The organism is Vibrio sp. 10N.286.55.E10, assembly GCF_002872555.1.
GTDB lineage: Bacteria > Pseudomonadota > Gammaproteobacteria > Enterobacterales > Vibrionaceae > Vibrio > Vibrio crassostreae.
Genome location: NZ_MCSD01000001.1, coordinates 40,563 through 98,233, shown reverse-complemented (window position 1 = coordinate 98,233; position 57,671 = coordinate 40,563). Strand labels below are relative to the sequence as shown.

Below are 57,671 nucleotides of genomic sequence, written 5' to 3'. Positions count from 1 at the left end.
GCTTGGCTTAATATTTACCACCACGCTCATCTTTTTCTTATTGCCGTCTGAACAACTTAACTCACCATTCATCCTAACAGGGACGATGTGCTTATTTTCAATAGGTGCAGGGTTATCGATTGGATTGTTCTTTGCTAAATCGATGCAAGTTTTTCCAGATCTAACAGGAATCGCAGCATCACTGGTGACGGCTATTCGCCTATTTATCGTTTCTGCAGCGATTGATTTAGGCAGTAATGCGTACGAAGGGACATCGGAGTCAGTCATACATGTGATGACCGCCGTCGTTATCTTTTTAGCGGCTATCTCCTCGCTCAATTACTGGCGTCAAAGCCGATTGAAACAGGCTGAGAATATGTAGCAAGTACCTGAGTAAAGAAGGGAGTTAGCCTCCCTTCTTTATTGATTGAATGCCTTTAAAGGGCTTTATAAAAGGTTAACCACTCACCTCGTTCTAAGCCGCTAACGTTCACTCCTGTGATGCCACTCGAGGTTGTTGCGTTAGAAGGAGAGAATGAAAGGTTAACATTTTTGAATTTATCAGAAATGCTACTTTCCGTTCCTGTTTGAGAAAGAATGTAGCCCAAGTTAGTAGAGTTCCAGCTTGAGTTTCCACTGTCTTCCCATTTTTTAAGGAGTTCTTTTGTTACCAGTTGGCTGCCAACTTTAAGAGCCGGACCACTAATATTTCGGAATTGATAGTAATCCACCCCTGAAGAAGTCAGCGCAATCACTTTTTCAGCCAATACATACAAAGAGTTGATTGCCGAACTGCTCAACACCTCTTTCACTATCAAGGTTCTATTCGTGTTATCAACGATATAGAGAATGTTCGCTGTAGCAACCGCACTTATTTTGCCATCCTTCGATGTTGCTATCTTACTGATGGTGGAATCGACATCCAACTCCCCGAGTACCGTTTGCTGAATCGAGTTTGAAACCCATTCAAGCTTGTTACTGTCTAGCCCCAACAAAATTTGCTGGTTCGCTACAATATTGGCTGTTTTCAGGTTCAACTTATCAATAGTCATCTTGGTGGATAAGTTAGTTGTGTTAATAACCTCAGCCGCTAAATTGGCGCTCGAAAAATAATTCTTATAAACAATCAAAGCTTCACTTTGGTCGTAAGATGGCATGATCTGAGGCGAAGAGGACTTGAGTGCGTGGCGCCAATTATTCATCGCTAACTTGTCAGCACTTAGTAATCTAACCTCTTGCTGCGAGTAAATCGAACTACCAGTATTTTTAACTGCCAATAACGAGCCGCTTTGCAGCAGTGGAATCACTTTTGTAAAGTTATCGTTGATACATGATTGACTAGAATCAGGAGTTTCAGCAGGTTTAGGTTTCGGCGTAGGAATTGGCGGCAGCGTTCCTCCGCTTCGGCTACTGTAGCTATCAATCTTAAACGCCTTTGCACCACTATTATTATTGGTACTCGTTAGACTCGATAAGAAGATGCCGTTGGCACCTTTACTATTACAAATATCACTCTCCGTCGGTGAGGCGTAAGACGTAGGCTTATAAACTTTATAGGCTTGGCTACCATTCAATGTAGGTACTAACTGAATGATTTCATTAGACTCTACCGGTATCTCTACACCACCAGTTCCGCCTCCATGGTGGTCATCATCGTCGTCATCGTCATCGTCATCGTCATCGTCATCATGATCGTCGTAATCGTCGTCATGAGAACGAATACTAATCAAGCCAGAATTAGCTTGGGACGCCAAACCATTATCAAGAGTCACTGGCTTATTACGTGAAGAGCTATCGATTTGCATCACGACATCATTCGCCGTTAGAAACACTACCTGACTGCTCGCTGGATTCAGAGCGATAGATTTGGCACCAGACAATTCTGGCACCGATTGAGAACCGCGAACAACCAGAGCATCCTCTATTTGCAAGTGCCTCGAAGCAGTCCCCGCGACATCGACGCCTGAAAGGTCCAACGTTTTATGCTCGATCATGAGGTCGAGAGCATGGGCAATATTTGTGTATGCAGCTTGCTTTCCGTCAGTTTGTGCCTTTTTCAGCGATTTTAGCAACACATTAGACTTATCTTTAGGTCCATATGTTGTGTCTAGTGAGGCAAAATTCACACCGACATGATCACCTAATTTACTTTGAAGCGATGCTTTAGCCTGTTCTATATCGTTGCTAATCGTTGGATTAAACATCATCTCGCTATGAATCAAAGTAGTGAAAGGCGTCACCAGCTCCATACCAGGAGAAGCGGTTAAAATTGCACCATCATATTGCCTCTGTTGTGCATACACGGAAACGTCTGTAATGAGTTTTTCTTGCTCACTGCATACACCATTCAGATCTGCATCAGCACATACTAATGAACTTTGAAAAGCATGGCCTGAAGTGGTCGCTCCAACTGGATTCTCTCCATCAGAACTCCCCCCACACCCTGCGACCATTAGGGCACTAGATATAGCTAGTGACAATTTGCATACTAAAAATTTATTGCGCATTTTTTCGACCGATTCACCTAGTTTATTGTTGTATGAGTAGTATTTTATTTTGCTATTAAATCACTTAACCAAATAAAAGATCAAATGATATTGATAACTACTATCATTTAAATTAATATTCTCAGCCTTTCTAGCGGGTAATTTATAAATCTTTGGAGTTCAAGTGGTAAGGAATCCATACAAATTGGCGGGTGTTTCACTCGTTTCTACAATGCTTGTTGCTTGTGGTGGTGCAGACTCAGCTCCCAAGCTTAGCCAGTCACAAACTCAGCCAAAATCCTCGAATATTTCAGGTATAGCGTTAGATGGTTATTTGCACAAAGCCAAGGTCTGTTTAGACAAAAATGGCAATGCGATGTGTGATTCTGCCGATGGAGACATTGCGACAACGGACGCCAAAGGACAATTCCAACTTGATGTCGACGATGATGTGGCTCAATACAAAGTGTTGGTTGAAGCCGTAGCAGGCATAACCGTAGATATGGATACCCCCAACCAAGCAATTGAGTCTGGGTTTACCTTAGAAGTACCAAGTAACAACTCGGACGTCGTAAGCCCAGTTACCTCACTGATTGCCAGTGTGTCAAAGTCCAGCGGTATCAGTTTCGATGATGCAACTGAGCTTGTTGCTAACGACCTAGGGATCGACAAAAGCCTAGCATTGGGTGATTACTCTGCTTCAAATTCGGTAAAAGGCCGTGAAGTGCACATGTTTGCGCGCGGTGTGACTCGCGTACTGCAAGAAGCCCAAAAAGCTTCAGTAGACGCAGGTGTCGACCAAGTTAACGCCCGTAAAGGTGCAATATACAAGCTCGCTGATCTTGATTTGGTCGAGTTCAAAGCCAAAACGGATCGACTTTCACACGGTGCGTCTGGGACAGACAGTGCTCTGCAGCAACTCGGCAAGGAGTACCGAGAGCAGCTCAAAGTCTCGCAAGAAGATATCGACGGTAGTGAAATCGTGGTTAAGCCACCAGCGCCAAAACACGGTAAAGTCAATGATGCATCAGATACTTTCAACTGGCAGTTTGTGCGTGGATTCAACCAAAACACAGATTACGAATATTCCTTAGATTCCGGTAGCACCTGGTCGACTGTCATTCGCAAACCGATTGTGGTTGGAAAACAGGCATTCGATAAAGGCTCTATTCAGGTTCGAGTCGCAGCCTCTAGTGCACGGAATACTCCAGCAGGTAAACCGCTTCTTTCAAGCAAAGCATTTACGCTAACGACAGTTCCGGCAGCACCCGCTTGGGTCACAGTGGACAACGCGAGCAATGAATTTGATTGGGCGCTGGTCGATTCTTTTAATGAATTATCTCTCTACGAGTACTCTCTAGATAACGGTGCTAACTGGGTAAAAGCAACTGAAAAACCTCAACGCATTCAAGACTTAGACATTCCAGTTGGACATCTAAAAGTACGTGTCGCGAAGGATGACTCCCTAGGTCATCCGACCGGCTTAAGTGCTATTTCAGACAAACCAATGACAGTAACCCCAGCGCAACCAGTCAAACCTGCGCTGGACTTTGCAAACGACAGCACCAATCAGATCAACTGGCTTTGGGTCTCTGGATATGATGCGCCATCTTTCTACGAGATTAATCTAGGTAACGGTTGGAATACTGTCACTGAACTTCCATATGTGGTTGGCAACGTTTCACTTGCCGCTAACAGCATCTCTATCCGTGTAAAATCAAATTTGAAAGATGCTCGCCCTGCAGGCAATTCACTAGTGATTGGTACGGCTTTCACTCGCTCAGAAAACCAGCCTGTTGCGCCAACCCTGCCGATTATTGATGATGCTGAAAACACGTTTGCGTGGACAGAAGTTACAAAGTTTGCAGGCAATGACTTCTACGAATACTCACTAGACAGAGGTCTTACATTTAGCCCGGTAACTAGCAACCCACAAGCAGTCCCAGATGAGACGTTTGCTAAGGGGCAAGTCTGTGTGAGAGTGAAAGCAGGAACAGATCCTCAACATGATCCTGGTGAAACGCTGTGCTCAGATAAGCCATATTCGGTAACACCTGACAAGCCATCGGCACCAACATCTCCAATCACTCACGATGGGTTAGACACATTTGATTGGACATTCGTAACAGGCTTCTCAGAAGCTGCGAATTACGAGATCAATGTACTCAACACTGGTTGGGCAACAGTTACTCAGAAACCTTATCAGTTAAGCGATCAAGCTTACGCTATTAACTCAATTCAAGTGCGAGTCAAACGAGATCCAATTACCGGTCGTCCTAGTGGATCAGAGCTGACAAATGATGCTGCGTTTACCGTTCGTCCATCAGCACCCAATGTTCCAACGGGCCTAGTGGTTAACGATACGGACAACACGCTAGATTGGACATACTTTGGCGAATTCACACAACCAGAGCATTTCGAAGTCACGCTCGACTCAGGTTCTACTTGGACTAAAGTCACCGCAAAACCGGTTGTGATCGGTAATATCGACAAGAATATCGGTGAGGTTCAAATACGCGTCGCTCAAAACCCGACGAATGGCATGCCTCATGGCGTAGCAGCATTACCCACACAAGCCTTCACCAAAGTGTTTGAGATTCCAGCACCAACCTCGCCTGAGATTACCAACACTTTCACTGGCTCAAACCCAATCAAGACCAATGGTTTTGAGTGGGACTACTTAACGGCCAACGTTGATGGTCAATCTGTTCGCTTTGATGAAGCCGAATACTATGAGTTCACCAACGACAAAGGCTTGACTTGGCACCCTGCTGTTTCAAACCCGCAGTTCATTGGTCCTGAAGCGTATGACAAGGCTAGTGTTGGCATCCGACTAAAAGCACATGCGAAAGAAGGTGTAGAAAATTCAACCAGCGACACGCTTTGGGCAACAGCAGCAAGCAGCCGCTTTGTCGGCCTAAAATTCGTACCAATGAAAACTCGTTCTCAAGCTGCTGACTTTGGTTATGGTGGCTCATGGAATACGTACTCGCTCAATTGTATTGCTGAATACGATGATAAAGGGCAAGGGGAACCGACGTTTTGGGCGGAACGATTCTCTGCAGACATCAATACTGTATTCGATAAAGTCGCACAACTGGATGATTGTGGTATTGCGGGTTGGACACTTCCAGACACCAGTGAAGTAATCACGTTGTCGCAGAGAGATCCTGCAACACTGCCATCAAATCTAAGAAGTGGTTACTTGGTATCAAATCAGTCAGTGAATGTATTAGCGGATAAAAATGGCGTCGCTGTCACTATCAGCAAAGGCCAAGAATCTGTTGAGCAATATTATTCAAAATACGCATACGCTAAATGGCAATTGCCATCAGGTACAGAGTTACTCACTGGTGTAGATAGCGCGACGACTGAAATAACCGCCTTTCTGAGTACACAAGATACGAAAATTAACGCTACGGAGCTTTATCTAGAAACCTGGTTAACCGCCAACCAGTCTAAGAGCAAAGGTTATGCTGCATTAGAAACGGAAGCTCAAGCTAAAATAGTAGAACTGCAGGCTTTAACCCAACCATGGTCAGATGATCTTAAGAATACGAAGCTAAAGCTGAAAGCTCTTGAATTTCAGGCCTCTGTTGCTCAAAGCCGAACTGATGCTGAGAGCCTTGAATTCATTAACAAAGTCAAAGCGTATAAGGAACAAGTCGCTAAATTAGAGCAAAACACCGTTGCACTGAGCGCATTAGTCTCTGGTTCTGAATTTGCTCAAAAATTGACGTTCATGCAGCAAAAATCCGTAACTCTATCCAGCTCAACCAACGCACTAAGCTCTGCATCACTGGCTAAGGATATTCACCAGGCAAGTTTAGACCTGTACAAGGCTATCTCAGATCTAGAGCATCAATATAGCATGGTTAATTCGTTCGTAAGCGAGCTGAATACATCAACACAAACGCTAGGCTCAGAGTTTGCCACCCTAACTACATTGTTCCAGAAGTTTGTCAGTGAGATGAATACGACGGCCAAAACCCACAACTTAGTACAATCAAAAGTGCTAGCAAAAGATGGACTGAAACTGGCGAAAGACAATGGCTTTAGCGTTTCTCAAGCTGACGCAATGGTAAGCAGCCGCTTCGCTAAATTGGACGAGTTAGGCAACTACCTACCAAAAAGCACCACCTACCAACAAGGCTGGCGTTGTGTTGAAGACACTAACATCACAGGCAAACGCCGAGTTTGGACACTGCTCAAAGACGGTCGACCAAATGGTGCTGACGATCTTGCTTATGACGCTTCGGCATCTGGTGTAGCGAGTGTATTAGGCAGTAACGGCCTGCTGGAAAGCACTAATAATGCGAACTTATGTGGCTTCAATGATTGGCAAGTACCAGCGCTGTCTCAGCTACTTTCACTACAAACTAAAGCAATCTCTAGCTCAAACTCGACCATAACAATCGATACCGATGCATTCCCTCATCACCGAGGGCTGGATCCTGAGTATGACAAATCTAGCTATTACGGTGGCGTGATTTTTTACTACTGGTCGAATCAAGCAAAGGACACCAAACAATACATCACAAACTACAGCTCTGAACGCAGCTACCAAGATGTCCGTCGTTCGGAAGTCGGTGGTACTGAAGATGCCGTCATCTTAGGGCGTCTGGTTAGAGAGAAGGTAAACACATACCAGTACCTAGATATGCAAGGGAACGTCGTTGTCGATCGCCAAAATGCAATTTGCGCGCAAGACGCTGACAGTAAGCGCGTTTGGCAACTGTTTACCAACGGAGACAACAGTCGTTTCAAGAAGTACGTAGAGGTAACACCTTTAATTTCAACACGAAATACACAAAAGGTGTGTGGTAAAGCAAACTGGAGCTACCCATCAAAAGCAGAACTGTACGGGCTGCTACCTATCAATTCCGATGTCTTTAAATTTAATAACGTGACGAGTGGTGGCTACTCGAACCGTGGTTCTTATATCACCAGTGATGCCGCTCCTTATGGTCGTGTCGTCGGGTTGAATATGACAACCATGGATGAAAGAGACGTGGGTACTGAAAGTTACGACGGCCGCTACCTATACCGACTCGTTGCCAAATAGGCACTCCAAATCTCTTATTAATTACTACAACAGCCTCTGCTGAGGCTGTTTTCATCTAGGAAACAAGAAATGTTGAACAAGAAAAAGCAACGCGGTGCAGCCGCAATCGAATACGCCATTCTCGCAGCAGCAATGGCAGTCGTACTACTCAATTTTGTTGGCGGTGAGAACGGTGAGCTAACAAAAGCAATCAGTGACGCCTACGGTACTGTAGTCCACAAACTAAAAGACGCACAACAAGCCTCAGAGTAAGCCCGTTTATTGCAAATTAAAGGAATAGTTATGACTGCCAAGCGACTCATGTTGCTGTCGTTATTTTGCTCGGTGCTCGGAATATCCGTTTTACTGTTGAGCCAAACCAATAGCGAGTCTGCGACCACCTCTTCTAAACAAGCCGTTAAGCAAACGGTCAAAGTGCTGGTTCCAACTCGCACGATAGAGATAGGTCAAGCCTATACACCAAACTCGTTCCGATGGAAAGAAGTTCCACAGCAAGAGTTGGAGAACTACATCGACCATGTGACACCGGAAGATATTTCTGCTGATCACTCTATGTCGGGGCTTGCACGTACCAAGCTCGTCAAAGACTCGATATTGTCGAAAGCGGATATTACCGAGCCAGAAGGCGGCTACTCGCTTTCATTAAAGCTACAACCAGGTTATCGCGCTATCTCAGTGCCTGTTGATCAGGTGACATCAAATTCGGGCTTTATTGAGCCGGGCGACCGCGTAGATATTCTCCTGCTCGGTTCACAAGATGGTGAGCTGCTTCGTTATGGCAATTCATCGCAGGGTTTGTATGTCACAACGATTGCTCATGATGTGAGAGTCTTGGCATTTAATGACAAACAAACGGCTGAGTCTTATCAAAAGGCCCGCGAATCTAATCATTATGAAAACGGTATCCCTGACGACAGCAGTGTCTCTTTAGAGGTAACCCCCGAGCAAGCAAACCAAGTTGTTTTGGCTAAACAATTAGGCAAGTTAACGCTCGTCTTACGCGGGCAAAACGAAGACCCAAATCAAACTCAGAATGCCAATTCAGCGACGCTGAAAGCCATCTCGCCAGACACTACTCAGGTATTGCCTGACGTCGGTTTGGTGGAGTTTAGAGCCGACAACAAAACGATCAACAATAAAACCGGAGCTGATAACAATGGCTAGTACCTGTCGTTGGTGGGGGATTCTCCTACTATCAAGCCTGTGCCTCTCTTTTACATCAACAGCATCTGCACTTGATGTGACAATCAATGAGGCAAAAATGATTCGCTTACCAGAAAAAGCGAAGTCAATTTTCATATCTAGCACCCATATTGCTGATTACCAAACCTTAACCAACACCAAGGTGATGGTATTTGGTAAGCGAGCTGGCAGTGCCACTATCACCGTTTTGAACGAGCAAGAACGCGTCATCTATACCAATAAGATTCGCGTGACTCACAACAGTCGCGAATTCAATGAATTGGTCAAAAACAAGTTCCCAGAAGCGTCCGTAAACGCGGAATCTCTGGGTGGAAAGTTATGGCTAAAAGGGCAAGTGCCTTCACCTATGATGGCGCATAATATCGTGTCCTTAGCGAAAGGCTACCTGTCTCCTATTATTGACCAAACCCAGCAACAAGAAAGCTCAAACACTCAAAACAATGCAGGTACTAGCAATACGACGACTAAAGATCAGCCAATGCAATCCAATGAAGATGAGCTGATTAATCAATTGGTTGTCACTATGCCAAACCAGGTCAACATTCGAGTGAAAATCGCTGAAGTCTCGAGAAATGTTTCTAACAAATTGGGGATCAAGTGGGGCTCTATCGCAGGTGGTGTTGGACAGTTTTCATTCTCTAAACTGCCGAATGTCAGCAGCTGGGGTAAACCAAGCATTACCGCACTGATTGATGCATTAGCGACAAATGGCATGATGTCTGTACTGGCTGAGCCTAACTTGACGGCGATGTCCGGCGAAGACGCTGAGTTTCTGGTGGGTGGTCAAGTCCCATTACCATTGATTACGGCTGATACCACTCAAATCGAGTACAAAGACTTCGGGGTAAAACTGAACTTTACACCAACGGTGCTCAGCCAAAATCGTATCAGTTTAAAGGTGAACCCAGAGGTCAGTAACGTCTCCATCGAAAACCAACAAGTGGTAAACGGGACTAACTTCCCCTCTTTTACTACCCGTAGTGCCGCTACCACCATCGAATTAGCCAGTGGACAGAGCTTTGCCTTGGGCGGCTTATTGAAGTCAGAAGACATTGAACAACTGCAAAAAGTGCCGCTTATCGGTGAAGTACCTGTACTAGGAAGCCTGTTCCGTTCAACTGAATTCACTCGCCGAGAAACAGAGTTGATCATCATTGTCACGGCTTACCTAGTACAGCCAACTCGTTCAGATTCGATGCAGCTACCAACCGACGGTCTCATTCCACTAAGCGATGTAGAACGTCTTCTGGCATGGCCAAGAATTCAACGAAAAAGAACACACGACCAAGACACATACACCGACAACCACAAGCCTCGCTTGCTGGGTGACAACGGGTTCTATTACTGAGGACATCATGAATAAATTATCCTTATTGCTCCCTGCCCTATTTGTGTTTGCGGGATGCGCACCTACGCCAACCACTCAGCAACCATCAGTCGATGTGATTTCTGTGACTAACAAGTTCTCTCTGACACTTGCAGGAAAAACGCTGTCGGCTCAGGAAAAAGCGGATATTTCTGACTTTATCTCTCGTCGAGGCAGCGCGAGTAGCTTGATGGTCAAAATCGAAAAAACGACTCAGAAAGGTGAACGTCAACTAGAGAAAGTAAGGCTTCATCTTATCGAATCAGGCCTCTATCCATCACAAATTTGGGTATCAGACGAATCAACAGAAGGTAAAGGCGACATCACTATTTTAGTCGAGTCTTACCGAGCTAAAGTCACAGCCTGTGACGCGGGTAAAACGCCAAGAACCACGCTCAACGCATACCGCACTCAGCGCAATTTTGGGTGTGCAAATGCCAACGCGCTTGCACAAATGGTAGCCAACCCTAAAGACCTGATCGTCGGTCAGCCGATTAATGGTGCTCAAGGGCAGAAAGCTGTCTCTAGTATCGATAACTACTTTGCTCCACCAGCCCAAAACCAACAGACAAATAATGGTTCTTCGACGACCACGCAAGGAGGTGCGCTATGAATCAAGTACACCAGTTAACGGTACTGATCGCAGCGTCTGAGCAACTCGATACCCTAGCGCTTACGCACACACTGAATGACTTTGGTATCCACAACATCACAGTCTCTTCAAATCAAGAAGACGACGTAGTGCGACACGTGCTGAAGCATGGTATTAAGACAGTATTTCTCGATGTGTTGAATTGTGAGCTGGCTGAGTCGAAACAAGCAGTACAGCGCTTAATTAAGCGTACAGGTTGTCAAGTTATCGCTATTGGCCACTCAGATGAAATTTTCATCTACCGTGGCATGCTGGCATCAGGCGCGAGTGATTACCTAGTGCCTCCTGTGACTCCACAAGATCTGGAACACGTTTCTTTCGCGGCTTTACAAAACAACAGCGAAAAACGAAATGAAAAAGTCATCTCGGTTGTCAGTGCGAAAGGCGGTTCAGGCAGCAGTACCATTACTGCAACTCTTGCTCAACAACTCGCAGAGCTCGATAAGAAAGTGGCTTGTCTAGACCTAGACTTTTCAATGGGCGATTTGGATCTGCTACTCAATGTTGAAGGGAACTCAGCATTGATCGAGCTTTTACAATACCCAGAGAGACTAGACCCGTTAGTATTCGAACGTAGTGGGATCAGCGTATCTGTAAAGCACACTCTCTTTACTGGCTATCTACCTTTAGATGCCACACCATTCTGGCCACAAAAGAGTGCATTGGACCAATTTACTAAGTTTTGCCTACAAAACTCAGACTACCTATTAGTGGATATCCCAACTTACTCTTTGCGTGATCAAGTTGGCTTTGACGCACTGAAAAGTGCCGATATCCGAGTGATTGTCGTTGAGCCTACACTCGGCTCTATCCGCAATGCCGGCCAGATCATCAAACGACTTCAGAATCAAACCAACTCCCAAACGCTTGTTGTGCTCAATCACACCAAGTCTGATTCAGGCTCAATGATTTCAGTTAACGATGTGAAAAAGTCGTTAGGTGTACCGGTAGACGTTCTCATTCCATTCTCCCCGAACCACTTTTTAAGCAAGTCATCACTTGGTCAACCTGCCCACAAAGGCAACAGAAAAGTGAAAGTGGCGTTCAACGCTTTAGTTGAATTAATCACAGGTGAATCGCAGCAAAGCAGCCGCCGTTTTTGGAAGCGAGGTGCATAATGTTTGGTCAAAAAGCAAACACGGTTGATCCTATTGAAGTCAGCCAAGCTCGATTACGTGAAACGTTAACATCCGCTCCCTCGCTACGTGATCATTATCATGTGATTCATGAAGAGATCATCAAGGCAATCGATCCATCGGCTGTTGTGAGTTTAAGTGCGTCCGATCTTGAAGCTAGAATTTCAGAGATGGTATCGGAAATTGTAATCTCTAAACAGTTACCACTCGGTCATCAGGATGTGACTCATTCTGTAGAGCAGCTCCTACATGAATTTTTAGGTTTGGGGCCACTCCAACCTCTTATTGAAGACCAAACAGTCACTGACATCATGGTCAATGGTTACCGTGAAATTTATGTCGAGCGTTCAGGAAAACTGCAAAAAACCACGGTCCAATTTCGTAATGAAGAGCAGCTTCTCAACTTAGCGCGACGTATCGTGAGCAAAGTAGGTCGACGAATCGATGAATCGAATCCATTAGTTGATGCAAGGCTAGACGACGGCAGCCGTGTCAATGTCATGATCCCACCGCTCGCACTTGATGGAACCTACATCTCTATCCGTAAGTTCAATGAAAAGAAGCTGACACTGAGCCAATTGGCACAGTTTGGTGCGATGTCGAATTCGATGATTAAGCTTATTGATATTATCGTTCGCTCTCGTCTCAACGTTCTTGTTGCGGGTGGTACCGGTGCAGGTAAAACCACCCTGCTTAATGCAATGTCTTTCAGCATCTCACCTCAAGAGCGCATCATCACCATTGAAGACACAGCAGAACTGCGCCTGCAACAACCCCATGTGGTACGTGCAGAAACTCGCCCAGCCAATGCAGAAGGTTTAACGCCGATTACTCAAAGAGAGTTAGTGAGAAATTCGCTACGTATGCGACCAGATCGCATCATTTTAGGCGAAGTTCGTGGCGATGAAGCCTTTGAAATGATGCAAGCGATGAACACAGGCCACGATGGTTCGCTGTGTACACTTCACGCCAACTCTGCAACGGACGCACTGGTGCGAATGGAGAACATGCTAATGATGAGCCAGGCGACACTGCCTCTATTTTCACTGCGTCGCCAAATCGCAAACACCATTGATGTGGTTATCCAAGTAGAACGAATGCGCGATGGTAAGCGACGCATTGTTTCAATAACCGAAGTGCAAGGGTTAGAGGGCGAGCAATACGTCACTCAGGAACTGTTCGCCTTTAAAACGTTATCGGAAGACCAGCAAGGCAACCTAATTGGTGAATATAAGAGTGCCAAGTGCGTACCAAGCTTCAACGAAAAAGCGAAATATCACCAGTTAGACGCTCAACTAAGGGTGGCAATGGAGCTTGAAGCCGGATGATTTTTGTTCTTACTATTTCTGCGCTGCTGGCTACGGTTTGGCTAATAAAGCTCAACTCAAAACAAGCCATTGTTAATAAGCGACTGTCCTTGGTATCTGGTTCATACAAAGCAAGCCCTGCAGACGTTTCTATCAAAAAGTCGAGCCACCAGCGCACCAACAAACTGCATGCGTTTTTCCTGCGAATAAATGCTTTGCTACCTGCTTGGGATAAGTATTTTATCGCCTCAATGGTTGTTGGTTTGCCAGTTGCTGGTTACCTGTTAGTGCCAGAGCTTCCAGTACACCTTCGATTACTTGCAGCGGTTGGGCTGTGGCTCATATGTACCTGCGCCATTGTGTTTTATCGCAGAAAGAGACAAGTAGAAGAGTTTGAAAAAGACATCATCAACGTCCTTGGATTAATTTCTAGAGCGGTATCAGCAGGGTTATCCATCCCACAAGCGATTGATCAAGTGGCACAAACGCAACCTGGTTTGCTAGGACGAGAGTTCTCTTACCTTCGCGATAATCTCGCGCTTGGCCTTAGTCTTCGTCAGAGTCTCGATGATACGTGCATTCGTCTTCCTTACAGCAGCTTTCGTTATTTCTCTGTTGCACTGATCCTTAACCAGTCGAATGGTGGTCAACTGCGCGACATTCTTCATAGCTTAAGCCGAACCATGCATGACAACCGAGCGATGAGAAAGAAGGTGAAGAGCCTAACCTCAGAGCCTCGCATCACAGCGTTATTTCTCTCTGTCTTACCCATTGGGTTGCTAGGTGGCATCTATTTAATTGAGCCCTACATGATTAAGCAGCTGTTTAACACTGAACTAGGTCAACGAGTGCTGACCTATGCATTGATTAGCATCAGCATCGGCACCTTAATTTTGAATGCTCTGACTCGTAATAAGAGGTTCTCATCATGATGTATTTTGCCATGCTGCTGTTGGGATTAGCTGTTCTTCTCACGCTGATCGCACATCTATCTTCGTTCAAACGAGACGTTGTGGCTGAGCGACTGAATCGCGTATCAAGCTATTCCTCAAAGTACAAAAACACGTCGAGTAAGTGGCACTTCCAAGGTGAGAAGTCTCGACGTCAAAAGCTCGTTCTGATTGGCTGGCTGAACCCTAATGCAGAGATCTACTTTTTAGGACTTAGGTTGCTCACCATGGCCGCAGGTACTGTTACTTGGTATGCCACTCGCATCCAAGTGCTAACGATGAATTCGGCGGCAGAGTGTATCGCTATCGGCATCGTGGTCGGCATCCTATTCGATCGTATTCTTGAATGGCGTGTGAACCAAGTTCGAATGCAGATCAGCCGAGTAATACCCGATGCCGTCGACCTAATGGTGGTGTGTGTTGCATCTGGCTTAACACTCGAAGCGGTATTTCGCTGTGTCGGTGAAGAGATGCGTTCTATCTCTCCAGCATTGTCACGCGAATGGCTACTCACAGCAACTGAGATATCGGTTCTTGATTCACCACAAACGGCACTCAACAACTTAGACAAACGCGTACAACTGTCTGACATCAACAACGTTGTCACTACCATGAACCAAGCGCTGCAATACGGTACGCCTATCGCTGACGCCCTCAAACTGATCGCTTCGGATAGCCGTCAATACCACTTCTTAGAACTGGAAGAATGGGTGGGGAAAATACCAGCCAAAATGTCATTCCCTTTGGTGGTTTTCATCATGCTACCTGTGGTGGGCATCATCGTTGTGCCAATCATGTTGTCTCTTACACAAACTCTGGGGGGCTTATGAGAACCATCCCGTTATTCTTTTTGTCGCTGATATTGTTCGGCTGTCAATCCACTAACCACGTTGAAAAAGATACCGCCGAAAACATGAAAGTGGCAGAAGTTGCGTTAATGAACGGTAAGCCAGAGAGCGCCATGGATCTCTACCGAAAAATGTTGGTATCGAAACCCAATGACCCGCAGTTACTGCTGTTGATGGGCTCTGCAGCCAATCAAGCCAGTCGTTATGACGAAGCACTGCATTACTTAAAGCGTGGTATCGAGCTTAATCAATCCAGTGCGATTTACCGTGAGCTAGGTCGTTCATGGTTAGCTTTAGGAGAGCTTGAACAAGCGACTTCAGCTCTTGAAGAGTCTGTTCAACTGGAGGCGTCCGATGACGTTGCTCAAAATAGCTTAGGAGTCAGTTACTCGCTCAATAAACAGTATTCCAAGGCAAGAGAGTGTTACTCAAATGCCCTTAGCTTAATGCCTTCAAGCAACGAATACCGAAACAACCTCGCTATGGCTTGGATACTCGATGGTAAACCAGATCAAGGGATTCGTATTCTGCACCCGATCTTTGTCAGAGGTGAAGCTAGCGTAAAACTCCAGCTTAACCTTGCGTTGGCTTACGCGCTTTCTGGCGACAGCGAGTCTGCAAAAGCGATCGCTCGTGAACACTTATCGCAACCGGAATACGCTAACAATAGCTTGTATTATCAAGCCCTAGCCGCTCACGCTGATCGAGGAGAACAATAATGCTCTCTCGTCAGAAAGGTGCGAATAGCGTTGAGTTTCTAATGATCACCCTACCGTTTCTATTGCTGATAATAGGGGTCTTTGAGATCTGCCGCCTGCTGCTAGTCAGCATCATCTTCGATGTCGCCGTTCATGCAGGAGCTCGAGAAGTCAAAATTCGACCAGTTGGTCCCATAGCAAACCAAGTTTTCATCGACACTATCGACAAGTTCCCACTGCTCGATCGCAGCAAGATCAAGTTGTCTCAACCTTTATACGTTGAAAACCTACCGGACTTAGTTAACAGGAAAGCGGCACCGATAAGCAAAGCAGTATTGGGGGAGTACACGGTGTCCTACGCATTCTCATTCGCTCTGCTGCCGAGCCTTTCGACCCAGTTTTTAGAACGTAGCGGGAAAATGACAACCTTGGAAAAAAAGGTATTGGTGAGCTATGACGGTTAATAAAACACACCCGAGAAAACAAGCGGGATCAGCTGCTGTTGAGTTTCCATTTGTCGTACTCGCGATGATGATCATTCTGTGGGGGTTCGTTGCTATCTACCGCTTATTCAGTATGCAGACTCAGTTAGACAATGTTACCTACAACCTAGTGAATGCGATTTCTTCAACTCAACTCAAACCTGAGCAAGGTAAGAATGGTTTACCCGAGACTCTTAAAGGTCCATTACTCGTGCTCGCTGAACGTTATCTGCCGAGTAGCATTGCTCGTGGCGATATTGGGCTTTTACTTGAAAGTCGTGTCTTTGATACTGCCGCTTCGACGTGGGAATACGAATATCTTTATGCGGGAAGCAACTGCCAAAGTGATCCACCTATTGAGGACCTTACGGACATGCTTGTTGTAGGCAACGGTGATCCTGCATTGAATGGAAAACCATCAACTTTGATTCAGCTGACCTTATGCGTAAAGACACCATTTGACTACGAACGGCTCGATCTTCCAAAAAGCCTAAAGAGCTCATCTGTAGTGATAGGTAAGCACTATGGTTAAGTCAATGTTTAGCAGCCTAGCCCGTCAGCAAAAAGGTTCGATCACCCTTTCTTTCTTGGCACTGCTGCTCCCTGCACTATTTATCGCCGTCGGCACTTTGATGATATCGGCGCAAGTGATGGTTTCTAATCGAGCCGCGCAAGCCGCTGATTCTGCCGCACTGGCTTGTGCTTTTGCTGATGAGGCGACTCCGAGAATGATGCGAGTATACCAAGATTACTATCACCCAACACTGAAAGGTGTGAGTGGATTAACGCCAGAAAACCAAGGCTGCCGAATTAGCCTAGGTTACTCCGTTACACCGCTACTACCGCATTTCAGCTATGAACGCTACGACCAAAATGTGACTGCAACAGGTGGTGGCTTTAAGGGGGGGGTTGAAAGCAAACACTCTGCGATTCCAACAGAGTTGGTATTGGTACTCGACGTATCTGGCTCCATGAGCTCAAACATACAGTCACTAAAATCTATTTTGTCGAATGCCTTGAATACAATTCAATCTCAGAGCAATAACGCTAACGATTTAGATTCAGTAAGCATTTCGATCGTTCCTTTTGACTCTGGGGTGGCAACACATCGCCCGCCCTGGTTATCCAAAGAAGCGGCCGGAATCTACTGTATCGATGGACTTAGCTATCGTAATGGCGATTTCTCTGCGGCGCTGACCGTAGATAACCTCGCGTCGCTGCATTCAGAGCGACCGGTGGAGTTTACACCGCCAAGTAAGTGGTTAAGCGACTGCAATCAAGACTCACCAATGTTGCCCTTGACCAACGTCTTTTCCCGCGTCCAAAACTCGATAAACAGCCTAAAAGCAAATGGCGGTACTCGCTCTTATCAAGGTTTGGTATGGGGAGTGAGGCAGCTTATCCCAAGTTGGCAACAAGCATGGGGAATAAACGTAAGCACGGTACCCGAAACCAGAAGAAAACTGGTGTTATTCACCGATGGCGCTGACGAAGGAGACGCGTTCAATCAACTGGTGAACGCTGGGTTCTGCACTACGGCTATCAAGCAATACGGCATTGAAATGAATTTCATCGGCTATGGCGTCAGCCCATCTCGAATTACTCAATTCGAGAACTGTGCAGGAAATCCTTTACGCGTATTCAGTGCCACCAATACGACACAACTTAACGAGTACTTCTCCGACATTTTGGCGGTTGAATACTCGGCAAGCATCCGACTCACTCGCTAATTCAAACAAAGCGCTTGATTCAAAAGCATCGAATTTAAAACAGATAAATTAAAAACAGATAAATTAAAAACAATATGGAGAAACACATGTTTACACGAGCCCTAGCGTTATTGGCGCTGTGCCTTTCTTTACCTGCATTGGCTTATCAAGAAGGCGATTCTTTATCGCAAGACGTTATCAAGAAACTGCAACTCAACAACGAGGAGCTCACCATTGTCGACTTCTTTGCTGAATGGTGCGTTTCTTGCCGAGAAGAGCTTCCAGAAGTAAACCAACTCTACAAAGAACTTAAAGGCACTGGCGTGACGTTCAAAGGCGTTGATGTCGATGAAGATGTTGAAGTTGGCCTTGAGTTTCAAAAGCGGCTCGGATTGGAATTCCCAGTAGTGAACGATCCAGAGCAAGCATTGATCGCTGAGTTTAAACCTATCGGTATGCCTGCACTTTATTACATCTACCAAGGCAAGGTTATCAAGATTCGCTTTGGTGCCATTAACCACATTGGCGACGTCATTACTGACGACCTCACCAAGATGGGAGTGCAACTGTAATGCTAATCAAAGCCTCCCTTATTGGGCTACTTGCTATTCCAATGACCGCTAACGCAGCTCTCGAACTCGACCTTAGTGGTTTGGGAAAAAAGCCCGTTGAGCAGCAAGCCAGTAATAACAGCACTAACAGCGATGGTCCCATCGTAGAAGAAGAGATCATCTCCAGCACGGTTTACTCCAGTAGCGGCACGCACTCAAACCAAACCACCAAGAGCGCAACAAGACGCAACATCGACATGGTCACACCAAAGGCAAAGCAGCTGGTTATCAAAGAGAAAGCGCCAGAAGAGACTAACAAGCCTTCAGCGTTAGCGTTTGTCGATGAATTTCTTGGCATTGAGCCGGTAAAGCCTTGGGAGAAAGGAACGCTAGCTCAAAAAGAGATGAAACCGGGCGGTCCAGTACCGGAATTCGATGTGTTCTCCGAAAAAGTCTTCGCCTACAAACAAGGCTCTGTGGGTGGCAGCGGTGTTGGCGGTGGCGGATGTGGCTGTAACTAACCATTAAATCGACAAAAAACACTCAATCAATAAAAAATATTCAGTACTTAAAAAACAAAATAAGAACAAAATGAAAAAACTACCAATTACGCTGCTCAGTGCAGCGGCAGTGGCTAATGTGGCATTAGCTGAAGATCATGTCTCTGTTCATTACCTTAGCTATGAGGAATACGATGACAGAGTATCAGCCAATGACACCATGGTTTCGATTGAAAAAAGTATCGGCTTAGATTGGACCCTAAACGCAGAAATAAGCTACGACAGTGTTTCAGGTGCTTCTCCAGCTTGGGGTCCTACGACACCTCCAGGTTCGGATGCCGACAAGATAAATCGCGCCGTGAAAACTCAGCAAGCCCAAAATAAAACTAATGAGGTCATCCGTGCGGGTTACGATCCTCACCGTGACAGTTATGAGGTCCAGAAGGTCGGCCTAGAAGACACAAGAAAAGCACTCAGCTTGAGTGCCACCTACCGTGACAGGCTGCGTAATGAATGGACCTTTGGCGGTAACGTATCTCAAGAAGAAGACTACGAAAGCATTGGTATCAATGGTAAAGGCTTGATTTATGCTGATAGCGCTAAAAACCGTTCGTACAGCTTAGGGGGCTCTGCTCTTTTCGACCAAACTCAGGCATTTGGCAAATACGTTTTAGGCTCTTCTAACAGCCAGAGCTGGGAAGACATTTTCACAGGCAGCTTAGAAGCGGGGTTATCTCAAACCTTTACACCAAATCTGTACAGCATTTTTACCGCTTATGCAGGCTACCGTAGCGGTTACTTGAGCAACCACTATTTAACGGTTCTTCGCGAAGTCGATATTAACGACGATGGCAAAATCGATGATGACGAAGTGTTCTTGGGGCAAGACTCTAGACCCGATACCCGAGTCTCTGGCGGTATTAATCTTCAGGCCTTTTACTCTTTGTCAGACAGTATAAAAATCCGACCTCGATACAAATGGTTCATAGATGACTGGGGCGTGATGTCTCATCAGTTGGGCGGAAAATTATCTTGGCGTGTCAGTGAGTGGCTAACCCTTGCACCCGGTTATTTCTGGTATACGCAAGATGCGGCAGATTTCTATCGCGATCCTAGTAGCGCAGATCCTTCTTTTGCTTCGACAGGTTACGCGACTTCTGACCTTCGCCTAGGTAACTTCACCGCGAATGCTTATGAGCTTGGCGCGAGCGTTAAGGTCCATAAAACCGTGCGTTTAAATGCGCTTGCGGCTTACTACAAACAGAGCAACGGATTTGAAGCGCAGTGGTGGGCGGTTGGAGCAACTTATGAATTCTAAGCTGCCCTTTGTCCATCGCTTTCATGCCATGACAGTACCTTGCGAAGTGCAAATCTTATCGCTTGATTTGACCCACTTCCCAAAGGCTTCCGCAAAAAGCATCGCTGATGAGATAGAGCAGAACACACATCGATTAGAGGGCAAATATAACTTCTACAGCGATGATTCATGGCTAACGCGACATATTAATCAGCGCACAACCAGTGAAGTCGAACTCGACTCAGAGTCTGCGGAAGTTTTTGAGCATCTCGACCGATTAAGCCAACTGACATTCGACACATTTGATACCACTGTTGGCAGCATCAAACACCTTTTACAACAGAAGCCGAAGATGTCACACAGCCATGCCTTTCAAGCCCTGTCTTCCGCGCTGGGTAAGCAGGCTTGGGAGCTAAAAGAGGCAATAGGTCTAGAAGGTACAATCGATCGACAAAGAAAAGTCGATCAACAAAAGACAAGGCTGCACGTTCCAGATTCACGCACCCGCTTCGATTTTGGCGGCGTCATCAAAGAGTACTCGGTCGATCAAGCAGTAAAGATAGGTAAGCGACTTGGTGCAACTTCAATGTTGGTGAATTTTGGCGGCGATATCTATGCATTGGGTACAAAGCCAGATGGTTCGCCATTTAACATTGCGGTTCTGGATCCAAGAGACAACAAGACACCTTTTTTTGCCATTCCGATTACCGACGCGGCGCTGACCACATCAGCCCACAGTGAACGTCAGATGCAGTTCGGCGATAGAACCACGTCTCATATTTTGTCGAAGCAAGATGTTGAGAAGAAGATTCTATCAGTTACCGCGATTGCTTCCTCCACTTTGGAAGCGGGCGTGCTCAGCACATCTCTAACACTGAACCCCAATATTTCAGTGCCTGAAGACAGCGCTGTTATCTACATCGATGATCAATTACACATTCACCAAAACACGGAGTTTTTGCATTCATGAAAAGCTACCTACTCACTTTAATTCTATTGTTTAGCAGCTTTTTGCATGCTCAAGAAAACGAATTTCTTTCTGTTGAACAAGCCTTCCCTGTCACATGGGAAGCAACAGACCAAGGCGCGGTAATTAGCTTTGATACCCACAAGGGCTACTACCTGTACCGATCTCGATTCTCGTTCAAAGAAGAGTCGTCACTATCGACAAAAGAGCCTCAATACTCGCTGCTAGGTGAAGAAAAACAGGATCCGAACTTTGGTAACGTTGTTGTCTTTCACGAGCCGCTAACCGTTACCGTGCCTTACACCGGCCGTGGCAAACTCACCGTGCGTTACCAAGGCTGTGCAGATAAAGGGCTTTGCTATCTGCCACAAAAGTTAGTGCTCGATCTACCTATGATCGAAGCCTTAGCTGCAGCCCAGATTGAGGAGCAATCAAACTCTCTAGTTCAAACCCTAGGTGAGATCAGTGAAGACACCAATGGCTTATCTTCGTTCCTATCCCAAGCCGGTAAGTTACAAGCGCTGCTTGTGTTCTTCTTGCTCGGTTTGGGCTTGTCCCTCACGCCATGTGTACTGCCGATGATTCCAATTTTAGCCAGTATCATCGGTGGCGAAAAAGCAATGACAGGTAAGAAAGGTGCGGCACTTTCTAGCTCTTATGTTCTGGGTATGGCAACCAGTTACGCGATGACTGGAATCCTAGTCACCACATTGGCAAAAGGGGTCAACCTGCAAGCCGCGATGCAACAACCTTGGTTGTTAAGTAGCTTTGCAGCGATTTTTGTTCTGCTTGCATTGGCAATGTTCGGCTTCTATGAACTTCAATTACCAGCCGCACTGCAGCAAAAACTCAACAACGGTTCAGACAAGTTGGGCGGTGGCAAGATCGCCAGCGTGTTCGCAATGGGCGCAATATCTGCCTTGGTTGTGTCACCTTGCGTCAGTGCCCCATTAGCAGGGGCATTGCTGTACGTTTCAACGACTCAAGATTGGATGTTTGGCGGAGCGACTTTGTTCGTTATGGCACTAGGTATGGGCGTTCCACTTATAGCGATTGGAGCGAGTGGTGGACGTCTGTTGCTAAGAAGTGGCGCGTGGATGGTATCCGTAAAACAAGTGTTTGGCGTGCTGCTATTGGCGGTCGCTATCGTGTTGTTAAGCCGCTTTATTGATCCTTCGATCATCATGATCTTATGGGCACTACTTACTATTGGAACAGGTGTCCATTTCGGCGCTTTAGAAGCGGCACAACCGGGCTGGGCGCGCACTCGCAAATTCTCCGCTCTGCTGCCACTGAGCTATGGCTTGATTCTGTTTGTGGGTTATTTCCTAGGAAATTCCGATCCTCTCAACCCGCTTGCAAACCGAGAATCAGCCCAACCTATTGCGGCTACTCCCTTTGAGAAAACAGACTCGATTGATCAGCTAAAGAAACAGATACAAACCGCTGCCAACGCTAAACAGAAAGTACTGGTCGACCTTTATGCGGATTGGTGTGTCTCTTGCAAAGTGATTGAAACAAATGTGTTCAATGACCAACAAGTGAGCCAAAAACTGAAAGAGTGGCAGACCATAAAGCTTGATGTGACTGAAAGCTCACCAGAACAAATGGCATGGCTTAACGACAAAAATGTGTTCGGCCCACCCGCTATTTTCTTTTACTCCCCCGATAGTGGTGAAATAGAGCCTGCGCGTGTGATGGGAGATATTGATAAAGAAGGTTTCAATAACAAGCTCAAACTTGCTAATCAGCTTGTAGCAGCCCGCACAGCAGAGCCAGACAACCTGACAAACTAGACAATCACTCAATGACCTAAACGCCCAATCAATGATTGGGCGTTTTTATTTGGTTTACTTATTGCACCCCAGTTACTTGGCTTTTTCTAACGGTTGGATGACCATTTGAGTCAGCTGTTCAGTGTAAGAATTGATCTTCCAATGCTCAGGGCTCCAACCTTTCACGAAACGTTGGAAATCAGCCCATGCCACGTAAAACATTGGTCGCCATGCGGCTTCAACATCATCGAAAGAAAGGTGTGGCTGATAGTGCGCGAGTGCATCTTTCAAGTGTTGGAAGTAAATATCTAATACCTTTTGCTCGTACTCTTGGCAATCTTGCGGCCTAATTGCGCTGCTCATAAATAGAGCCACATCTTTCATCGCACAGCCGTGACCCACATATTGGAAATCGACGGCAGCGGCGTTTTCGCTCTCTAGATCAAAACAGAAGTTGGCTAGCTTAGCGTCACCATGGACCAAGGTTTGATATGGACACTCTTTTAATAAACGGTCGATGTGCTTAGCTTGATTCTTCAGTGGGACATCAGCCAAAGCATTCAGCTCATCGGGGCGAGTGTCTAGGTGCCAGTATGTACCGACTTGCCACAATGACAACGACTGTTCTTGATTGATATTGATGTGCTTTGCGTGAAAATTAGCGAGCCATTTAAGGCAAGCATCGCGTTGTTTTTGCTCTTCTCGTGTGTAACTAGATGCCTGATAGTCAGAAACAACAGGTACATCAAACTGAGAGGTTAACGGAAAACCTATATCTGCTAGGTCTTGCATCACGATAAGCCACTCATTCTCTTGTAGCTCACAATGCAGTCCAACAGGAACAGGACAACGATCGTCCCATTGTTGAGTGAAGGACTGATACCATGCCGTTTCCACTTGGTAAGAGTGAACTTTGCGTTGATGAGAGAGTTTAGTATTCCAGCCTTTAGGGTGTTCCGCTTTATCTGGCAGCGCGACATGTTTAACGATAACGCTGTTCATCGAAGCGCTATTATCTTTAGCAAAGACCAAGCGAACTAACTCGCCATACCCGCCCCACAGGCGTTGAATCACTTCGACATCAAATCCTTCATAACAACCCAACCAGGTCGCTATCTTTTGATAAAGCTCAGGCTGATTTTGACTTGAGCTCACTGTAGCTTGAGCTCGATTATTCGACGGTATTGATTGAGACATATTACTCGTTGTTATGCTTTATCGGATAGAAGATGTGACCACTGTGGCTGCCTATTCATGTAGTGAACCACATAGCTACAAACCGGCACAATTTTGAAGCCCGCTTGTTCAATTTCAGGCAATACCGACTCCATCATCATCTTACCAAAGCCCTTGCCTTGCAGTTCATCAGGAATACGAGTCGACGTGATATGTAGTACATCTCCGTCCTTTTGATACTTAACGACCGCGAACTGGTTGGGTTCTAACTCTACCGTGATCTGGTTCACTTCTTGATCCCATTTTACTGCCTGCATTCTCAACTCCTGCAAATAATTGATACGACAAACAATAAAAGTTTGAAGTATGAGTTCCTTGTAATAGACTAACGCAAGTGCATATAAATAAAACTAAGTACTTACAAACACAGCAAATAATTCAGTGCAATCGGCTTAATATAAAATCAGCAATGATAAAAGGCACTCTATAAATCTATGTGAGTACGTCCACTAAATCTAGCACGTAATAACCCCTTGTTAGCAAGTTACCAATATAACTAACAGACGCATGTTGGCGCATGGAGAACATATAATGAACGCACCCCTGAAGAAGCCTTTGGAGCATAATCAGGCACTTCAAGACCCTCGTAATCGCACCGTTTCCACCATCAATAGCACTGATGCGCTGGCCATGATTGAGCACGGCAGTGAGCTGACATTAAATGTCTCGACTCCCGTTGGCACGAAGTTTCTCGCCACCACCAAGTTTATCGGTACGCACAGTGATAACTGTATTGTGGTTGAGGTTCCCGAGGTATCCAATGAAGATCTGAACTTTTTCTTTCAAGAAGGCTTTTGGATGACCGCTCGTGCGTATTCTCTGCGAGGTGAAGGGGCGCTTATCCACTTTAGAAGCCAAATTCACCATAGGATTGGCGAACCCTTTCCGATTTTAGTGCTCTCTACACCAAGTACCATGCAAGTGACTCAACTGCGTAAAGAGACCCGATATGAAGTGAATCTAGCTTCAAGAATCATCTTCAACGACCAACGAGCAAACTGTGAGATAAGAGACTTATCGAAAAGTGGTTGTCGTTTTGTGACCTCACCGACTTCTCGCGCGATTCAGATTGCCGATCGAGTGTCGATTGAGATTACGCCTGAAAACTACAATGGCCCGCTGATTCCGCCATTGAGGGGCATCATTTGTAATCTGCAAAAATCGACGCACTACGCTCGATACGGTGTCGAATTTGATGATATTGGCCGAGCCAACGCTAAGCACTTGTTGGCAAAATTAAAGTTCGATGGCACCAAGCTCTGCTTACGAAACGGTTAACGCCTTTTAAGACGCGACTTTCTCCGAATACCGTAAGCTGACCAAAAACAAATGGCTCCTAGCGAGCCAAACCTCAACCAATAAAAAAGCCATCGACTCTAAACGATGGCTTTTGCGTTTTGGCTGCTATTTATTTGTTTAGCTATTAAACTTTGTATTTAGCTATTTACGCAGTGCGTTCAGTTTCGCTTGAGCGATACCAAAAATAGTATCAATTGGGTAGCTACCCTCATCACTTGCCTCACCTGCGGCTTTGCCTGTGAACAGCTCAATCGCTTCTGTTACATGGTCAATCGCCCAGATATTAAACTCGCCCTTTTCAACCGCTTTTACGATGTCGCTACGCAGCATCAGGTTGTGAACATTTGAACGCGGGATGATCACTCCTTGTTCGTTTGAACGCCCTTTGATTTCACACACATCAAAGAAACCTTCAATTTTCTCGTTTACACCACCTATGGGTTGAGACTCACCAAACTGGTTCATCGAACCCGTAATCGCAATATCTTGACGGTTTGGTTGCTTAGAAAATGCAGATACCACCGCACAGAACTCGGCCATACTCGCACTGTCACCATCGACGCCACCATACGACTGCTCGAAGGTAATGTTAGTAGTGAGTGGTACTTTGGCCGTTTTACCAAACACAGAAGAAAGGTAAGCCGACAAGATCATCACACCCTTCGAGTGAATACTGCCACCTAGGTCTACGTTTCTTTCAATATCAATCACTTCACCATCACCGTAAGCGGTGGTTGCCGTGATTCGGTTCGGCGCACCAAACATATGATCCGTCGTGCTAAGTACAGAAAGCGCATTCACTTGCCCAACCGCCTGACCATCGACATGAATCAGCGTTGTGCCATTAGTAAAGGTTTCCATCACACTGTCTTGCAGTCGTCCAACACGCATCTGTTGGTTAGATAACGCTTGGTCGACGTGCGTTGCACGAATCAGATTCGATTTTGAGCCTCTCGCAACGTAGTTTGACTCACGAAGCAGATTGGCAATGTGTGCCGAGTGCAGAGACAATTTACCTTGGTCACCCGCCTGACGAGAACTGTGCTCAATGATGCGAGCAATCGCTTTGCGGTCACAATGCAACATGTTGTTGTCATGTACGATGCTCGAAATAAAGCGCGCGTAATGCATTTCAGAATCGGGAGTGCGCTTCATCTCATCTTCAAAATCGGCTGTCACACGGAACAGTTCACCAAACTCCGCATCGTAATGTTGCAGCAGTTGGTAAGTTCGGTAATCACCAAACAGAATGATCTTAACGTCCAATGGAATCGGTTCAGGATCAAGCGATACCGCCCCCGTTAAGGTCACCTCTTTTTCTAATGAAGTGAAACTCAATTGACGTGAACGCAGCGCTCGCTTCAAGCCTTCCCAAACGTACGGCTGCTCAAGCACCTTGACCGCATCCATCAACAATACGCCGCCGTTTGCTCTGTGCAAGCTACCTGCGCGAATCAAGGAGAAATCGGTAAATACGGTACCTTTAAAAGTCGCTGTTTCCACATGGCCAAACAGAGAGTGGTAATTTGGGTTTTCCTCTACCACGATCGGCATCGCCTCCTCCTTCTGGCTAACAATCACATTAACCTTGTAGCGACGCGGCATTTTCTTATCCAAAGAAGCAGTCGCCACTTCGGCTTGCTCGGTGCTCTCTTCTAAGAAGATGTCAGCGTTATCGACAATGTCTTTACGCAGTGCCGTTAGGTACTTCTTGATCTCTGGATATTGACTGTAATCCTGCTTTAACTGCTTGATAAAGTGAGTAATCACATCTCGCGCCGTATCATCATTTAGCTTTTGAATTTTCTCTGTGTACGTCTCTTCAAGTTCCGTCAATTCACGAGAAATGGTTCGCAGCCCGACTTCCAATCCATCAATGGTTTTATCAAATTGATCTTGTTCTTCCGGCGAAAGCAGATCAAAGCTCTCTTCGGTATGAAGATCATCACCATTCATTGCCACAAATTGGTAATCACCCTGAGTGGTGATCGTCAGGTTAATGCCCTTGTCTTTGGCTTCTTGGCTAATGCTTTCTAACGCGGCTTGTTGCTTAGCTGCCAATTGGTTTTTAAGCCTGTCAGCGCGGCTAAAGTACATCTCGTTATCAAACGCTAGAGGCATACCTTTCAGCAATTTACGCATTAGCTTTTCAATATCTTGCTTTAAGCTGCTGCCAACGCCACGAGGCAATTTCAGTACCTTAGGTGTACGAATATCTTCAAAGTTCGCGATATAACACCAATCAAAAAGCTCCTGAACCTCTTGAGGGTGTCGGTTTAGATAGCGCAAGATCATGGTGCGTTTACCCAGACCATTTCGCCCTATCGCATAAATGTTGTAACCCTTTTCCTTGATTGACATCGCGAACTCAACGGCCTTTTGAGCACGTTCTTGCCCGACGATCTCGTCAATTGGAGCCAGTTCTTTGGTCGACTTACATGGTAACTTCTCGAGTTCTGCTACCTGATACAGCTGTTCTGTATTGAGTCTTTGCATCGCCATCGCCGCCTCCTTAGTCCTTCATTACTTAGGTGTAGATAAAATCAGTGTAGATGTAATTTCCTACAAATTTAGTGACTTACGCTACACAGCTGTTCAACTGAACAAATAACACACAATTTAAGTCATTTTTAGGAATAGCCCGTCATTTAATTCATCAACTTAACATGTGAATGATTTTAATTTGCAATTGATAATAAATATCATTAACATTTTAAGATATTATGAATTGAGGATGTGGATATGGAAATTGAACGATGCTGGATGCACTACCTAAAAGCTGAACAGTTAATGGAACAAGGTCACTGGCCTGAAGCACAGCGCCTGTATGGTGATGTTCTAACATCACTTCCTCATCACATACAAGATGCAGCATACCAAAGCGATATCAAGCCTTGCCAATTTGCCTGCCTGCTTGCCGGGTTGAGAGATGCGAGTGTTGCTCAATCTGAGATTCTCAACCGTTTAGGGCAGCACCAACAAGCCTTCGACACCTTGAATCAATCTTATGCACTGATGCAATTTATCTCGCTTGAAAGCACTGATCTGATTCAACGCACCTATGGGCTATTGGAAAAGCAGAGTGAAGACCTGCTCAATCACTTAATTGCTTTTTGCAGTGCTCAGCGCAGTTCGCATTGGATGCTCGAACTAGAACAAATTCAACGTGCTCATCACCATTTTGGGCAACTAAAAACAACGTCAGAAGTTCAATCTTCACCTAATGTCTTAAATTGATAAGGATATATCATGTCGGACCGGGCCATTCTTAAAGTTAATAACCTCTCCGTAAGTTTCAAAACCAATGATGGAATCATTGATGCGGTCAAAAAGATTAACTTTACCCTTAACTCAAGCGAAACCTTAGCCATTGTTGGTGAATCAGGTTCAGGTAAATCCGTCTCTTCCAACGCGCTGATGCGTTTACTTCCTGATAACGCGATTATTGATCAACAGTCAGACATCGAGTTTGAAGGTCAATCGATTCTTGGTAAGACTGAGCGAGAAATGCAGTCGATTCGTGGCGATAGAATCGGCATGATCTTTCAGGAGCCAATGACATCTTTGAATCCATACCTGCGTGTCGGCACTCAAGTGGCAGAAGCCATTATGTGTCACCGAAAGGTATCGAAATCAAAAGCAAAACAGCGTGTACTAGAGCTGTTCAATCTGGTGCATTTACCTATGCCAGAGCTGGCTTACACCAAGTATCCGCATGAGTTTTCAGGTGGTCAGTTACAGCGCATCATGATCGCAATGGCGCTAATCAATGAACCAGATATTCTGATTGCCGATGAACCCACAACCGCATTGGACGTAACGGTTCAGGCGGAAGTGCTTTCTCTTATCAAAGAGATTCAAGGCAAAATGGGCATGGCGATTTTGTTCATCACCCATGATCTCGGTGTAGTGAAGCACTTTGCCGACCGTGTTCTGGTGATGTGTAAAGGTGAACTGGTTGAAGAAGGGGTGACTCAAGCCTTATTCGAAAACCCAAGACACGACTACACACGCATGCTGATTAACTCCATTCCGAAAGGCGCTAAGGTTCCTGTTGAGGCATCCGCACCTGAACTGCTTTGTGCAGAAAATATTCGCGTGAAGTTCTTGATCAAATCTCACTTTATCCAAAGTAAGAACCAGTACTTCGAAGCAGTTAAAGGCATTTCGTTGAAGCTGAAACAAGGCGAAACCTTAGGCATTGTGGGCGAGTCTGGTTCCGGTAAATCGACCCTTGGACGAGCTTTGATCGGCTTGCTGCCAAGTAGCGGGCGTATTGTCTACAAAGGCCAAGACGTCAGCTTATTGACCGATAAAGAGCGTCACAAGCTTAAGAAAGATGTTCAGATGGTGTTCCAAGACCCTTATGGTTCTTTATCACCACGTATGACGGTTGGGGAAATCATCACCGAAGGCTTAACGGTACATCAACCTCATTTGTCAAAACAAGAACGTTTAGAAAGAGCGCGCAAAGCACTGATTGAGGTTCGCTTGGAGCCAAACTCAATTAACCGCTACCCGCACGAATTCTCAGGTGGACAAAGACAACGTATCGCGATTGCTCGCGCGTTGATTCTTGAACCTTCTTTCATTTTGCTGGATGAACCAACTTCGGCACTCGATCGCTCAGTACAACTGACCGTGATCGACCTACTGAAAGACATTCAAGCTAAGCACAATATCGGCTTCCTATTCATCAGCCACGATCTCTCGGTAGTGAAAGCTCTGTCGGATCGAGTGCTGGTGATGCAGAAGGGCGAAGTGATGGAAGAAGGGGCTGCAGAAGAGATTTTCAATGCGCCGAAAAACGACTACACCAAGAAACTGATCGCAGCGTCATTCGACTTAGAAAATAAATCGAAAAAAAATGCCGCATAGAGGGAACTAATCAACATTAACAGCGTCTTATAAGTACATTCTGAATAATATCGCTACTCAAAATAATTGGAATTGCAGCTAGGCAACAAATAAGTTCAGCCCTATGAGCATAGGGGCTCTATGTGATTTGGGTGAACTTAGGCAGTTAACAACGCTGCGGCTTCAAGTATGAAGAGTAGAATGGGTTTCACTCTAGAATGGATATAGCAAAACTGGTTTGGCCGCCAAAAGAAAAATGTCGCATGGATGCGGCATTTTTCGTTTCTGGCGTATATGAAAAATCAACTCAGTGATTCATGCCGGTGATTATGAAGGTCTGATCAAGTTTAAACAGGGTTAACTGATAGTCGGATCACAGCCGCAGAGCGGCTTCGTTCAACTCGTTTTTGGACAATTCCGTTTTAGCAAGGTTGCTACTTTAGCAAAGTATGAATTATTAAAAGATGGATAAATTCTTTACGTGATTGTCCAGCATCACTGGATCAGATCGGCGGTAAATATAACATCTTAATCACTGAAGCCAACGCATAGCAAAAATGCCACGCGTTGCGAATTAACCTTAAAGAGTTATATTTTTTTTGCTACGACGGAAAAGATATGCCAATTATGCTCCACACCTTGCGCTGTTTTCCCTGAAACTTTATGCTCTTCCCACTTTTTAATTTTAAAACCTGAAAAGATTTTTCGTAACTTGTCTTCAGTAAAAACAGTAACCTCTGGCCAAAATGCCTCTTTGTCATAATCAGCACTTGCCATTGTGTCATTTGGGCCCAAGAACGAACCACAAAACACCCCATTACTAGAGCTAAGAGAATGGCTTACCTTAGACCAAACATGAGCGAACTGGCTTGGTGGACAGAAGAACAAACTTGCGTCAGCTACGACTAGTGTTGCGTCTGGATAATTGAATGTACTAAAGTCATCTTTAGACAAATGAATACGGTCATCCCCTTTAAATCGTGTCCGACATCGATTAATTGATTCTTCCTCGACATCAAAGGCGTACACTTCAAAACCTTTAGATCTCAAAAACGAAATATCAGAACCAGCACCGCACCCACAATCTATAGCAATACGCTCTTCACCGACTAAACTGAGAGCGTAGATTAAATCTTCTCGTACAGCACGATTTTCCGTCGAGTCATAATATTCATTAATTTCTTTAGTGCTCATTAATAACCCCAGAAAATTTGATTATTTCTACACGGCGCTAAACCGTGCTTCACAGATATATAATGCGGTCTTTCGATTTAGCATTCAACTTTAAATCAATAAGATAGCAACAACTAAATATGTTAGAACGCTCCATGTCGTACCACTTTTACAACTGCTAGTTTCAAATAACTATCAGTAGTGCAAATGCTCATGAACAGAATGCGAATCAAAAAAGGTTTAAGAAACATCGTGGCATTTTTTAGCTAAAAAATGCCACTTTCCAGAGTAGGGAAAGTGGCCATGTATATGTGGCTTAAATAACAATACTGTTTTACATAGCTAGCATATGCAATCAAGATAAACGGGGCAACTGTCGCTCAAAATGATAATTGGACAAAGACGATTTAGCGCATCGCACTAAACCGTTCTTTTTAGATTAGAAAAAATATCTTGAAACCTTAAACGTTAGCTTACTCTGCCATAATCTTATCGTAACTATATTGGCACGAACCACATTTACCTTCGTTGTATTGATCTTCTATGCCTAATGACGTGTCACATATTTCACAAAATTTATATTCCATTTCATACTCACACGCCACACACTTATCTTCACTATATATATATGTGTGTTTTCCGCACTCATGGCATGAATCATAAGGAGAATCCCCACCATCCATAGCATTACTAATTGCTTCACCAGACAATGAGTCATCAATACATTGCTCAATTACATCATCAAATGAAAAATCAGTATTACATGACCTACAATGCAAGTTAACACAGGGGTGACAATCATCGGGATATGGAGCTTCGATTAATGAAGAGTGACATGAATTACAACGTAAATATTTTAATGACTCTTTAACTGCGTCGTACTTCCAATCTATTTTTTCGATTGATGCAGTACATAATGCTTCTTCAGCAGAATAAACTTCACTTACTTCGAGTAAAGTTGCCCACGCTTCATCACCTAATGTTTCTTGTGGATCTTTTTCTAAGTATTCGGTTAGGAAATCTCTAATCAGTAAAAATGATTTTGCAACTATTTCACGAACTGTATCTGGCGACTCTGAAGTATAGTAATGTTCAAGATCATTTCTCAGTTTATTAATTTCATTAAATCGGTTCCAATCTACTGATACTTTCAAGCTTTTAAACCGCTCTTGAATTGAAAAGACATCAACTGTTTTATGCCCTTTACCTTCGAAGACGATTTTTCCATCATCATTTTGGATAGGCCTAATATTTTGTTTTATTAAAAGTTCTTTATTATCTTCAGGAGATAACAGGCATAGTTTCTCTTTGTATAGAAGTAAAATTCCTGCTGAAATGTTTCGAACAGCAGAAACACTTCTTCTATCATCTGCACTTTCATAGTCTTCAATCCCTATTTGAATTGAATCTATCGCATTTTGGATTATACTCAAAACTTCTCCTTTTTAACTCTTTGCCAACACTTGTTCAATGGTCAAACTTGAACCTAGCTCAGATTCTGTATCATATTCTAAACTTGCATCTATATATAAACGGAAGATAAATGACAATTTAACAACATCGCTATCTATCTCAATATTATATATTGATCTTATAGATTCTATTTCATCTACATGTTGCTTAAATTCTATTAAATCAATTGTTACGACCAAATCAACTCTACGCATCTCGTAGAAACAACTAATATAGACACTTTTTTCTGGAAGGCGACTAACGTAATGAACAGTTGGGTCTTCTACTCCCTCGAAAATATCAGGAACAATTTCGATTACATCGGTTAATTTATCAGTAAATACTTGCGCACCTAATAAATCACCAATGTCTTTGTTTTTCATATTCTTAAGGTAACTTTCTGTTTCTTCAATCAGAAAGCCTTCTAAGTCATCAAGTATTTCTTCACGGTTAAAGGCGTGCTCAATTTTATCAACATTCTCTTTGATAAAGTCGAAAATATTTAAGTACGGCTTGATAGTTGCTGTAATTCCAATTTCATCAATATCTTTTTGCAAATCGTCATTAAATGATAAAATCTTATTTTTCTTTTCGAAGAAATCATGCTTGTTGTTTGTAATGAAGGCAATTTCACCTTCAATATTCTGAGCTTTTAAATAACTCAAAAATGAAAGCCAGATCAAAGTGTCACGGTAACCTTTCTCTTCACCAGTAAATGGTTTAACTAATTTTAATGCTCTATCAACAACCTGTTCATGCGGAACTTCATCGTATGAGATATTTTCGATGAAATTAACTTTACTATTTAATATTGATTGAACGTCATACTTTGTAATCCCCAATTTTTCAAATGAAAAATCAACATCTTGTTTATTAAGTTTATTGACTCTGTTGATCAACCTATCAATCTCTGTTGTTGTTTCCAACAACTCTCTCTCACGAATATTATTAACTTCCTGAGCGACTAAGTTAGACAACAAAAGGCCTAATTCTTCATTATTTAAGTAATGAAACAATAGTTTAAAATTTGCATTATCTACGAACCAGTTATTGTAAAATGCATTTGTGTCTAAAAAAACTTTCATGAACATCTTCTTTGAGTGAAACTACGAGTCAAGTAGAGAGGGCTAATGTTGAGGTCATTCATTATGAAACTCAACCAATATTCATTTGTAGTGTGAATCGATAGCGACTTTTAGGAGAAACTTCAGCAATTTTCCATATAACAACCCAAACACATGGATTAGATTAATTTGATCCATTCTAGAGCGTTCGAGAAAAGCAGTTCGGCGGCTCTGAGAAGTTTTGGGGCAGAAGCTTGTCACTGGCTTTGCCAATTTAGCATTTAACGGATTATCTTCGGTATCGCTGCAGAGAAGACTACACATTATCTTCAGAACTATTACAGCCCTTTTATTTTATTCTTAGCTAAGTTTTCTTGTTGCTTAAGAAACATGAAAAAGTTTGTCTCACTAATAAATGTGTTCCCATTTGCACCTAACTTCTCCCTATTCTCAAATAGGTAATTTTTATGTGGATGGTTCGAAAGGTTAACGCTCACAACAGGCGACTGGAGTGAAATCTTTCTAATTTTCTCCATACTACTCAAGAACTGGTCAATCATTTTTGGATCGTTGCCACTTACGCTATGACCACCAACGATAAAAGCACGATGTTCAACACCGTTATCTTCGACTGTGAAGTCTAGGGAAAAGTCACCTTCAGTGTGACCCGGTGTGAGATAGAACTTAAACTCATGATCACCAATAACCATAGAGCTATCGCTTTTTATCTCTATGTCTAGGTTTGGTGGAAGGAACTTGTTCTCACCTTTGCTTTTATTTGATTGCTGTATAGATAGCTCATGAGCGCTTTTGGTCATCACAACTTTAGAACCATACATCTTTTGAAGTAACTGAGCGCCCCCAACATGGTCAGAATGTCCATGCGTCACCAATATGTGCGTTATTGGCTTATCTTCTAACCCTAACTTCTTAAGGTTGATAGGAATCCACTTAGAATAAGGGGAATCAAGAGTATCAATTATTACTAGTCCATCATCTGTGACAATTGCATATGATGAAACCCATTTGTCCCCAACATAATAAACATTATCAAACATCTGAAACGGTTCTACATAACCGTTCTTATCATTCATCGTTGGAACATCTTTACTTGAGGAAGCAAAGACCGATGCACTGAAGAGAGCACCTAATATAATTTTTTTCACGACATCACCTGCAAACACTTACTGATTCGTTTAAGTTCTGACTTACCAAGACACTTCCTTGAGCGCTGAGTAAGTCCAAAAGTAAGCTACGATTTTGAAAGCAATTTGTTGCACAATCAAGGCAAAAGGTATTCTATTTACTTTGTGAACTACCGATAGAACTACAGCGTCCGGATAAGGAAATAAATTTTTTTGAAATGAGACTGTTGACTAAATTATTCTTATCAAATTTTGGGGCTATCCAAACAAACTTTGGGGCAAAGACGTGTTTGCCGAGCTCGGCGTCAGCACGCCTTTGGACAAAAGTGTGTTTGGTCACCCCGCGAGTCTATCAAGCAACTCATTAGTTGAAATATGACGGAATAGATCTCCACAGGTTCTCGAGAGACTGCATTACTATTCCAAGTCTTCACCTCAAAGCAAATTTATTTGAGCGTTGAGCAACTCATTGCTTACCAAACAAAGTAATTAGGTTAAAATGGTTTTAATATAAGTCATTGAAGATAAAGAGCATGGAACATCTAGAAGAAATAAAAATTAATGACATCTGGCAACACAATGTCAATCTATTGATAGGCTCAGGCGCATCATTTGGGCTTTTCCCTACCCTTGCGACCCAAATGGAAGATGAGTCCATCGAAACGCTAGGTAAGTACTTCGAAGATGAAAACAAGCCCCAGCTTAAGTCGCTGCTTTTCATGTACTACTACGTCAACTGCATTGAACCCGTAATATCATTCAATATTGAATACACAAAATTAGGTGCAGACCTAGGCTTAGAAGAAGATATTAACAAGTTATCAGTCATCAAAAATTATCAACTATTACTTAAAACACTTAAGACAATTGCCTCTAAAAACAAATCTCAGAAAAAAGCTAATATCTTCACCACAAATTATGACTCATGTTTCGCCGACGCATATGAAGAGCTTTTGCTTGAGGAATCAAATTTAGAGTTTGTACTGAATGATGGTTCTAAAGGTTTTCGTAGAAAATTTGTTGAAGCTCGACACTTTGACACTTTTGAAATCAAACATAGCATCTTTGGCAAAAACTGTTTCAGCATCCCACAAGCCAATCTAGTTCACTTACATGGTTCAGCATTCTGGACACTCAATGACAACCGAATAGCAGTTAACTACGATGATAAGGACTGCAAATTCGAAGATAAATTTTTTGATAGCGTCAAAGGTGAACTGGAAGAACTAGAAGCAATTCTTAACAATAAGGAAGCCACACGTGATGCCTTTAACGCAATCACTTTTAATGGGGCTTTTTCAGACATAGAAAAGATATTTTGGGCTACTTACAAAAAGCTTCCAATTGTTAACCCTACCAAATGGAAGTTTCACGAAACTGTTTTTGACGAACATTATTACCAAATGCTTCGTCTAATGAGTTATGAACTGGAAAAGCAAGACTCAGCCCTTATTGTATTTGGCTTTTCATTTGCAGATGAACACATTACCAACCTAATAAAACGCTCACTAGGCAATAAATCTCTCACTATGTACCTGTGTTGTTTTGATGCTTTCACTGTAGATGCAATGGAAGAGCTGTTCGGCAGCTTCAATAACGTTAAGCTCATCAAACTAGATGGTTTTTTAGACTTTGATGCTTTCAATAACGAAGTATTCAAGCTTCCAAATTAAGAGAATAACATGGCTATTTTAGTGGGCGAGGTTATTGCCGTAAAAGGCGTTAAGGTATCAATTAAAGTTTTTGAAGAATCAAATAAAGACACATTATTCTACGACGGTACAAAGTACAAAGGCGTTTCAATACGCGAGTATGTGCAAATAGAACGTGGTTTTAAGAAGATAATCTGCGTAGTCGAGGGAGAGTACTTAGATGAAAAATGGATTGATGATGAATTCCATTATATTCGGACTGTAGACCTCAAACCCATTGGTTACTTTGAGTCAGGTCGTTTTGTTGAAGGCATCAAGCACCTCCCTTTAATCAAAGACCCTGTTTTCTTACTCGAAGAGGATAGGCTCACTGACATCTACGGCAAAGCCGACGGTGATTTTGTAATCGGAAGTCTATTAAAAGAAGAATTTCCAGTTTCTCTACCATGGCACAAGTTGTTCAACTCGCATATTGGGATTTTTGGTAATACGGGGAGTGGTAAGTCAAACACGTTAACCAATTTATACACCACTCTTTTTGACAAGAAAATTGAACAGATAAATGGTAAAAGCCAATTTATCGTTATCGATTTCAATGGCGAATACACAAACGGACAGCTTACTACTGACCAATATAAAAACGTCTACAACCTCAACTCTCGCAATGCTGAGCAAAAGTTTCCATTAGCAAAGTCAGAGTTCTGGGACACTGATACTTTGAGTTTGCTCTTTCAGGCTACACAAAACACACAAAAACCATTCATTAATCGAATCGTAAAAGGCAAGCTACAATTTGATACCGAATCTAATTTCTTAAACTACATTAAAACAACCTATGAAAAAGTATTCACTGCAGCTGCACCTCACCCAGAGCTACTCGATCTCATCCGTGAAATCACTAACACACTGGAAAATGCAGCAATAAAGGACACATTGAAAACTATTTCTTTCAATGGAACCACCAAAGGCTTCTATGTGGCGCCTAACTCTTATTTTCGTGCCGACGGGAATTATTACGGAAACATACTAAAAGATGATGTCGATGCTATAACTATCCCTCAAGGCCTAAGTGACTTAGACCAATTTAACATTCGTTGCCACATACAGCTAATAAGAGACCTGATAAGTGGATATGTTCAGTTTGATTTTATTCAACCACTCTTGAAACGCATAGACTCATCACTATCTAACCTAACCAAAGTCATTCAAGTTAATGACGACCTAGCGGCGAACAAAACTGTCACGATTATCTCTCTAAGAAAATGTAATCAAGATATTAAGAAAGTTCTTCCTTTGTTGATAGCTAAGCATTATTACAACCCACATAAAGTAGCTGTAGCCAATCCGCCAGATAAGACTATACATCTTATAATTGATGAGGCTCATAACATACTGTCACAGCAGTCAACCCGTGAGAGTGAAAGCTGGAAGGACTACAGACTTGAAACCTTTGAGGAAATCATTAAAGAGGGTCGTAAATTTGGCATGTATCTAACTCTTTCTAGCCAAAGACCAGCAGATATATCACCAACCATAGTGTCCCAGATACACAATTTTTTCATTCATCGCTTGGTCAATGAGAGAGACTTATTCTTGATTGATAACACGATTAGTACATTAGATAGCATGTCTAGAAGCATGATTCCCAATTTAGCTCGTGGTAGCTGTGTTATTACTGGAACTGCGTTTGATTTACCTATGGTTCTACAGGTGGACGAATTAGCGAAAGAGAAGCAACCAGATAGTGAAGATGTCGATTTAGAAACACTATGGATCTAAATGCCACCAAGACTTAAATTGTCTAGCATTGGAACAAAGAGTCAGGTGCCAATCCATTGCAAAATGAGATTGGTTACCGCTAGTCATAACTCACTTTGGGGCACAAACGTGTTAGAGAAGAGCATCTGACGCTTGTAAACATGTACCATTTGTCTCGAAGCTACATCCATTTCCGTAGTGGATTTCAAATGCTTTGTACTTCTGCTTCCAAAATTATCCCTGTAACGTCCCACTTCAAACACTCTCTAGACTAAAAGAGTGATCAACTTGGTTCTTTAAAAGAAGTAAACCATTTGGGGCGGCCGAGTTCCCCCCGAACTCGACCTGTTCCAGACGCGCAAGCAAAGGCGTTTGGTTTCTGGCGTACTCATAAATTAACCAATTTCAGTTTGTTGTGTAAATAATCAATAGCTTGCCAACTGATAGGTAGGTCGTATTTCGCTGTGCAAAAGTATAGAAATGAATGATGGTGAATGTAATGCCTGAACTCATGCAAGGAGGCTGGCGTATTGAAGCTAAAGGGCTGACACAATATGAAACACCACTTGCTAGTTAATGATATCGTTAAATTTAAATTTTCAGGGATTTATAACTAGCTAGTGGAGTGTGCTAGTTTTAAGAGTTGGTCATCTTTCATTCTGGTGTAATGCACTGCTTTTGAATTTAAAGTTGGATTTAGTATCTGAATTATTAAATCTGACGGGATAAATGATTGTTTAATGTTGATTTGGCAAGATCTTCAAGTATCCTTTATGTAAACAAAACGTTAAATATCGAAAGTTAATTAACAATCATTAAGGAGTCGATGATGTTACATGCTCACGAAAATACCCTACATATTACCCACCTCAGTAACCACGCAGTTGAGGAGTTGTCACCGTCATTCTCTAAGCTTCCAAGCACAGAGCATGCGGATGGTCAGTTTCGATTGAGAAGGTACTCGGTGGTTCAATTCAGTAATGGACAAGTCGTAGAGCTAGACAAACATAACTTTGTTCAGTCTGAAGACATTAATCACTTTCAAGGTGACGTTGTTCGTCAGTTCGAGCCAATTGAAGCACCAATCTTAAGCAGCGAAGGCATGCAAGAGATGTGTGAACTGTTTATTGAAACCAATGGGCTTGAAGACGGACAAGAAATCGAAATCCACCAAATCCGTATCGCTGCCATTTTTGAAGAGACGCAGGTTGCGCCAGAAGGTGTTCACCAAGACGGCTTCGACCACATCGCTTTAATTGGTGTTAACCGTCATAACATTGTGGGTGGCGAGATCATGCTGTACCAAGATTCCCATGAAGCACCATTCTTTAGAAAAGTGCTTGAAGACGGTGAAGTCGCAATGCTGGCCGACAGCAAGCTTTGGCACAACGCACAGCCGATTCGTACCATAGACCACGATGAGATGGGCTATATGGATGTGTTTGTTCTAACGGCTAAGGATGCGCGTAATGTCCTTCACTCTTAATAATGTGCGCCAGCAGTTTAGCGCGCTAGGCCAATACCATAACGGTAAGCCGGTGACCTTTTTTGATGGGCCGGGTGGCTCTCAGGTTCCTGAAAATGTTTTAGCATCCATGACGGAATACCTAGGGCACTTTAATTCAAACCTAGGCGGTCATTACTTTTCTAGCCAAAAGACTACAAGCTTAATGCAGCAAGCGAGAGAAGCGGCACAAGCGCTACTCAATGCTGAGTCTTCTGTCAACGTTGTGTTCGGTGCGAACATGACTTCGCTGACCTTCCAACTTAGTCGCGCGATCAGCCGCGATTGGAAAGAGGGCGATGAAGTTATCGTCACTGCTTTAGATCATTATTCGAACGTGTCGAGCTGGCAGCAAGCGGCAGACGACAAAGGTGCTATTGTTCGACAAGTTCGTGTCGACGAGTCGGATTGCAGCCTAGACATGGCGCATTTTGAATCGCTGCTTAACGAGAAAACCAAGCTTGTCGCGGTGACGTTTGCTTCGAACACCACGGGTTCGATTGTTGATATGGCGAAAATTATTGAGCTTGCACATCAGCATGGTGCGCAGGTTTATGTTGATGCTGTGCATTACGCTCCTCATCACTTGATCGATGTTCAACAACTGAATTGTGATTTCTTAGCGTGTTCGGCTTATAAGTTCTTCGGCCCGCATGTAGGTATTGCTTACATTGCACCTCAATGGCTGCATACGTTAAAGCCATACAAGGTAGAGCCTGCCACTAACATTGGCCCAGGCCGATTTGAAACGGGTACGCAAAGCTTTGAAGGCCTTGCCGGTGTAATTGCGGCGGTTGATTACTTGGCGCAGTTTGGTGAGCCAACAGATTCACTGCGTTCTCGTTTAGAGCAAAGCTACGCGCTTTATAACAAGCATGAAAGCCAGCTTAGTGAGTACTTCCTTAAACGCTTGTCTGATCTCGAAGGGGCAAAGCTTTACGGGAAAACAGAGTTTGACTCGAATCTAAGAACGCCAACATTTGCCATCACCTTTGATAATCACTCTCCAGAGTTTATCGCTAAGAAGCTGGGCGAGCATAATATCTGTGTGTGGAATGGACACTTCTACGCGCTAGGTTTGGTGAAGCAGCTGGGTATCGAAGAGCAGGGCGTGGTGCGTATTGGTTGTATGCATTACAACTCGATTGAAGAGATCGACTTGCTGTTCAATGTGCTTGAAGGGATCTTGCGAAGCCATTAGCAAGCAGTCACTAGCACTTAATAGCTAAAGAATTAGAAAAGAGCATACTTCTCTCATGAACATTGAGTAGGAAGTATGCTCTTTTTCGTTTCACAGCGCTTATTACTTATTTACGTAACGCCAGTGATTCGATTAAGACCGCTTTTAATCAAGACAGCTGCTCAACAATAGCTACACCCACTGCGTGTGCGCTGGTTGGGTTCTGACCTGTAATGACTCGCTCATCAACAATCACAAGCTCTTGCCAAGGTTGAACCTTGTTGAAACGTGCTGCGCTACGAGCAAGCGACTCTTCCAGTAGGAATGGAATGTCGTTGATCGTACCAAAGTCGATCTCTTCTTCACGTGTAAAGCCAGTCACCGATTTAGAGCTTAGTAGCTTCTCGCCGTTGCTCAGAACAATCGGAAGCAGCGCCGCAGGGCCGTGACATACTGCCGCGACAATACCACCATCTTCATAATGCTTTGCTGCGATGCTAGCGAACTGTTCATTTGTTGCTAAATCTGAAAGCAAACCGAATCCACCTGGGTAGAAGATAGCATCGTAGCTTTCAGTATTGATTTGGCTTACTGGAATCGTATTGTTGATGCGGTTCTGGAAGTCATCATCCGCCAAGATATCAGCGTTAACCACATCTCCTTCAATATCCGTTCCGTAGAGTGGGGCTTTGCCACCATTGATAGAAGCGATGTCGTATTCGAATCCAGCAGCCATGATCTCTTTCAGAGCGTGGGTTAGTTCTGGAGCGTAAGTACCGTTCGCTTGGTCTGTATCGCCAAGTGTTGCGTGGTTAGTTACTGGAATTAGTATTTTTTTCATGATTCATCCCTTTGAGCTGCTGTTTTTTTATTTAGAAACGATGCCTGTAATTAGATGCTGACGCTTTTCGTTAAGCGCTAGGTATCGTGTTGTTACTTAGCTATCGCCGTCTTGTTGTATCTAATACTAGTTCCAAACCAATTAGGTGATAATATACTAAACAGGCAAAACATTGTTGCTATATAGCAAAGATAAGATACGGGTAGATTAAGTATGGACAGCTTTGAAGGTATTAATGAGTTTGTTGCGGTAGCCGAGTGTCACGGCTTTTCTGCAGCAGCAAAACAGTTGGGTTGCAGTACTAGTCATGTCAGTCGCCAAGTTTCAAGGTTGGAAGAGAGAGTTGGCGTGGCGTTGCTTGCGCGTTCAACACGGATGGTGAGCCTGACCGAATCGGGTCATACCTATTATCAGCAGTGCAAAGACTTGGTCATTGGGCTGCAACAAGCGAATGAACAAGTCACGTCTCAACAAACTCAGCTTAGCGGTACATTACGTGTTAGTGCTGCGGGTGCATTTGCAGAAAATCATGTTGCGACAGCGCTGATGGAATTTGCCAAAGATCATCCTGAACTCACCATAGAAATGAACTTCAATACTAAGATGGTGAACTTCATCGAAGATGGTATCGACTTTGCCATTCGTTATGGTCGATTAGACGATTCAGGGCTGGTGGCAAGAAAGTTGGTCGATCGTCCAATGGCGGCTGCAGCCAGTAAAGACTATATAGAGCAATTTGGTTCGCCTACTCATCCAGAGCAGTTGAAAATGCATAGTTGTATTATCGCTAACAGTGATCAGTGGTTATTTGAGAAAGAGGGAAAATCGTTAAATGCAGTACGAGTACATGGGCGCTGGCGCAGTAACAATTCGAGCGCAGTACTCAAAGCATGTGAAGAGGGACTTGGGATTGTTTATCTTCCTAAAAGTAGTTTCAATGGCGGTCTGACTAATGGAAAGCTGGTCCCGGTGCTTGAAGAATATTGGGGAGCAGGAACCAGCAGTTGGGTCGTATACCAAAACCGTCGTTTTTTACCCCAAAGAGCACGACTGGCGATCGACTTCTTAGTCGCTTACTTTTCGGATTGGAATGAATAAGCGACAAGGTTTCAAGCTGGCAGCCAACAAGACAGAAGTTAATACTGAACGGGATTTGAAAAGAGTCGTGATTAACTCTAGCTACGCACTTTAAAGCCGAAAACAGAAAAGTTAATGCTTACATAGATATACATTATCTTTTTTTGTTTTTTGACGCGCGTAATAGGATTGAGATGCTTGTCTACTTTTGATAACTCGTGTTAGTGATTGAATTGTAGAGAAGCCCGCAACAGTACGATATACTAGATACCATATTAATGTCCCTAACGCGTGAAAGATTCTGTGGAAGCGTTGGCAGGATGTGTTGTTATGCTCCAGTTTATGAAGTGTAGCTAGAGTGCGGAGTTGGCAATGTCTTCAATAAATTTCGAATCCACGTACGGTGTGATAACTATTCAAGATATGAATGTAGTTAGTGTTGACGCTAACTATGCTCGCATCTATGGATACCAATCGCCCGAAGAACTACTTTCTAATATCGATAGCTTTCTAGATTTAATCTCAGAAGATTACCATGTTCTAGCCTATCAAAATTACCTTGAAACGGTGAGTGGTCAACGAGACCCTCAGGTTCATACCTATACCAATGTTGATCGTAACGGCAGAGAGTTCACCGTGTTTTCTATCGACCATGTGACGGAGTGGCAGGGAAGGCCTGCACTGCAAGTCACGGTTATCGATCTTTCCCCTGCGATTCAGCTGCAAAATGCGGTGCGTGAGCAAGATAAGATGTATCACGACATGATCATGCAATCAGGGCAGGGAATCTTGGTTCACCGAGATTTTAAACCTTTGATGGTCAATCAATCGTGGGTCAAATTACAAGGTGGATCGTCCATAGAGCAAGTATTAGCGCTGGATTCGATCCTTGAGTTGGTACCCAAGCAGAACACTGATGGCATCAATAAGCACTATCATGCGCTTATGTCTGGTGAGTTGTCTGGAACGAGCACTGTGGTCGAAAACATTGGGTTTGACGGTGTGCATCGATTTTTCAATATTTACGACAATGCGATTACGTGGAAAGGTCAGCCTGCGGTTCAGGTTGTGCTCGAAGATGTGACGCAAAAGGTGATGTTGGAAAAGCAGTTGGTTCACCAAGCTAATTACGATGAAATGACGGATTTGCTCAATCGTAGGGCTATTTATGAATGGCTAAGAGAGCATATTATCTCTGAAAATTACCTTGTATGTATGTTGTTGGATATCGATGATTTTAAGTCGATTAATGACACTTACGGTCATATGGTCGGTGATGAGGTCATTTGTGCTTTGGCTAATATTGCCAAGCGCAATGCCGATAGAGTGGGTGGAGTCGCAGGGCGTTGGGGTGGTGAAGAGTTCATTATCTTTATCCCAAATGCGTCTCTTGAACTAGCATACGAGGTGTCAGAAGAGATTCGCCAACAGTTCCATCACGTTGAGTTCAAAATTGATGAACAGGTTCGATTTAATTCGAGTGTCAGTATCGGAATCAGTGATAGTCGAGCTTGTGAAGACGGTGTCACTATTGACGCACTCGTGAATTTAACCGATCAGTCTCTCTATCGCGCGAAAGCCAATGGCAAGAATTGTGTCGACGGAGATGTGGTTGCGCTCTAGTATTTGTACGTTGCTTTATTAAAGCTGATCGTCTCATCTGAAATGAAAGATGCCCTGAAGCTAAAGCGTCAGGGCATTTTTGTATCTCACTTGTGATGGCGCTCAGCTGATTAAGCAGAAACCTCAACTTCGTAAGAACCGAATTTACGGATGTTAATCACACCAGTATCCAAGATAAGGTATTGGCCTTTAATGCCTTGAAGTACACCGGTCACCTCTGGGTTCTTATCAAAGTTGTGCGATACAATCTTCACAGGGTGCTGTTCAACGGGGTAGCTCAATGAAGTGATGTTCTCACTTAGAATTTCGATCGCATCGTCACCAAATTTTGCTCTGATCTCTTGGATTTTATCCTCAACCAGTGGTAGCAGCTCTTTTGCTTTCTCTACCAATTCCATATCGTCGCCGTCGCCTTTTAGCAGCGTGCGCCAGTTGGTTTTATCGGCGATGTGTTTTGCTAATTCAACTTCGATAAGGCCAGAAATCTGACGCGTTTTTACCTTCAAGATTGGTAGGCCTTGAGTCGCACCTTGATCAATCCAACGGGTAGGGATCTGTGTATGACGAGTGATACCTACTTTTAGGCTTGATGTATTTGATAGGTAAACGAAGTGATCAACCATGCAGTTCTCTTCACCCCATTGAGGCTCACGACATGTGCCTTCATCGTAGTGGCAAGTCTCCGGTTTCATGATGCACATATCGCAGCTGGCTAGCTTTTTCATGCACACAAAGCAGTGGCCTTGAGAGTAGCTCTTCTTGGTTTTCTTGCCACACGAGCAGCAAAAAATATTGCCCGTGTGAGTGAGGTTGATGGTTTTACCAATCAGAGGGTTTAGTTCTACAAACTCTTCGCCTACAGGCAAACGGTAGGTTACCGCACCATCAAGGGAAGCACTCATCTTCTTGAGTGTTCCTTTCGCTAATAAAGACATGACATTACTCGTTGTATTTTGATTATTATTTCGTCGACTCGAATGCTCTGTAAGCAGCCTGTTCGGTTAACGATGATTATGCGATGAGTATAACAAATGGAGCCTATTTTTATACGCAATAATACTTGATTCTCGGCGTAAATAATCAGCATGAAATGTAAGCATGAAAATATAGTATGACATTTTGTTCAGGCGTGATATAACGTTTTTTAGTGAATTATTGGTATTAAGCTCACTAATTCACGTAACTTATTTTATATCGTAAAATCCCAACTCTAGGGATATAAGCCGGAAGCTTAGACGTGAAGTGGATCCATAAGATTGTTATCTTTCTAGTTATCGCAACACTTGCCATTGTGCAGTATTACCGTGTGAGCGGAAATCGTGTGATAACGGCAATTACGCCAGATAAATATGAGTTTATCGCGACCAGCGATCAAGTTGACAGGGGTGTCAGTACCTCTCAATTATCCTATGAAAATGGCCAATATGTTCTTAACTGTGAGCTAAAGGAATCAGAGTATCCTTGGCCTTACTGCGGCTTATCGATTCGTATCGATCCAGATATAACCACAGGTCTTGACCTTTCCCAATATCACACTTTTAGAGTGAACATCGATTACCATGCTGAGGCTGACTCAAGCGGCCGTTTGAGAACCTACCTACGTAACTATAACCCTGCTTATTCAGTTCCGGATAACGAGTACACACATAAGTACAACGGGATGGAGTTTTCTCCGGGCGTTGATGGTGGTGTGATTGAGATTCCGATCAAAAACCTGCAAGTAATGACGTGGTGGTTAGCTGATAACGACATTGCGCTAGAGCACTCAGCACCCGAGTATTCGAATGTGAATATGGTTGAGTTTGCTACCGCATCTGGTGCGAAGCTTGGCCATCATAGAATCGTTATCCGTAGCATCGAGTTTGAAGGCTCTTACATCACAGGCGAGAGCTTGTTCCTTATTTTACTGTTTGTTTGGGTCGGAACCGGCACGGTGTTCTTGCTTTCTGAATTAAACAGTTCAAGAAAGCGTATGCTGATTGCCGAAAAAAGACACCATCACCTTAAGAACGTCAACCGAGCACTGAGAGAGCAAAACTTTGAATTCTCTGAAATGGCACACCGTGATGAGTTGACCGGAATACTAAACCGACACGCGATTCGTGATTGGCTAAAAATGCAGTCTCAGCAGGTTAAGCAGGGGCATGGAAAGCTAAGTATGTTGTATCTCGATATTGACTACTTCAAGAGCGTGAATGACAAATACGGACACCAAATGGGTGACCATATTTTACGCGAGTTTAGCATGGTGGTCGGCAGTTCGATCAGCGCTACCGACAAGTTGGTGAGGTGGGGTGGTGAAGAGTTTATTGTTTTTTGCCCGGAGACTGATCTTGGCGAAGCACAAAGAAAGGCTGAGAAAATCCGACTCTTAGTTAGCCAGCACCTTTGGGTTCATGGCGATCCACTGACATGCAGTATTGGTATCGCTGAGATGAAACAAGAGCGAGTGACAGAGACCATTGCTCGCGCTGATGAAGCTTTATATCAAGCGAAGCATTCAGGTCGAAATCAGGTGATCTTGAGTCACTAATCTGAAAATTGTTTTGATTAGTTTATAAGCCACACGTACATATGTGACGTGTGGCGTTTTTATGGGCGCTATATGAGTTTAACCTCTAAAGCTTTTGTTGGTTTGTTTGGATAACGTATTGAAATGATTTCCCTGTTCTTTAAATGCTTGTTGGGTGCTGCGGCTGTTTTATTGATTGCGCTGTTGTCGAAGAGTAAGAGCTTCTACATCTCTGGTTTAGTGCCGCTGTTTCCGACCTTTGCTCTGATTGCTCACTACATTGTCGGCACGGAACAAACCATGGTGGAGTTACGCACCACAGCCTTGTTTGGCTTATTTTCGCTTGTGCCATACGCGGCTTATCTTGGCGCTGTGTATGTGTTTAGTTATCGATACAATTTGGTGTCGACACTCTCGTTAGCGACCTTAGTGTGGGTATTGTGTGCTTCGATGTTGCTGCTAGGTTGGACGCGCTTGGTGCCAAGTGTGGCGTGAGAACCAGGTCTTAGAGCGGTAATGATAGGTTGATGGCGAGCTGATACAAAAAAGGTGGCGAAGAGCCACCAAAAGGGAAAAGCGTTTTATTGTTTTTTTGGATGCCCGCTCAGTGATAGCTTCAAGTAACAGAAAGCTTCACACTGAGCGGGCATTTTTGTACTTGTTGAGCCGGGGGAACTGCAACCAGTCTAGGGGAGCACGGCCTATAAGGCGTTATCCTTACCAGAAAATCCAAGCGAACAGTGTCAGAACTAGGATACAAACTAGGTTCAACACCATACCGATTCGAATCATCTCTTTTTGCTTGATGTGGCCTGAGCCAAACACGATTGCGTTAGGTGGTGTTGCTACTGGCAGCATGAAGGCACAAGATGCAGCAACCGCAATCAGTGCAGACAAGATAACCGGCGACATACCCAGCGCTTCAGCAATGGTCGCAAATACAGGGACAAGCAATGCCGCGCTCGCTGTGTTACTTGCGAATTCAGTTAGGAATACGACGAACGCTACTACCGCTAGAATCGTTAGCAGTACGCCTGCTGTTTCTAAGAAACCGCTTAGAGAGTGTGCTAGGAATACACTGGTTCCGGTTGCTTTAAGAATGTTACTTAAACAGATACCGCCACCGAATAGGATTAATACGCCCCAATCCGTTGTCTTCTCAACATCTTTCCATTCGACTGCTCTAGAAGCGCCAAGCAATACAATCGCGCCAATCGCAACCAAGCTATCAAACTTCGAGAAGCCACCGATCATTGCATTGATTGGCTTACCGAATATCCAAAGCGTTACCGTTAAAAGGAAGATAGACAGTGTAATTTTCTTGCTGTTTGTCCACTCAACTGGAGCATGGTCTAGCTCGAATTTATGGTCAAGCTTTGGCTTAGTCATCACGTAAAGAATAATCATCGCGATTGGCAGTAAGATCATTGAGATTGGTAGGCCAAGTGCCATCCACTCTGTGAAGCTCAAGCCAACTTCTGCCGCTGCAATTGCGTTTGGTGGGCTACCAACTAAGGTTGCGATACCACCGATTGAAGCACAGTAAGCGATACCCAGCAGTACGAACACGTAGGTGTTGCGGTCTTCACTTTGGTCGACTTTGTTCATGATGCCAAGAACAAGAGGAAGCATCATTGCAGTGGTGGCCGTGTTTGAGATCCACATGGATAGACCCGCACTCACACCGAACAACATGAACACAGCGACCGACATTCTGCCTTTTGCTATCAGCAGTACTTTGTCAGCAATTGCTTTGTCTAGCTCTTGCTTGTTCAGTGCGGCTGCCAATGCAAAACCACCCATGAATAAGAAGATGATTGGGTTCGAAAAGTTAGCTAGCGCTGCGGGCGTGTTGAATACACCAAACAAGACAGCCAATAGGGGAACGAGCAAAGCGGTGATGCTGACGTGAATCGCTTCTGTTAACCATAGAATGGCAACGAACACGAGAATACTTAAACCTGTATTCACTTGTGCTTCGAATGGCAGGGTATTAAGCAAAACTGCAAATAGCGTGAAATTACCAATTAATATCATGCTGTTGCGGGTAAACAACCAGTGTTTCAGTGTAGTAACAAGTGCCGTCATAAGGCGCTCCTTTTGTTTATCCTCGTTTTATTGGTGCACTACTTCGTTGAGTCGTGCTTATTATTTTCGAGGTATATAGCTTGATGTAGGGTCAGACTTTGTTGGAAGAATGTTACTCAAGTTAATAAAGGAGTGTTGGTGTGTTTTTGCTTAACAACGGGGAAGTGTGAGGCAACAAATTCAAAATGTGTAGTTTTCTACACATCGGTCTCTGTTGGGCCTGCAATCGGGCTTGCTGTAGGGTCTACATCAGGGTTTATAGTGGGGTCAGTAATAGGATTTGGAATCGGAAATGATTCCGGTTTTGGACTGGGTTGAATCGGCTCTTTAGGTCCAAGGAACTTTGGCGTTGTCCCCATAATATACAGATCAAGGAATGCTTTTGTACGCGCAAACACTTCTCGTAAGCGTATTGAGGTTCCGGAATGGTGGGTTGGACCTGAAACCGCTAAACACTGCGCATGAATATCGTAAGAATTGGCGATGAATAGTGCTCTTTCACAGTGGAACTTCTGGGTGATGATCAGAAAGTTATCGGTATCGAATATCTTTTTGGCGCGAACAATCGAGTCTAAGGTTCTGAAACCAGCATAATCTAGATTGATACGTTCATCGGGGACGCCAGCTTTCAACAAGTCGCGTTTCATCGTCCACGGCTCATTGTAAGAGCGATGAGCGTTATCGCCACTTAACAGAAACTGGTCGACTTTTTCACGGTCGAAGAGCTCAATCGCGGCTTCGATTCGGTGCTTATAATAATCGTTGAGTGTACGACCCAAATATTTGCTCGTGCCAAGCACAACAGCGACCTCAAGCTCGGGCACTTCATCAATATCGTAGATGATGCGATCTTCCGCTTGCCATGAAACCCAATAATCGATCGCAATAACCGCAGCGCTGCCTACTAAGAACACGAGGAAAGCGCCAAACAGAAAACCTTGCAGTTTTTTGTAAGCTTTATTTAAGTAGCTACGGATAATGTGAGAATCAAATTTCACTCTCGGTATGGTCCTTTGACTGAGCATTAATTTTTGAGTGCTCGATAATACCAAATAAAAATGAGAAAAATCAGTTAAAAAGACAAGACAGTGTAAAGAAAAAAGCCCCTGCAATGGCAGAGGCTCATATAAGAGTCGTTAACGCTCTTTATTCCAAGCGCAGTACGCTTTATTCAAAGTACAGCACGCTTTATTAGAATGCCGTGCGCTTGTAGCGACGGTAAACTGGCTGCCAGAAGTGCTGGTCAATCGCTTGTTGCAGTGCTTCTTCAGTGATCTCTAGAGCAACGCCCTGTTCAATCGCCTTCTTACCAACAGCAAGAGCAATCTTCTTCGATACCGTGTGGATTTCTTCTAATGGCGGAAGTAGAGCGCCTGTGCCATTGATTGCTAGTGGAGAACACGTTGCAAGTGCACGGCTTGATTCCATTAGCATTTCGTCAGTGATGCGTGAAGCATTCACAGCTAATACACCAAGGCCAATACCTGGGAAGATGTAGCTGTTGTTACACTGAGCGATTGGGTAAGTCGTGCCATTGTGAACTACTGGCTCAAATGGGCTACCTGTCGCAACAAGTGCTTGGCCATCAGTCCAACGAATAATGTCGTTTGGTGTCGCTTCAACACGGCTTGTTGGGTTAGACAGTGGGAACACGATAGGGCGTTCACAGTGCAGGTTCATCTCTTTGATGACTTCTTTACTGAATAGACCTGGAGCACCAGATACACCAACCAATACGGTTGGCTTCGCGTGGCGAACAACGTCCAGTAGAGAGAAACCAGTGCCGTCGCTTTCCCAGTCTTTAGTGTTTTCGTTGGTTTGAACAAGACGCTGTTGGAAATCAAGTAGGTTTTGCATGCCTTCCTGTAGCAGACCCCAACGGTCAACCATGTAAACTTGAGAGCGAGCTTGTGCATCGCTGATACCTTCAGACACCATTTGAGCAATGATAGCTTCAGCAATACCACAACCTGCAGAACCCGCACCTAAGAAGGTAATACGCTGATCTGACAGTTTGCTGTTTGCTGCTTTACATGCTGCAAGTAGAGAGCCAACCGTTACGGCTGCTGTGCCTTGGATGTCATCGTTGAAACAACAGATGCGATCTTTGTAACGCTCAAGCAGTGGCATTGCGTTCTTTTGTGCGAAATCCTCGAACTGAACTAATGCATCAGGCCAACGGCGTTGAACCGCTTGGATGAACTCTTCAACGAATGCATCGTAGTCAGCACCTGTGATACGAGGGTGACGCCAGCCCATGTACATTGGGTCAGCAAGACGTTGAGGGTTGTTGGTACCCACATCGAGCACGATTGGTAGCATGTAAGCTGGGCTAATGCCGCCACACGCTGTGTAAAGTGCTAGCTTACCAATTGGAATACCCATGCCACCGATGCCTTGGTCTCCCAAACCAAGAATGCGCTCACCATCCGTAACCACGATAACTTTAACGTTGTGGTTTGTCGCATTATTCAGTAGATCATCGATACGGTCACGGTTCGGGTATGAAATAAACAGACCACGACCACGACGGTAAATATTTGAGAAGTTCTCACATGCTGCGCCAACCGTTGGCGTGTAAATGATAGGCATCATTTCAGAGATGTGGTTTTGAACTAAACGATAAAAAAGCGTTTCATTAGTGTCTTGGATGTTACGAAGGTAGATATGCTTATCCATATCACTTTCGAAGTTACAATATTGTTTGTATGCACGTCCTACTTGCTCTTGGATTGTTTCGGTTGTTTCCGGTAACAAACCTTCAAGGTTGAAAGAACTACGCTCTTCAGCAGAGAATGCGCTGCCTTTGTTTAGAAGAGGGGTACTTAGTAGAGCAGGACCTGCATAAGGGATATATAGAGGGCGTTTATCGTTGTTCATTGGATGCCTAATATGGGAGAAAGGGTAACTGAAAAATGATAACGGTTTAGTTATTCAATTGTAAATAGTTTCTCCACGATCTGAGCAAACAAAATGATATTCTTACCTCTGCCCCACACTTATCGAATTTCAACACGATAATTCGTTATACTTTGCTCACACTTTTTCGCGACGCTCCCTTTTTATGTCATTACTTCCCATCGATGCTTATCAAAATGTATTTCACCAACAAATCGTTAATTCTCACCTTGTAGTAGAGGCTGAAACCGGATCAGGTAAATCTACGCGGTTGCCAATTTGGGCTTCCCAACATGGGCGAGTTCTGGTGGTTGAACCAAGACGCATCGCGTGTACTTCACTGGCTAAATATCTCGCACAACAATCGGGCGAGAAGCTTGGTAGCAAAGTGGGCTATGCGATTAAGCTCGAATCGGAATATAACGAGCAAACTGACGTTGTTTTTGTTACGCCCGGTATCGCGCTGCGCTGGTTATCAGAAGATGGACTCGCTGGCTTTGATGTAATTGTGGTGGATGAGTTTCACGAGAGGCGCTGGGATATCGACTTGCTGGTGGCGATTTTGAAACAAAAAGCGAGTCATCGTTTAGTGATCACATCAGCAACCATTGAGGGTGAACGCCTTGCTCATTATTTGGATGCGAATCGAATTAGCTGTGAAGGGCGAACTTATCAAGTCGAGATTGAACACCGAGCGAATGAATCCAGAACACTGCCTGATAGTCGACATCTAGAACAGCGCATCGCGGAAGAGGTGAATCATCAACTGATAGCGTCTTCTGGCGATATGTTGGTTTTTCTGCCGGGTAAAAAAGAGATCGTGCAATGCGAACAAGCTTTAGCGAAAAATCCAGATATCCAAGTCGTTAAATTGCATGCCTCGGTGAGTGATAAAGAGCGAGATTTAGCGTTATCGGGTCGGAATACCAATACTGAAGGTGATGGCCAGAGAAAGGTCATCCTTGCTACAAACGTTGCGGAAACCTCATTAACCATTCCTGATATTGGTGTGGTGATAGATTCAGGATTAGAAAGACGCACCGTTCAACGCAACGGCAGAACCACCTTAATGTTGAAATCCATATCACGCGCTAGTGCCAAACAACGCGCGGGTCGTGCGGGTAGGGTAATGGACGGCGTTTGTGTTCGTTTGTATGGCGAACACGCAGCGTTAGAATTGGTTACGCCTCCTGAATTGCAGCGTGAAGAGCTGACCGAACCTATGTTGGCGGCGGCATGTTGTGGTGCGACTCTTGATAGTTTATCTTTCCTCGACCCTATTCCTGAGAAGTCGCTAAATAGCGCAACTCAAATCTTGCTGACGATGGAAGCGATTAACGCCGACCATCAAATTACCGAGCACGGCAAAAAGCTGTATCCACTGCCGATTGATGCTTTGTATGCAGACATTGTAACTCGCATCAAAACCAAAGCACTCAAAGAAGCGATGGTCGATCTCACAGCGGCGTTGTCTGTGCCTGCTCGCTTGTATCAATTACCGAACAGTGCAGAACATCTGGAAGCACTGGCGCAACAGGAGAAAGAAGGGTGTGATTTAAGCCTGTTAATTCAGATTGTGCGTGGTCGCGAATATCCGCATTTAGAAATAGACCTACAGGCACTGAATGAAGCTCAAGGTCTAGCTAAGCAAATGCGTGAGGTATTTGAACTTCCTCAGCTAGAAGTCGCGTCACGTTTTCAACGCATTGAACTACTTAAGACTATTGTGGATCTTCATCCTGAACTGGTGTTTGTGCGCCGGCTGAAAAGGAAAGAGGCCTTTGCTAATGGAGTGTTAGAGGTGGTACTTGGTCGCCAGAACCGTTTCCCGGACAATGCACAAGCTATGTTGGTGCTAGACACCCACAGCTTGCCGGGAAGAGGGGTTAAGCAAACACTGGCCTTAGCGACGGTCACTGCACCTATTCCTCTTGAGCTTATAGTTGATGCTGAGTTAGGAGATTGGGAGCAAGGTGAAACCGTTGTGAATGATGATGGCGTCTTTACCGAGATGGCGTTGATGTACGCAGGCCGCACGATTACAACCAAGCTTGTCGCGGCTGAAGGGCAACTATCATTAAAGCCTATCGTCGATCTCGTGGTAAGTGGTGCTCAACTTCCTGGTTTTGCAAAGGTTCGCACTCAAGAGATTAAGCATTGGCAGCTGTATGTGAAACTCGGTCTCGATGAGCAAACACAATACACACCAGAAATTGAGAACATTAACTTTGAGCTATGGTTTATAGAGCAGCTTGAAGTGTTAGGGGTTACTGATGTCAGCGAATTGGAAATGTTTGACCACTCAGACATACCGTTCGATGGCATTCCAACTTGGCTCTATTCAGAATTTTCGGAAAAATACCCGTTTGCATTGAGCCTTGCCGACTTGCAACTCGATGTAGAATACTTGCCCGCGAGAAAGCTGATTTACGTTCACTATCAATCGGGTAGTCGAAAGTTATCGCCAAAACGTTGGGAGCTACCGACATGGTCAGGCTGGCGCATTCAGTACAAAAAAGCGAGCCGAATAATTGATATCAAATAGATGGATAAGTTTTATCTCTAAAATATTAATCAAATAGGTGCATATATGATTTTTCAGTGCTTATTTTGTTACAAGTTTGATTTTTATATGCCTTTTTAACCAATCAAAAGGTCATAAAAGACTATTCTTCTATATCCTATTGCTATAAAGAAAGAGTTGATAGATATTGAGTATATTGTGTTGCCAAAGTGTCGGGGGACATCATGGATAAACAGGAAGAGACGCGTGTAGAGTTCGATTACACAACATTTCTTGGCGCCTCATGCAGTAAAAAATGGACTTTTCTGGAAGCACTCACCACAATTGCGCCAGTATTCAGTACCGTCTGGCGAGATAGCATTAAAGAGCTAGCAAGCCCTGAAGATCGTTTATGGCAGATGGCATTGAAATCAATGTCGACGCGTAAAAGTGATGAGTCGAATATTGTGACCTTACTCAAGCTCGCGAAGCTGGAAGGAATCAATGAGCTCAAAGTAGTGATGCCATATTCTCTTGAAGAAGAGCAGATCGAGTATATTGAATCGCGCAGTCATTTAGTGATTGCGGGTAATTCTGGAGAAGAGTTCACGATTAGGCTGTAACTTCAGTTCGCCTATAACCTCTCTCAGGATTAGTAAAACGCACACGTAAAAAGGGCCTCAATATTGAGGCCCTTTTAGTATCTAAAACCTGTGTTTACGAGCTTTCTAGCTTTCTACTTTGAGATAAAGCGATTAAGCCACTAGTCGATTAGACCATAGTCAGCGCGCAGAACATCAATGATCTCTTGCTTAGGATTTTCGCTCAAGACAATCTCAGCACCTGTGATTTTCGCAGCGATATCAAGGTAAGTACGAGAAAGAGACATTAGCGAATCAAGAGGCAGCTCATTGTCACGAGCTAGTGCTTCACGTTCTGGCATACGTTCTTTGTTCAATAGAATGTCGGCATCAGGGAAGTAGTTAAGCAGGAACTGACGGAAGCCTTCTTTTGAGTTCTCAACGATGTTGCCGTTGTTGTATTCCTGAGTATCCCAAATGCGAGATGAATCTGGAGTACCAACTTCGTCCATGTAGATAAGTTTTTCTTTGCCCTGAGCATCGTTGACGTAACCAAATTCAAACTTAGTGTCGACAAAGGTTTGGTCTACTTTCGCCAGTGCTTGGCTAATCACGTTGAAGCCTTCTTTTAGCAGCTTCTCGTAATGCGCGATGTCACTTGCCTGAGTGAAGTTGAATGCTGCGAAGTTGTCTTCGATGTTGTTACGTGTGATGTTCACATCATCAGCTTCTGGAACGCCAGGAATACCTTTCAAAATCCCTTTAGTAGAAGGCGTGATAAGCAGCTCTGGTAGCTTCTTGTCTTTCTCTAGGCCTTCAGGCATCTCGATACCACAGAATTCACGTTCGCCGTTCGCGTATGCACGCCACATAGAGCCTGTGATGTATTGACGACAAATCGCTTCGATCATGACTGGGCGAGCTTTTTGTACAATCCATACGAATGGGTGAGGGATATCAAGGATATGACTGTCAGCAAGGCCGTTGTCTTTAAACAATTTGAACCAGTGGTTAGAGATAGCATTTAGAGCTGCTCCCTTACCTGGAACACCTTTCAGATTCCCTTCACCACGCCAGATACAATCAAATGCAGAGATACGGTCACTGATCACCATGATTGCTAAAGGCGCATCTGGTGCTACATCGTAACCTTTCTCTTTAATTAGTCGTTGGCTATCTTCTTCAGTTAACCAGTAGACTGAGCGAACCTTGCCACTGTGGACAGGTTTGTCAGTACGGATTGGTAGGTCATCATTTACGGCAAGAACTTGATCAGCAAGGCTCATTTAGACATTCCTATCTTTTATCAAACGTCATACAGAGAAGTGCGGTGTGCACATGATTAGACGGGCATTATACCCAATCTACTGTTTGCTTCCAGAGAAAAAGCAAACGATTGCTAAATCTATTGATCAAATAAAAACCCCCGCCTAACTATCCGCTGAATAATTGGCGAATTGTAGGGCAGAGGAAGGCAGTATGTTTGGACTGTGTTTTAGAGCTATGCTGTCGAGTTAACTTAAGTTTGTTAGCTAAAAGATTAAGCTATGTTTGTGAACCAAAATGTTAAGCAAGGTAGATCAGTGAATACGCTCTGAATTTGCATCCATAAAGAAGACTTCACATTGAAAGCGCATACCTAGTGTTCTTAGGTACTGTTGGCTGAATTGATCAATCGATGCACTTGCAACAATCGCACTCGCATTCTTAGAGCGGATGGCTTTCTCAACCGTTTCAACTTCCGTCATCTGGTGAGAGGCTTTCATATGAATAACACGGTCGCAGCAAACATTATGTTGCTTAAGCTGCTTAGCCGATGGTCTTGGTGTTTGAGCCGTAAAAAGTAGCCACTGGTGTTGATTGGACAGCAACGCCATTCTTGCAAACAATGCTTCCTCGTTTGAATTTTTGCTTTTACGAGAAACTGATGTAAATGCGCAGTGAACTAGCGGGCTAGAGTGTTGGGCTTTAACGTGTGCTTGAATCATTTTGCTGTCCTTATATACATGCTGTATGTGTATACAGTAGTTTTAGTTGCTTATAAGATCAAGCGTTTTTTGCGGGATTATTGGACGATTTCGTCTGGAATTATGGGTGAAATGTAATTAAGCTATTGAAATTATTTGATAAATTAAATTTGAATGAATTTGCTGTTTTGTCTCATCAGTTGAAAAAATGTGAGCTTTACACAGGTGTATACAGTGGTTTTGACAGAAAAGTACTGTATATACCTGTGTAGAAGAGAGAAGAGAGAAGA

At 44.0% G+C, this 57,671-nt stretch carries 47 protein-coding genes (1 of these 47 only partly in view); 32 read left to right on the top strand and 15 right to left on the bottom strand.

The annotated features are described in order from the left end of the window. Positions 1-361, top strand: partial view of a multidrug effflux MFS transporter gene (locus tag BCV39_RS00385; protein ID WP_102433264.1) — the 3' portion only. 854 nt of this gene lie to the left of the window's left edge; 361 of the gene's 1,215 nt are visible here — the last part of the coding sequence; its start codon lies beyond the left edge, outside the window; it ends in the stop codon at positions 359-361. A gap of 55 nt (positions 362-416) precedes the next feature. On the opposite strand, the gene BCV39_RS00380 is transcribed toward BCV39_RS00385, so the two are convergent. Next, a complete protein-coding gene (locus BCV39_RS00380) occupies positions 417-2,432 on the bottom strand; it encodes a hypothetical protein (protein ID WP_102433265.1) in 2,016 nt (671 codons plus the stop codon). A 265-nt stretch (positions 2,433-2,697) separates the two neighbouring features. On the opposite strand from BCV39_RS00380, the gene BCV39_RS00375 reads away from it, so the two are divergent. The 18 genes from BCV39_RS00375 to dsbD all read left to right on the top strand — a co-directional run bounded on the left by BCV39_RS00375 (position 2,698) and on the right by dsbD (position 22,992). After that, positions 2,698-7,530 (top strand): DUF1566 domain-containing protein, encoded by a 4,833-nt coding sequence (locus BCV39_RS00375; RefSeq protein ID WP_102433286.1) that lies wholly within the window; start codon positions 2,698-2,700, stop codon positions 7,528-7,530. A gap of 69 nt (positions 7,531-7,599) precedes the next feature. Continuing rightward, on the top strand, positions 7,600-7,782 hold the full coding sequence (locus BCV39_RS00370; protein ID WP_102433266.1) for a Flp family type IVb pilin: 183 nt from the start codon (positions 7,600-7,602) through the stop codon (positions 7,780-7,782). 30 nt (positions 7,783-7,812) lie between these two features. Next, entirely contained in the window at positions 7,813-8,694 is an 882-nt protein-coding gene (cpaB, locus tag BCV39_RS00365) for a Flp pilus assembly protein CpaB (RefSeq protein ID WP_102433267.1), read from the top strand. Beyond that, complete coding sequence (locus tag BCV39_RS00360; protein ID WP_102433268.1) at positions 8,687-10,081, top strand: type II and III secretion system protein family protein; 1,395 nt, start codon at positions 8,687-8,689, stop codon at positions 10,079-10,081. The genes cpaB and BCV39_RS00360 overlap by 8 nt, the downstream gene beginning before the upstream one ends. Before the next feature lie 7 nt (positions 10,082-10,088). After that, entirely contained in the window at positions 10,089-10,712 is a 624-nt protein-coding gene (locus BCV39_RS00355; RefSeq protein ID WP_102433269.1) for a CpaD family pilus assembly lipoprotein, read from the top strand. Then, positions 10,709-11,869 (top strand): P-loop NTPase, encoded by a 1,161-nt coding sequence (locus BCV39_RS00350; protein ID WP_102433270.1) that lies wholly within the window; start codon positions 10,709-10,711, stop codon positions 11,867-11,869. The genes BCV39_RS00355 and BCV39_RS00350 overlap by 4 nt, the downstream gene beginning before the upstream one ends. Further along, complete coding sequence (locus BCV39_RS00345) at positions 11,869-13,215, top strand: CpaF family protein (protein ID WP_102433271.1); 1,347 nt, start codon at positions 11,869-11,871, stop codon at positions 13,213-13,215. The genes BCV39_RS00350 and BCV39_RS00345 overlap by 1 nt, the downstream gene beginning before the upstream one ends. Beyond that, positions 13,212-14,126, top strand: coding sequence for a type II secretion system F family protein (locus tag BCV39_RS00340; RefSeq protein ID WP_102433272.1), 915 nt, complete (start codon positions 13,212-13,214; stop codon positions 14,124-14,126). The genes BCV39_RS00345 and BCV39_RS00340 overlap by 4 nt, the downstream gene beginning before the upstream one ends. Continuing rightward, positions 14,123-14,974 carry a type II secretion system F family protein gene (locus BCV39_RS00335; RefSeq protein ID WP_102433273.1) on the top strand — a complete coding sequence of 284 codons (852 nt, stop codon included), beginning with the start codon at positions 14,123-14,125 and terminating at the stop codon, positions 14,972-14,974. The genes BCV39_RS00340 and BCV39_RS00335 overlap by 4 nt, the downstream gene beginning before the upstream one ends. Beyond that, positions 14,971-15,711, top strand: coding sequence for a tetratricopeptide repeat protein (locus BCV39_RS00330; protein WP_102433274.1), 741 nt, complete (start codon positions 14,971-14,973; stop codon positions 15,709-15,711). The genes BCV39_RS00335 and BCV39_RS00330 overlap by 4 nt, the downstream gene beginning before the upstream one ends. Further along, positions 15,711-16,154 (top strand): TadE family protein, encoded by a 444-nt coding sequence (locus BCV39_RS00325; RefSeq protein ID WP_102433275.1) that lies wholly within the window; start codon positions 15,711-15,713, stop codon positions 16,152-16,154. The genes BCV39_RS00330 and BCV39_RS00325 overlap by 1 nt, the downstream gene beginning before the upstream one ends. Then, entirely contained in the window at positions 16,144-16,704 is a 561-nt protein-coding gene (gene tadF, locus BCV39_RS00320; protein ID WP_102433276.1) for a tight adherence pilus pseudopilin TadF, read from the top strand. The genes BCV39_RS00325 and tadF overlap by 11 nt, the downstream gene beginning before the upstream one ends. Continuing rightward, positions 16,697-17,902: a vWA domain-containing protein gene (locus BCV39_RS00315; protein WP_102433277.1), complete on the top strand. Its 1,206-nt coding sequence runs from the start codon at positions 16,697-16,699 to the stop codon at positions 17,900-17,902. The genes tadF and BCV39_RS00315 overlap by 8 nt, the downstream gene beginning before the upstream one ends. Positions 17,903-17,988: 86 nt before the next feature. Next, positions 17,989-18,453: a TlpA disulfide reductase family protein gene (locus BCV39_RS00310; protein WP_102433278.1), complete on the top strand. Its 465-nt coding sequence runs from the start codon at positions 17,989-17,991 to the stop codon at positions 18,451-18,453. After that, complete coding sequence (locus BCV39_RS00305; RefSeq protein ID WP_102433279.1) at positions 18,453-18,953, top strand: DUF4266 domain-containing protein; 501 nt, start codon at positions 18,453-18,455, stop codon at positions 18,951-18,953. Before BCV39_RS00310 ends, BCV39_RS00305 begins: the two co-directional genes overlap by 1 nt. 70 nt (positions 18,954-19,023) lie before the next feature. Then, positions 19,024-20,250: a DUF3570 domain-containing protein gene (locus BCV39_RS00300; protein WP_102433280.1), complete on the top strand. Its 1,227-nt coding sequence runs from the start codon at positions 19,024-19,026 to the stop codon at positions 20,248-20,250. Beyond that, positions 20,240-21,199 (top strand): FAD:protein FMN transferase, encoded by a 960-nt coding sequence (locus BCV39_RS00295; RefSeq protein ID WP_102433281.1) that lies wholly within the window; start codon positions 20,240-20,242, stop codon positions 21,197-21,199. Before BCV39_RS00300 ends, BCV39_RS00295 begins: the two co-directional genes overlap by 11 nt. Next, positions 21,196-22,992, top strand: coding sequence for a protein-disulfide reductase DsbD (gene dsbD / locus BCV39_RS00290; protein WP_102433282.1), 1,797 nt, complete (start codon positions 21,196-21,198; stop codon positions 22,990-22,992). The genes BCV39_RS00295 and dsbD overlap by 4 nt, the downstream gene beginning before the upstream one ends. Before the next feature lie 72 nt (positions 22,993-23,064). On the opposite strand, the gene BCV39_RS00285 is transcribed toward dsbD, so the two are convergent. Continuing rightward, positions 23,065-24,168 carry a phosphotransferase gene (locus tag BCV39_RS00285; RefSeq protein ID WP_102433283.1) on the bottom strand — a complete coding sequence of 368 codons (1,104 nt, stop codon included), beginning with the start codon at positions 24,166-24,168 and terminating at the stop codon, positions 23,065-23,067. Positions 24,169-24,179: 11 nt separating this feature from the next. After that, complete coding sequence (locus BCV39_RS00280) at positions 24,180-24,464, bottom strand: GNAT family N-acetyltransferase (RefSeq protein ID WP_048658906.1); 285 nt, start codon at positions 24,462-24,464, stop codon at positions 24,180-24,182. A gap of 274 nt (positions 24,465-24,738) precedes the next feature. Here BCV39_RS00280 and BCV39_RS00275 point away from each other — a divergent pair, with 274 nt between their 5' ends. Continuing rightward, on the top strand, positions 24,739-25,485 hold the full coding sequence (locus tag BCV39_RS00275; RefSeq protein ID WP_048663874.1) for a flagellar brake protein: 747 nt from the start codon (positions 24,739-24,741) through the stop codon (positions 25,483-25,485). A gap of 162 nt (positions 25,486-25,647) precedes the next feature. On the opposite strand, the gene BCV39_RS00270 is transcribed toward BCV39_RS00275, so the two are convergent. Continuing rightward, entirely contained in the window at positions 25,648-28,008 is a 2,361-nt protein-coding gene (locus tag BCV39_RS00270; RefSeq protein WP_102433284.1) for an ATP-binding protein, read from the bottom strand. Between the two features lie 240 nt (positions 28,009-28,248). Here BCV39_RS00270 and BCV39_RS00265 point away from each other — a divergent pair, with 240 nt between their 5' ends. Further along, positions 28,249-28,743: a hypothetical protein gene (locus BCV39_RS00265; protein WP_048663875.1), complete on the top strand. Its 495-nt coding sequence runs from the start codon at positions 28,249-28,251 to the stop codon at positions 28,741-28,743. 12 nt (positions 28,744-28,755) lie between these two features. Next, positions 28,756-30,384 carry an ABC transporter ATP-binding protein gene (locus BCV39_RS00260; RefSeq protein ID WP_102433285.1) on the top strand — a complete coding sequence of 543 codons (1,629 nt, stop codon included), beginning with the start codon at positions 28,756-28,758 and terminating at the stop codon, positions 30,382-30,384. Positions 30,385-30,951: 567 nt separating this feature from the next. Here the strand turns inward: BCV39_RS00260 and BCV39_RS00255 are convergent. The 4 genes from BCV39_RS00255 to BCV39_RS00240 all read right to left on the bottom strand — a co-directional run bounded on the left by BCV39_RS00255 (position 30,952) and on the right by BCV39_RS00240 (position 35,218). Next, entirely contained in the window at positions 30,952-31,557 is a 606-nt protein-coding gene (locus BCV39_RS00255) for a class I SAM-dependent methyltransferase (RefSeq protein ID WP_008216679.1), read from the bottom strand. A 452-nt stretch (positions 31,558-32,009) separates the two neighbouring features. Continuing rightward, positions 32,010-32,969: a hypothetical protein gene (locus tag BCV39_RS00250; protein WP_102431783.1), complete on the bottom strand. Its 960-nt coding sequence runs from the start codon at positions 32,967-32,969 to the stop codon at positions 32,010-32,012. 12 nt (positions 32,970-32,981) lie between these two features. After that, entirely contained in the window at positions 32,982-34,073 is a 1,092-nt protein-coding gene (locus BCV39_RS00245) for a PIN domain-containing protein (RefSeq protein ID WP_102460914.1), read from the bottom strand. A gap of 317 nt (positions 34,074-34,390) precedes the next feature. Further along, positions 34,391-35,218 carry an MBL fold metallo-hydrolase gene (locus BCV39_RS00240; protein ID WP_198591317.1) on the bottom strand — a complete coding sequence of 276 codons (828 nt, stop codon included), beginning with the start codon at positions 35,216-35,218 and terminating at the stop codon, positions 34,391-34,393. Between the two features lie 512 nt (positions 35,219-35,730). Between BCV39_RS00240 and BCV39_RS00235 the strand changes: the two genes are divergently transcribed. The 4 genes from BCV39_RS00235 to BCV39_RS00220 all read left to right on the top strand — a co-directional run bounded on the left by BCV39_RS00235 (position 35,731) and on the right by BCV39_RS00220 (position 41,312). Then, positions 35,731-36,870, top strand: a complete 1,140-nt coding sequence (locus BCV39_RS00235) for an SIR2 family protein (protein WP_102433138.1) — start codon at positions 35,731-35,733, stop codon at positions 36,868-36,870. Between the two features lie 9 nt (positions 36,871-36,879). Next, positions 36,880-38,628, top strand: a complete 1,749-nt coding sequence (locus tag BCV39_RS00230) for an ATP-binding protein (protein ID WP_102433137.1) — start codon at positions 36,880-36,882, stop codon at positions 38,626-38,628. An 808-nt stretch (positions 38,629-39,436) separates the two neighbouring features. Beyond that, positions 39,437-40,093 carry a 2OG-Fe dioxygenase family protein gene (locus BCV39_RS00225; RefSeq protein WP_029405418.1) on the top strand — a complete coding sequence of 219 codons (657 nt, stop codon included), beginning with the start codon at positions 39,437-39,439 and terminating at the stop codon, positions 40,091-40,093. Beyond that, on the top strand, positions 40,077-41,312 hold the full coding sequence (locus tag BCV39_RS00220; RefSeq protein ID WP_102433136.1) for a cysteine desulfurase-like protein: 1,236 nt from the start codon (positions 40,077-40,079) through the stop codon (positions 41,310-41,312). Before BCV39_RS00225 ends, BCV39_RS00220 begins: the two co-directional genes overlap by 17 nt. A 148-nt stretch (positions 41,313-41,460) precedes the next feature. Here BCV39_RS00220 and BCV39_RS00215 read toward each other — a convergent pair whose 3' ends face one another. Next, positions 41,461-42,132, bottom strand: coding sequence for a type 1 glutamine amidotransferase domain-containing protein (locus BCV39_RS00215; RefSeq protein WP_048669269.1), 672 nt, complete (start codon positions 42,130-42,132; stop codon positions 41,461-41,463). Between the two features lie 213 nt (positions 42,133-42,345). Between BCV39_RS00215 and BCV39_RS00210 the strand changes: the two genes are divergently transcribed. After that, positions 42,346-43,230: a LysR family transcriptional regulator gene (locus tag BCV39_RS00210; protein ID WP_102433135.1), complete on the top strand. Its 885-nt coding sequence runs from the start codon at positions 42,346-42,348 to the stop codon at positions 43,228-43,230. A gap of 351 nt (positions 43,231-43,581) precedes the next feature. Then, entirely contained in the window at positions 43,582-44,832 is a 1,251-nt protein-coding gene (locus BCV39_RS00205; protein WP_048659548.1) for a sensor domain-containing diguanylate cyclase, read from the top strand. 110 nt (positions 44,833-44,942) lie between these two features. Here BCV39_RS00205 and BCV39_RS00200 read toward each other — a convergent pair whose 3' ends face one another. After that, complete coding sequence (locus BCV39_RS00200) at positions 44,943-45,767, bottom strand: DUF2797 domain-containing protein (RefSeq protein WP_017063586.1); 825 nt, start codon at positions 45,765-45,767, stop codon at positions 44,943-44,945. 302 nt (positions 45,768-46,069) lie between these two features. Between BCV39_RS00200 and BCV39_RS00195 the strand changes: the two genes are divergently transcribed. Then, positions 46,070-47,365 (top strand): GGDEF domain-containing protein, encoded by a 1,296-nt coding sequence (locus BCV39_RS00195; protein ID WP_048659547.1) that lies wholly within the window; start codon positions 46,070-46,072, stop codon positions 47,363-47,365. Between the two features lie 123 nt (positions 47,366-47,488). Next, positions 47,489-47,839: a GlpM family protein gene (locus BCV39_RS00190; RefSeq protein ID WP_048663603.1), complete on the top strand. Its 351-nt coding sequence runs from the start codon at positions 47,489-47,491 to the stop codon at positions 47,837-47,839. A gap of 222 nt (positions 47,840-48,061) precedes the next feature. Here the strand turns inward: BCV39_RS00190 and BCV39_RS00185 are convergent, their stop codons facing one another. The 3 genes from BCV39_RS00185 to BCV39_RS00175 form a co-directional block, all read right to left on the bottom strand. Next, positions 48,062-49,432, bottom strand: coding sequence for a DASS family sodium-coupled anion symporter (locus tag BCV39_RS00185; protein WP_102433134.1), 1,371 nt, complete (start codon positions 49,430-49,432; stop codon positions 48,062-48,064). Between the two features lie 197 nt (positions 49,433-49,629). Further along, complete coding sequence (locus BCV39_RS00180) at positions 49,630-50,430, bottom strand: ElyC/SanA/YdcF family protein (RefSeq protein WP_055319824.1); 801 nt, start codon at positions 50,428-50,430, stop codon at positions 49,630-49,632. A gap of 193 nt (positions 50,431-50,623) precedes the next feature. Beyond that, the gene (locus tag BCV39_RS00175) at positions 50,624-52,312 is read right to left on the bottom strand and encodes an NAD-dependent malic enzyme (RefSeq protein WP_019821850.1); all 1,689 of its coding nucleotides are present in this window, start codon (positions 52,310-52,312) and stop codon (positions 50,624-50,626) included. A 184-nt stretch (positions 52,313-52,496) separates the two neighbouring features. On the opposite strand from BCV39_RS00175, the gene BCV39_RS00170 reads away from it, so the two are divergent. Together BCV39_RS00170 and BCV39_RS00165 are read left to right on the top strand one after the other, a co-directional pair. After that, positions 52,497-54,875 (top strand): helicase-related protein, encoded by a 2,379-nt coding sequence (locus BCV39_RS00170; RefSeq protein ID WP_102433133.1) that lies wholly within the window; start codon positions 52,497-52,499, stop codon positions 54,873-54,875. Between the two features lie 203 nt (positions 54,876-55,078). Then, complete coding sequence (locus BCV39_RS00165; RefSeq protein ID WP_019821854.1) at positions 55,079-55,456, top strand: hypothetical protein; 378 nt, start codon at positions 55,079-55,081, stop codon at positions 55,454-55,456. A 140-nt stretch (positions 55,457-55,596) separates the two neighbouring features. On the opposite strand, the gene BCV39_RS00160 is transcribed toward BCV39_RS00165, so the two are convergent. Next, positions 55,597-56,700 carry a phosphoribosylaminoimidazolesuccinocarboxamide synthase gene (locus BCV39_RS00160; RefSeq protein ID WP_017055177.1) on the bottom strand — a complete coding sequence of 368 codons (1,104 nt, stop codon included), beginning with the start codon at positions 56,698-56,700 and terminating at the stop codon, positions 55,597-55,599. Between the two features lie 294 nt (positions 56,701-56,994). Next, positions 56,995-57,402 (bottom strand): SulA-like leucine-rich domain-containing protein, encoded by a 408-nt coding sequence (locus BCV39_RS00155; protein WP_004733418.1) that lies wholly within the window; start codon positions 57,400-57,402, stop codon positions 56,995-56,997. Between the last annotated feature and the right edge of the window lie 269 nt (positions 57,403-57,671).

What these genes read in the sequence shown, in the direction of transcription:
- BCV39_RS00285 (WP_102433283.1), bottom strand. Translation starts at nt 24,168, where the DNA reads ATGTCTCAATCAATACCGTCGAATAATCGAGCTCAAGCTACAGTGAGC.
- BCV39_RS00260 (WP_102433285.1), top strand. Translation starts at nt 28,756, where the DNA reads ATGTCGGACCGGGCCATTCTTAAAGTTAATAACCTCTCCGTAAGTTTC.
- BCV39_RS00185 (WP_102433134.1), bottom strand. Translation starts at nt 49,432, where the DNA reads ATGACGGCACTTGTTACTACACTGAAACACTGGTTGTTTACCCGCAAC.
- BCV39_RS00270 (WP_102433284.1), bottom strand. Translation starts at nt 28,008, where the DNA reads ATGGCGATGCAAAGACTCAATACAGAACAGCTGTATCAGGTAGCAGAA.
- BCV39_RS00265 (WP_048663875.1), top strand. Translation starts at nt 28,249, where the DNA reads ATGGAAATTGAACGATGCTGGATGCACTACCTAAAAGCTGAACAGTTA.
- BCV39_RS00355 (WP_102433269.1), top strand. Translation starts at nt 10,089, where the DNA reads ATGAATAAATTATCCTTATTGCTCCCTGCCCTATTTGTGTTTGCGGGA.
- BCV39_RS00165 (WP_019821854.1), top strand. Translation starts at nt 55,079, where the DNA reads ATGGATAAACAGGAAGAGACGCGTGTAGAGTTCGATTACACAACATTT.
- BCV39_RS00235 (WP_102433138.1), top strand. Translation starts at nt 35,731, where the DNA reads ATGGAACATCTAGAAGAAATAAAAATTAATGACATCTGGCAACACAAT.
- dsbD (WP_102433282.1), top strand. Translation starts at nt 21,196, where the DNA reads ATGAAAAGCTACCTACTCACTTTAATTCTATTGTTTAGCAGCTTTTTG.
- BCV39_RS00295 (WP_102433281.1), top strand. Translation starts at nt 20,240, where the DNA reads ATGAATTCTAAGCTGCCCTTTGTCCATCGCTTTCATGCCATGACAGTA.
- BCV39_RS00210 (WP_102433135.1), top strand. Translation starts at nt 42,346, where the DNA reads ATGGACAGCTTTGAAGGTATTAATGAGTTTGTTGCGGTAGCCGAGTGT.
- BCV39_RS00350 (WP_102433270.1), top strand. Translation starts at nt 10,709, where the DNA reads ATGAATCAAGTACACCAGTTAACGGTACTGATCGCAGCGTCTGAGCAA.
- cpaB (WP_102433267.1), top strand. Translation starts at nt 7,813, where the DNA reads ATGACTGCCAAGCGACTCATGTTGCTGTCGTTATTTTGCTCGGTGCTC.
- BCV39_RS00380 (WP_102433265.1), bottom strand. Translation starts at nt 2,432, where the DNA reads ATGGTCGCAGGGTGTGGGGGGAGTTCTGATGGAGAGAATCCAGTTGGA.
- BCV39_RS00190 (WP_048663603.1), top strand. Translation starts at nt 47,489, where the DNA reads ATGATTTCCCTGTTCTTTAAATGCTTGTTGGGTGCTGCGGCTGTTTTA.
- BCV39_RS00340 (WP_102433272.1), top strand. Translation starts at nt 13,212, where the DNA reads ATGATTTTTGTTCTTACTATTTCTGCGCTGCTGGCTACGGTTTGGCTA.
- BCV39_RS00330 (WP_102433274.1), top strand. Translation starts at nt 14,971, where the DNA reads ATGAGAACCATCCCGTTATTCTTTTTGTCGCTGATATTGTTCGGCTGT.
- BCV39_RS00175 (WP_019821850.1), bottom strand. Translation starts at nt 52,312, where the DNA reads ATGAACAACGATAAACGCCCTCTATATATCCCTTATGCAGGTCCTGCT.
- BCV39_RS00225 (WP_029405418.1), top strand. Translation starts at nt 39,437, where the DNA reads ATGTTACATGCTCACGAAAATACCCTACATATTACCCACCTCAGTAAC.
- BCV39_RS00230 (WP_102433137.1), top strand. Translation starts at nt 36,880, where the DNA reads ATGGCTATTTTAGTGGGCGAGGTTATTGCCGTAAAAGGCGTTAAGGTA.
- BCV39_RS00305 (WP_102433279.1), top strand. Translation starts at nt 18,453, where the DNA reads ATGCTAATCAAAGCCTCCCTTATTGGGCTACTTGCTATTCCAATGACC.
- BCV39_RS00300 (WP_102433280.1), top strand. Translation starts at nt 19,024, where the DNA reads ATGAAAAAACTACCAATTACGCTGCTCAGTGCAGCGGCAGTGGCTAAT.
- BCV39_RS00155 (WP_004733418.1), bottom strand. Translation starts at nt 57,402, where the DNA reads ATGATTCAAGCACACGTTAAAGCCCAACACTCTAGCCCGCTAGTTCAC.
- BCV39_RS00325 (WP_102433275.1), top strand. Translation starts at nt 15,711, where the DNA reads ATGCTCTCTCGTCAGAAAGGTGCGAATAGCGTTGAGTTTCTAATGATC.
- BCV39_RS00215 (WP_048669269.1), bottom strand. Translation starts at nt 42,132, where the DNA reads ATGAAAAAAATACTAATTCCAGTAACTAACCACGCAACACTTGGCGAT.
- BCV39_RS00245 (WP_102460914.1), bottom strand. Translation starts at nt 34,073, where the DNA reads ATGAAAGTTTTTTTAGACACAAATGCATTTTACAATAACTGGTTCGTA.
- BCV39_RS00335 (WP_102433273.1), top strand. Translation starts at nt 14,123, where the DNA reads ATGATGTATTTTGCCATGCTGCTGTTGGGATTAGCTGTTCTTCTCACG.
- BCV39_RS00160 (WP_017055177.1), bottom strand. Translation starts at nt 56,700, where the DNA reads ATGAGCCTTGCTGATCAAGTTCTTGCCGTAAATGATGACCTACCAATC.
- BCV39_RS00275 (WP_048663874.1), top strand. Translation starts at nt 24,739, where the DNA reads ATGAACGCACCCCTGAAGAAGCCTTTGGAGCATAATCAGGCACTTCAA.
- BCV39_RS00315 (WP_102433277.1), top strand. Translation starts at nt 16,697, where the DNA reads ATGGTTAAGTCAATGTTTAGCAGCCTAGCCCGTCAGCAAAAAGGTTCG.
- tadF (WP_102433276.1), top strand. Translation starts at nt 16,144, where the DNA reads ATGACGGTTAATAAAACACACCCGAGAAAACAAGCGGGATCAGCTGCT.
- BCV39_RS00255 (WP_008216679.1), bottom strand. Translation starts at nt 31,557, where the DNA reads ATGAGCACTAAAGAAATTAATGAATATTATGACTCGACGGAAAATCGT.
- BCV39_RS00375 (WP_102433286.1), top strand. Translation starts at nt 2,698, where the DNA reads ATGCTTGTTGCTTGTGGTGGTGCAGACTCAGCTCCCAAGCTTAGCCAG.
- BCV39_RS00220 (WP_102433136.1), top strand. Translation starts at nt 40,077, where the DNA reads ATGTCCTTCACTCTTAATAATGTGCGCCAGCAGTTTAGCGCGCTAGGC.
- BCV39_RS00280 (WP_048658906.1), bottom strand. Translation starts at nt 24,464, where the DNA reads ATGCAGGCAGTAAAATGGGATCAAGAAGTGAACCAGATCACGGTAGAG.
- BCV39_RS00360 (WP_102433268.1), top strand. Translation starts at nt 8,687, where the DNA reads ATGGCTAGTACCTGTCGTTGGTGGGGGATTCTCCTACTATCAAGCCTG.
- BCV39_RS00370 (WP_102433266.1), top strand. Translation starts at nt 7,600, where the DNA reads ATGTTGAACAAGAAAAAGCAACGCGGTGCAGCCGCAATCGAATACGCC.
- BCV39_RS00345 (WP_102433271.1), top strand. Translation starts at nt 11,869, where the DNA reads ATGTTTGGTCAAAAAGCAAACACGGTTGATCCTATTGAAGTCAGCCAA.
- BCV39_RS00170 (WP_102433133.1), top strand. Translation starts at nt 52,497, where the DNA reads ATGTCATTACTTCCCATCGATGCTTATCAAAATGTATTTCACCAACAA.
- BCV39_RS00310 (WP_102433278.1), top strand. Translation starts at nt 17,989, where the DNA reads ATGTTTACACGAGCCCTAGCGTTATTGGCGCTGTGCCTTTCTTTACCT.
- BCV39_RS00200 (WP_017063586.1), bottom strand. Translation starts at nt 45,767, where the DNA reads ATGTCTTTATTAGCGAAAGGAACACTCAAGAAGATGAGTGCTTCCCTT.
- BCV39_RS00205 (WP_048659548.1), top strand. Translation starts at nt 43,582, where the DNA reads ATGTCTTCAATAAATTTCGAATCCACGTACGGTGTGATAACTATTCAA.